Source organism: Thermomonas mangrovi (assembly GCF_028201335.1).
GTDB lineage: Bacteria > Pseudomonadota > Gammaproteobacteria > Xanthomonadales > Xanthomonadaceae > Thermomonas > Thermomonas mangrovi.
In genome coordinates this window covers 507,200-564,040 of the sequence record NZ_JAPEVV010000001.1, presented here as the reverse complement: position 1 = coordinate 564,040, position 56,841 = coordinate 507,200, and the positions used below count along the sequence as shown (strand labels likewise).

Annotated in this window: 51 protein-coding genes (2 of these 51 only partly in view); 31 read left to right on the top strand and 20 right to left on the bottom strand. The window is 69.6% G+C overall.

Annotation, left to right across the window (positions count from 1 at the left end; translation table 11 throughout):
* A protein-coding gene (locus tag ON759_RS02700) for a c-type cytochrome (RefSeq protein WP_271678798.1) crosses the window boundary here: on the bottom strand, positions 1-104 show its start. 340 nt of this gene lie to the left of the window's left edge; only the first 104 of its 444 coding nucleotides appear in the window; its start codon is at positions 102-104; its stop codon lies beyond the left edge, outside the window.
* Positions 105-112: 8 nt separating this feature from the next.
* Complete coding sequence (locus ON759_RS02695; RefSeq protein ID WP_271678797.1) at positions 113-544, bottom strand: c-type cytochrome; 432 nt, start codon at positions 542-544, stop codon at positions 113-115.
* Between the two features lie 228 nt (positions 545-772).
* Between ON759_RS02695 and ON759_RS02690 the strand changes: the two genes are divergently transcribed.
* The 5 genes from ON759_RS02690 to ON759_RS02670 are packed head-to-tail and all read left to right on the top strand — an operon-like array spanning position 773 to position 9,636.
* On the top strand, positions 773-1,921 hold the full coding sequence (locus ON759_RS02690) for an efflux RND transporter periplasmic adaptor subunit (protein WP_271678796.1): 1,149 nt from the start codon (positions 773-775) through the stop codon (positions 1,919-1,921).
* Positions 1,918-5,400, top strand: coding sequence for an efflux RND transporter permease subunit (locus tag ON759_RS02685; RefSeq protein ID WP_271678795.1), 3,483 nt, complete (start codon positions 1,918-1,920; stop codon positions 5,398-5,400). Before ON759_RS02690 ends, ON759_RS02685 begins: the two co-directional genes overlap by 4 nt.
* Before the next feature lie 7 nt (positions 5,401-5,407).
* Entirely contained in the window at positions 5,408-8,488 is a 3,081-nt protein-coding gene (locus ON759_RS02680) for an efflux RND transporter permease subunit (protein WP_271678794.1), read from the top strand.
* On the top strand, positions 8,485-9,189 hold the full coding sequence (locus ON759_RS02675) for a DUF4386 domain-containing protein (protein ID WP_271678793.1): 705 nt from the start codon (positions 8,485-8,487) through the stop codon (positions 9,187-9,189). Before ON759_RS02680 ends, ON759_RS02675 begins: the two co-directional genes overlap by 4 nt.
* 12 nt (positions 9,190-9,201) lie before the next feature.
* Positions 9,202-9,636, top strand: coding sequence for a DUF6326 family protein (locus ON759_RS02670; protein WP_271678792.1), 435 nt, complete (start codon positions 9,202-9,204; stop codon positions 9,634-9,636).
* Positions 9,637-9,638: 2 nt separating this feature from the next.
* Here ON759_RS02670 and ON759_RS02665 read toward each other — a convergent pair whose 3' ends face one another.
* The 6 genes from ON759_RS02665 to ykgO all read right to left on the bottom strand — a co-directional run bounded on the left by ON759_RS02665 (position 9,639) and on the right by ykgO (position 13,949).
* Positions 9,639-10,847: a TraB/GumN family protein gene (locus tag ON759_RS02665; RefSeq protein ID WP_271678791.1), complete on the bottom strand. Its 1,209-nt coding sequence runs from the start codon at positions 10,845-10,847 to the stop codon at positions 9,639-9,641.
* On the bottom strand, positions 10,840-11,382 hold the full coding sequence (locus ON759_RS02660; protein WP_425608437.1) for a GNAT family N-acetyltransferase: 543 nt from the start codon (positions 11,380-11,382) through the stop codon (positions 10,840-10,842). The genes ON759_RS02665 and ON759_RS02660 overlap by 8 nt, the downstream gene beginning before the upstream one ends.
* Positions 11,379-12,263, bottom strand: a complete 885-nt coding sequence (locus tag ON759_RS02655) for a carbon-nitrogen hydrolase (protein WP_271678789.1) — start codon at positions 12,261-12,263, stop codon at positions 11,379-11,381. The genes ON759_RS02660 and ON759_RS02655 overlap by 4 nt, the downstream gene beginning before the upstream one ends.
* Positions 12,264-12,308: 45 nt before the next feature.
* Positions 12,309-13,340, bottom strand: coding sequence for an agmatine deiminase family protein (locus tag ON759_RS02650; protein WP_271678788.1), 1,032 nt, complete (start codon positions 13,338-13,340; stop codon positions 12,309-12,311).
* A gap of 4 nt (positions 13,341-13,344) precedes the next feature.
* The gene (locus tag ON759_RS02645) at positions 13,345-13,695 is read right to left on the bottom strand and encodes a hypothetical protein (protein WP_271678787.1); all 351 of its coding nucleotides are present in this window, start codon (positions 13,693-13,695) and stop codon (positions 13,345-13,347) included.
* A gap of 128 nt (positions 13,696-13,823) precedes the next feature.
* Positions 13,824-13,949, bottom strand: coding sequence for a type B 50S ribosomal protein L36 (ykgO, locus tag ON759_RS02640; RefSeq protein ID WP_010342887.1), 126 nt, complete (start codon positions 13,947-13,949; stop codon positions 13,824-13,826).
* Between the two features lie 146 nt (positions 13,950-14,095).
* Here ykgO and cmk point away from each other — a divergent pair, with 146 nt between their 5' ends.
* The 8 genes from cmk (at position 14,096) to galU (ending at position 22,320) form a co-directional block, all read left to right on the top strand.
* A complete protein-coding gene (cmk, locus tag ON759_RS02635) occupies positions 14,096-14,776 on the top strand; it encodes a (d)CMP kinase (protein WP_271678786.1) in 681 nt (226 codons plus the stop codon).
* Between the two features lie 165 nt (positions 14,777-14,941).
* Entirely contained in the window at positions 14,942-16,639 is a 1,698-nt protein-coding gene (gene rpsA, locus ON759_RS02630) for a 30S ribosomal protein S1 (RefSeq protein ID WP_271678785.1), read from the top strand.
* A 25-nt stretch (positions 16,640-16,664) separates the two neighbouring features.
* The gene (locus ON759_RS02625) at positions 16,665-17,027 is read left to right on the top strand and encodes an integration host factor subunit beta (protein WP_271678784.1); all 363 of its coding nucleotides are present in this window, start codon (positions 16,665-16,667) and stop codon (positions 17,025-17,027) included.
* A 49-nt stretch (positions 17,028-17,076) separates the two neighbouring features.
* Positions 17,077-17,334 carry a lipopolysaccharide assembly protein LapA domain-containing protein gene (locus ON759_RS02620; protein ID WP_271678783.1) on the top strand — a complete coding sequence of 86 codons (258 nt, stop codon included), beginning with the start codon at positions 17,077-17,079 and terminating at the stop codon, positions 17,332-17,334.
* 25 nt (positions 17,335-17,359) lie between these two features.
* Positions 17,360-18,514 carry a lipopolysaccharide assembly protein LapB gene (gene lapB / locus ON759_RS02615; protein ID WP_284698507.1) on the top strand — a complete coding sequence of 385 codons (1,155 nt, stop codon included), beginning with the start codon at positions 17,360-17,362 and terminating at the stop codon, positions 18,512-18,514.
* Positions 18,501-19,505 (top strand): MraY family glycosyltransferase, encoded by a 1,005-nt coding sequence (locus tag ON759_RS02610; RefSeq protein ID WP_271678781.1) that lies wholly within the window; start codon positions 18,501-18,503, stop codon positions 19,503-19,505. Before lapB ends, ON759_RS02610 begins: the two co-directional genes overlap by 14 nt.
* Complete coding sequence (locus ON759_RS02605) at positions 19,502-21,409, top strand: polysaccharide biosynthesis protein (RefSeq protein ID WP_271678780.1); 1,908 nt, start codon at positions 19,502-19,504, stop codon at positions 21,407-21,409. Before ON759_RS02610 ends, ON759_RS02605 begins: the two co-directional genes overlap by 4 nt.
* The gene (galU, locus tag ON759_RS02600; RefSeq protein ID WP_271679019.1) at positions 21,409-22,320 is read left to right on the top strand and encodes a UTP--glucose-1-phosphate uridylyltransferase GalU; all 912 of its coding nucleotides are present in this window, start codon (positions 21,409-21,411) and stop codon (positions 22,318-22,320) included. Before ON759_RS02605 ends, galU begins: the two co-directional genes overlap by 1 nt.
* A gap of 142 nt (positions 22,321-22,462) precedes the next feature.
* Here the strand turns inward: galU and ON759_RS02595 are convergent, their stop codons facing one another.
* From ON759_RS02595 to ON759_RS02585, 3 genes are all read right to left on the bottom strand, one after another.
* Positions 22,463-23,668, bottom strand: coding sequence for an acetyl-CoA C-acyltransferase (locus ON759_RS02595; RefSeq protein ID WP_271678779.1), 1,206 nt, complete (start codon positions 23,666-23,668; stop codon positions 22,463-22,465).
* 142 nt (positions 23,669-23,810) lie between these two features.
* Positions 23,811-26,183, bottom strand: coding sequence for a 3-hydroxyacyl-CoA dehydrogenase/enoyl-CoA hydratase family protein (locus ON759_RS02590; RefSeq protein ID WP_271678778.1), 2,373 nt, complete (start codon positions 26,181-26,183; stop codon positions 23,811-23,813).
* 21 nt (positions 26,184-26,204) lie between these two features.
* The gene (locus ON759_RS02585; protein WP_271678777.1) at positions 26,205-26,831 is read right to left on the bottom strand and encodes a TetR/AcrR family transcriptional regulator; all 627 of its coding nucleotides are present in this window, start codon (positions 26,829-26,831) and stop codon (positions 26,205-26,207) included.
* A 220-nt stretch (positions 26,832-27,051) separates the two neighbouring features.
* Between ON759_RS02585 and ndk the strand changes: the two genes are divergently transcribed.
* From ndk to ON759_RS02535, 10 genes are all read left to right on the top strand, one after another.
* Positions 27,052-27,477 (top strand): nucleoside-diphosphate kinase, encoded by a 426-nt coding sequence (gene ndk, locus ON759_RS02580; protein ID WP_271678776.1) that lies wholly within the window; start codon positions 27,052-27,054, stop codon positions 27,475-27,477.
* Positions 27,478-27,598: 121 nt separating this feature from the next.
* Positions 27,599-28,723 (top strand): dual-specificity RNA methyltransferase RlmN, encoded by a 1,125-nt coding sequence (rlmN, locus tag ON759_RS02575; protein ID WP_486679366.1) that lies wholly within the window; start codon positions 27,599-27,601, stop codon positions 28,721-28,723.
* Positions 28,713-29,525: a tetratricopeptide repeat protein gene (locus tag ON759_RS02570; protein WP_271678774.1), complete on the top strand. Its 813-nt coding sequence runs from the start codon at positions 28,713-28,715 to the stop codon at positions 29,523-29,525. The genes rlmN and ON759_RS02570 overlap by 11 nt, the downstream gene beginning before the upstream one ends.
* The gene (locus ON759_RS02565; RefSeq protein WP_271678773.1) at positions 29,522-30,328 is read left to right on the top strand and encodes a helix-turn-helix domain-containing protein; all 807 of its coding nucleotides are present in this window, start codon (positions 29,522-29,524) and stop codon (positions 30,326-30,328) included. The genes ON759_RS02570 and ON759_RS02565 overlap by 4 nt, the downstream gene beginning before the upstream one ends.
* Positions 30,329-30,410: 82 nt before the next feature.
* Positions 30,411-31,055, top strand: a complete 645-nt coding sequence (locus tag ON759_RS02560) for a YfgM family protein (protein ID WP_271678772.1) — start codon at positions 30,411-30,413, stop codon at positions 31,053-31,055.
* The gene (gene bamB, locus ON759_RS02555) at positions 31,055-32,236 is read left to right on the top strand and encodes an outer membrane protein assembly factor BamB (protein ID WP_271678771.1); all 1,182 of its coding nucleotides are present in this window, start codon (positions 31,055-31,057) and stop codon (positions 32,234-32,236) included. Before ON759_RS02560 ends, bamB begins: the two co-directional genes overlap by 1 nt.
* A 117-nt stretch (positions 32,237-32,353) precedes the next feature.
* Complete coding sequence (gene der, locus ON759_RS02550) at positions 32,354-33,751, top strand: ribosome biogenesis GTPase Der (protein WP_271678770.1); 1,398 nt, start codon at positions 32,354-32,356, stop codon at positions 33,749-33,751.
* The gene (gene mobA, locus ON759_RS02545) at positions 33,751-34,323 is read left to right on the top strand and encodes a molybdenum cofactor guanylyltransferase (RefSeq protein WP_271678769.1); all 573 of its coding nucleotides are present in this window, start codon (positions 33,751-33,753) and stop codon (positions 34,321-34,323) included. The genes der and mobA overlap by 1 nt, the downstream gene beginning before the upstream one ends.
* Positions 34,324-34,368: 45 nt before the next feature.
* Positions 34,369-35,496: a molybdopterin-synthase adenylyltransferase MoeB gene (moeB, locus tag ON759_RS02540; protein ID WP_271678768.1), complete on the top strand. Its 1,128-nt coding sequence runs from the start codon at positions 34,369-34,371 to the stop codon at positions 35,494-35,496.
* Positions 35,497-35,498: 2 nt separating this feature from the next.
* The gene (locus ON759_RS02535) at positions 35,499-36,527 is read left to right on the top strand and encodes a DUF2272 domain-containing protein (RefSeq protein ID WP_271678767.1); all 1,029 of its coding nucleotides are present in this window, start codon (positions 35,499-35,501) and stop codon (positions 36,525-36,527) included.
* Between the two features lie 9 nt (positions 36,528-36,536).
* On the opposite strand, the gene ON759_RS02530 is transcribed toward ON759_RS02535, so the two are convergent.
* On the bottom strand, positions 36,537-36,734 hold the full coding sequence (locus tag ON759_RS02530) for a hypothetical protein (RefSeq protein WP_271678766.1): 198 nt from the start codon (positions 36,732-36,734) through the stop codon (positions 36,537-36,539).
* Positions 36,735-36,764: 30 nt separating this feature from the next.
* Positions 36,765-37,064: a DUF1244 domain-containing protein gene (locus ON759_RS02525; RefSeq protein WP_271678765.1), complete on the bottom strand. Its 300-nt coding sequence runs from the start codon at positions 37,062-37,064 to the stop codon at positions 36,765-36,767.
* 60 nt (positions 37,065-37,124) lie between these two features.
* Between ON759_RS02525 and folD the strand changes: the two genes are divergently transcribed.
* The 4 genes from folD (at position 37,125) to tadA (ending at position 41,812) form a co-directional block, all read left to right on the top strand.
* Positions 37,125-38,000 (top strand): bifunctional methylenetetrahydrofolate dehydrogenase/methenyltetrahydrofolate cyclohydrolase FolD, encoded by an 876-nt coding sequence (gene folD, locus ON759_RS02520; RefSeq protein ID WP_271678764.1) that lies wholly within the window; start codon positions 37,125-37,127, stop codon positions 37,998-38,000.
* 75 nt (positions 38,001-38,075) lie between these two features.
* Positions 38,076-39,536, top strand: coding sequence for an IMP dehydrogenase (gene guaB, locus ON759_RS02515; RefSeq protein ID WP_271678763.1), 1,461 nt, complete (start codon positions 38,076-38,078; stop codon positions 39,534-39,536).
* A gap of 61 nt (positions 39,537-39,597) precedes the next feature.
* A complete protein-coding gene (gene guaA / locus ON759_RS02510; protein ID WP_271678762.1) occupies positions 39,598-41,178 on the top strand; it encodes a glutamine-hydrolyzing GMP synthase in 1,581 nt (526 codons plus the stop codon).
* Between the two features lie 151 nt (positions 41,179-41,329).
* The gene (tadA, locus tag ON759_RS02505) at positions 41,330-41,812 is read left to right on the top strand and encodes a tRNA adenosine(34) deaminase TadA (protein ID WP_271678761.1); all 483 of its coding nucleotides are present in this window, start codon (positions 41,330-41,332) and stop codon (positions 41,810-41,812) included.
* 18 nt (positions 41,813-41,830) lie between these two features.
* Here the strand turns inward: tadA and ON759_RS02500 are convergent, their stop codons facing one another.
* The gene (locus ON759_RS02500; RefSeq protein WP_271678760.1) at positions 41,831-42,292 is read right to left on the bottom strand and encodes a DUF2721 domain-containing protein; all 462 of its coding nucleotides are present in this window, start codon (positions 42,290-42,292) and stop codon (positions 41,831-41,833) included.
* Positions 42,293-42,350: 58 nt separating this feature from the next.
* On the opposite strand from ON759_RS02500, the gene orn reads away from it, so the two are divergent.
* The gene (gene orn, locus ON759_RS02495; RefSeq protein WP_271678759.1) at positions 42,351-42,920 is read left to right on the top strand and encodes an oligoribonuclease; all 570 of its coding nucleotides are present in this window, start codon (positions 42,351-42,353) and stop codon (positions 42,918-42,920) included.
* Entirely contained in the window at positions 42,921-45,887 is a 2,967-nt protein-coding gene (locus ON759_RS02490; RefSeq protein ID WP_271678758.1) for a two-component regulator propeller domain-containing protein, read from the top strand. It abuts the gene before it with no gap.
* On the opposite strand, the gene ON759_RS02485 is transcribed toward ON759_RS02490, so the two are convergent.
* From ON759_RS02485 to ppsA, 6 genes are all read right to left on the bottom strand, one after another.
* The gene (locus tag ON759_RS02485) at positions 45,884-46,837 is read right to left on the bottom strand and encodes a mechanosensitive ion channel family protein (RefSeq protein WP_271678757.1); all 954 of its coding nucleotides are present in this window, start codon (positions 46,835-46,837) and stop codon (positions 45,884-45,886) included. The genes ON759_RS02490 and ON759_RS02485 overlap by 4 nt on opposite strands.
* Positions 46,838-46,949: 112 nt before the next feature.
* Complete coding sequence (locus ON759_RS02480; protein WP_271678756.1) at positions 46,950-50,069, bottom strand: efflux RND transporter permease subunit; 3,120 nt, start codon at positions 50,067-50,069, stop codon at positions 46,950-46,952.
* Position 50,070: 1 nt separating this feature from the next.
* Complete coding sequence (locus tag ON759_RS02475; protein WP_271678755.1) at positions 50,071-51,579, bottom strand: efflux RND transporter periplasmic adaptor subunit; 1,509 nt, start codon at positions 51,577-51,579, stop codon at positions 50,071-50,073.
* Positions 51,576-52,874, bottom strand: a complete 1,299-nt coding sequence (locus ON759_RS02470; RefSeq protein WP_271678754.1) for a TolC family protein — start codon at positions 52,872-52,874, stop codon at positions 51,576-51,578. The genes ON759_RS02475 and ON759_RS02470 overlap by 4 nt, the downstream gene beginning before the upstream one ends.
* A gap of 98 nt (positions 52,875-52,972) precedes the next feature.
* The gene (locus ON759_RS02465) at positions 52,973-53,371 is read right to left on the bottom strand and encodes a hypothetical protein (RefSeq protein ID WP_271678753.1); all 399 of its coding nucleotides are present in this window, start codon (positions 53,369-53,371) and stop codon (positions 52,973-52,975) included.
* 83 nt (positions 53,372-53,454) lie between these two features.
* Complete coding sequence (gene ppsA / locus ON759_RS02460; protein ID WP_271678752.1) at positions 53,455-55,824, bottom strand: phosphoenolpyruvate synthase; 2,370 nt, start codon at positions 55,822-55,824, stop codon at positions 53,455-53,457.
* 88 nt (positions 55,825-55,912) lie between these two features.
* Between ppsA and ppsR the strand changes: the two genes are divergently transcribed.
* Together ppsR and ON759_RS02450 are read left to right on the top strand one after the other, a co-directional pair.
* Positions 55,913-56,734, top strand: coding sequence for a posphoenolpyruvate synthetase regulatory kinase/phosphorylase PpsR (gene ppsR, locus ON759_RS02455; protein WP_271678751.1), 822 nt, complete (start codon positions 55,913-55,915; stop codon positions 56,732-56,734).
* Positions 56,735-56,829: 95 nt separating this feature from the next.
* Positions 56,830-56,841, top strand: the start of a protein-coding gene (locus tag ON759_RS02450; protein WP_271678750.1) for a DUF1249 domain-containing protein. It continues 477 nt past the right edge of the window; only the first 12 of its 489 coding nucleotides appear in the window; the start codon lies at positions 56,830-56,832; its stop codon lies off the right edge, out of view.

The following is a 56,841-nucleotide window of genomic DNA, read 5'->3' as shown; positions in this document are numbered from 1 at the left end:
TCGGCTTCGCCTTCGGCAGCGGCGTGTGGAGCATCCTGCTTGCCGCAGGCGGAGAGGGCCAGCGCGGCGGCCAGGGCGAGCAGGGTCACGGAAGTCTTGGTCATGGCGCGGCTCACTTGAGGCTGGACAGGTAGGCGGCGATGTCGGCGATGTCCTGTTCGGAGAAGCTCTGCGCCTGCGCCTGCATGGTCGGGTGCTTGCGGTTGCCGTTGCGGTACTCGGTCAACGCCGCATTGAGGTAGGCCTGGGACTGGCCGCCGATCTTCGGCACCTTGTAGCTCGGGTACGCGTTCTTGTAGCCCTCGATCCCGTGGCAGCCGCGGCAGGTGTAGGTCAGGCCCTTGCCGCGGGTGGCGTCGCCGGTGACGGCAGCGGCTTCCGCCGGGGCCGCGGCGGCCTGGGCGTCCGCAACCGGGGCGGCGGTGGTCGCATCCGTTGCCGCAGGCGCGGGTTCGGTCGCGGGGGCGGCGGCGTCCTGGGCGGTCACCGCGAAGGCGGCGAGGACCAGGGCGAGGCTGGCGGCGGTCGGCAACAGTCGCTTCATGGGATGGCGTGTCCGGAGTCTGGTGTCCAATGGCATGCGGCGCACGGGGGCGACACGCAAGTCGACAAGTATATAGACCGAGCCCGATCCGATGCGAGCCGCCCCCTCCGTGCATCCGTTTGCCGCCCGGATTGCGAACCATGACCCGCGACCCATGACCTTCGGCGCATGGATTCAGGAATTGCCGAGGTGACATACTTGACTACAACACCAAACAGGCTCCTCCCCATGCACGACGTTTCGCAGGCCGCCACCCCCCGTCCCGGCCGCATCCTGCCCCTGGCCCTGCTGGCCGTCGCCCTTGCCGTGGGCATGACCGCCTGCAAGGTGAAGACCGGCGACGCCAAGGACGAGGGCGGCAAGGACGGCAAGGAACAGGCTGAGAAGGCCCCGGAAGCCGTGCCGGTCGAAGTTGCCAACGCGGCGCGCCGTTCGATCGCGGCGAGCTACATGGGCACCGCGCCGTTGGAGGCGCGCGGCGAGGCGCAGGTGGTCGCCAAGACGTCCGGCATCGCGCTGGCGGTGCTTGCCGACGTCGGCCAGCAGGTGCGCGCCGGCCAGGTGCTGGTTCGCATCGACCGCGACCGCGCCACCCTGCAGGTCGCCCAAAGCGAGGCCCAGGTGCGCAAGCTGGAAGCGAACTACCGGCGCGCGACCCAGCTCGCCGGCCAGCAGATGGTCAGCGCCAACGACGTCGACCAGTTGCGCTACGACCTCGAGAACGCCCGCGCGGCGTATCGCCTGGCCCGGCTGGAACTCTCCTACGGCGCGGTGACCGCGCCGATCTCGGGGGTGGTGGCCGCGCGCAACATCAAGCCGGGCAACCTCGTCCAGATCAACACGCCGATCTTCACCATCGTCGACAACTCGCGGCTGGAGGCCACGCTCAACGCGCCCGAGCGCGAGATCGAGGTGCTGAAGGCGGGGCAGGCCGTGCAGTTGGCGGTGGACGCGCTGCCGGGCAAGACCTTCGAGGGTCGCATCGACCGCGTTTCGCCGGTGGTCGACAGCGGCAGCGGCACGTTCCGCGTGGTCTGCGCCTTCGACGGCGGTGGCGAACTGCAGCCGGGCATGTTCGGGCGCATCCGCATCAACTACGACCAGCGCGCCGATGCGCTTGCGATCCCGCGCACCGCCCTGCTCGACGACGGCAGCGCGCCCGCGGTGTTCACCGTGCGCGGCGGCAAGGCCGTGCGCACCGAACTCAAGCTGGGTTACATCGACGGCGAATGGGTCGAAGTGCGCGACGGCCTGCGCGAGGGCGATCCGGTGGTGGTCGCCGGCAAGGCGGCGTTGCGCGAGGGCAGTGCGGTGCAGGTGATCGGCGCCGGCGCTGCCGCCGCCAAGCCCGCGGCGACGGCGCAGGCGACCCGATGAGCCCCGGCGACGCACACGATCCGCTGGTCGCGCCCGGCGGCTTCAGCCTGGTCGAGTTCGCCACCCGCCGGCGCGTCACCATCGCGATGATGACGCTGACCCTGGTGCTGTTCGGCCTGATCGCGCTGGGCAGCCTCAAGGTCAACCTGTTGCCCGACCTCAGCTATCCCACGCTGACCGTGCGCACGGACTACACCGGCGCGGCGCCGTCGGAGATCGAGACCCTGATCTCGCAGCCCGCGGAAGAGGCGCTGGGCGTGGTGAAGGGCCTGCGCAAGCTCAAGTCGATCTCCCGCACCGGTCAGTCCGACGTGGTCTTGGAGTTCGCCTGGGGCACCGACATGGACCAGGCCAGCCTGGACGTGCGCGACAAGATGGAGGCGCTGCAGTTCCCGCTGGAGGCCAAGCCGCCGGTCCTGTTGCGCTTCAATCCCTCGACCCAGCCGATCATGCGGCTGGCGCTGTCGCCGAAGGCGGCGGGCAGCGGCAGCGAGGAGATCCGCCAGCTGATGGAGCTGCGCCGGTTCGCCGACGACGACCTCAAGCGCAAGCTGGAGCCGGTCGACGGCGTGGCCGCGGTGAAGGTCGGCGGTGGCCTCGAGGACGAGATCCAGGTCGACATCGACCAGCGCAAGCTGGCGCAGTTCGGGCTGTCGCTGGACAGCGTGGTGCAGCGCCTGCAGCAGGAGAACGTGAACGTCTCCGGCGGCCGCCTCGAGGAAGGCTCGCAGCGCTACCTGGTGCGCACGGTCAACCAGTTCGCGACCGTCGACGACATCCGCAACATGCTGCTGACCACGCGCGCGGCATCCTCGTCGGCCAACAGCGCGACCGACCAGGCGATGCGCCTGGCCGCCGCCAGCGGCGACGCGCGGGTGATGGCGGCGCTGTCGCAGCAGGGCAGCGGCAACGGCGCGACCGCGGGCGGCATGGCCCTGCGCCTGAAGGACGTGGCCGACGTGCGCCAGGGCTACAAGGAGCGCGAGGCGATCATCCGCCTCAACGGCCGCGAGGCGGTCGAGCTGGCGATCTACAAGGAAGGCGACGCCAACACCGTGTCCACCGCGGACGCGCTGGAAGCCAAGCTCAAGGCGATCCGCGAGCAGCTGCCGAAGGACATCGAGCTGACCACGATCGAGGACCAGTCGGTCTTCATCCGCAACGCCATCCACGACGTGAAGATGGATGCGGTGATCGGCGGCCTGCTGTCGATCCTGATCATCTTCCTGTTCCTGCGCGACGGCTGGAGCACGTTCGTGATCTCGCTGTCGCTGCCGGTGTCGATCATCGCGACCTTCTTCTTCATGGGCCAGCTGGGGCTGTCGCTCAACGTGATGTCGCTGGGCGGCCTCGCGCTGGCCACCGGCCTGGTGGTCGACGACTCGATCGTGGTGCTCGAATCCATCGCCAAGGCGCGCGAGCGCGGCCTCGGCATCCTCGACGCGGCGATCCAGGGCACGCGCGAAGTCAGCATGGCGGTGGTCGCGTCCACCCTGACCACGATCGCGGTGTTCCTGCCGCTGGTGTTCGTGCAGGGCATCGCCGGCCAGTTGTTCCGCGACCAGGCGCTGACCGTGGCGATCGCGATCGCGGTGTCGCTGGTGGTGGCGATGACCCTGATCCCGATGCTCAGCGCGCTCAAGGGCCGCCCGCCGCTGGGTTTCCCCGAGGAAGCGCCGCGCGGCCGCTGGGAGCCGGGCAAGCGCTGGCAGAAGCCGGCCGCCTACGCCGGCCGCGGCATCGGCGCGATGTTCCGCTACGTGTTCTTCTCGATCGCCTGGCTGGTGGTGCGGCTGTGGCGCGCCATCGCGGCGATCATCGGGCCGGTGATGCGCAAGGCCAGCGACCTGGCGATGGCGCCGTACGCCCGCGCCGAGCGTGGCTACCTGCAGGTGCTGCCCGCCGCGCTGGCGCGCCCGGCGCCGGTGCTGCTGGTAGCGGGCGTCGCCTTCGCCCTGACCCTGGCCGCGATCCCGCTGCTCGGCACCGACCTGATCCCGCAGCTCGCGCAGGACCGCTTCGAGATGACCGCCAAGCTGCCCCCGGGCACGCCGCTGGCGCAGACCGACGCGCTGGTCCGCGAGGTGCAGGGCCGGCACGCCAAGGATGCCGGCGTGCGCGTGCTGTACGGCGTGTCCGGCACCGGCACGCGGCTCGACGCCAGCCCCACCGAGAGCGGCGAGAACATCGGCAAGCTCAGCGTGGTGATGGACGACAACGACGCCGAGGCCAGGCTGACCGAGGCGTTGCGCGAGACCATGAAGGGCTCGCCGGGCGCGCAGGTCGACTTCAGCCGCCCCGAACTGTTCAGCCTGTCGCCGCTGCTGGAGATCGAGGTCGAGGGCCAGGACCTGGAGGCGATCCGCGCCGCCGGCGCCAAGCTGGCCGGGATGCTGCGCACCAACCCGCACTACGCCGACGTCAAGTCGAGCGTGGAGCAGGGCTTCCCGGAGATCCAGATCCGTTTCGACCAGGACCGTGCCGCGGCCCTGGGCCTGACCACCCGCCAGATTGCCGACGCCGTGGTCAACAAGGTGCGCGGCAGCGTGGCCACGCGCTACAGCTTCCGCGACCGCAAGATCGACGTGCTGGTGCGCGCGCAGGAGGCCGACCGCGCCTCGCTGGAGGACATCCGCCGGCTGATCGTGAACCCCGGCCGCGGCGCCCCGGTCGAGCTGGCCTCGGTGGCCGAGGTCGTCGCCACCAGCGGGCCCAGCGAGATCCATCGCGCCGACCAGCGCCGGGTCGCGATCGTGTCGGCGAACCTGCGCGACATCGACCTCGGCACCGCGATCCGCGAGGTCGAGTCGATGGTGGCGGAATCCCCGCTGGGCACCGACATCGACATGCGCATCGGCGGCCAGGGCCAGGAGCTGGGCGAGTCGATCCGGTCGCTGCTCTTCGCCTTCGCGCTGGCGATTTTCCTGGTCTACCTGGTGATGGCCTCGCAGTTCGAATCGCTGCTGCACCCGTTCGTGATCCTGTTCACCATCCCGCTGGCGATGGTGGGCGCGGTGGCGGCGCTGCTGCTGACGCGCTCGCCGGCCTCGGTGGTGGTCTTCATCGGCCTGATCCTGCTGGTCGGCCTGGTGGTGAAGAACGCGATCATCCTGATCGACAAGGTCAACCAGCTGCGCGAGGCCGGCGTGGCCAAGCGCCAGGCCCTGGTCGAGGGCGCGCGTTCGCGCCTGCGCCCGATCATGATGACCACGCTCACCGCGGTGTTCGGCTTCCTGCCGCTGGCGCTGGCGTTCGGCGAGGGCGCCGAGGTGCGCTCGCCGATGGCGATCACGGTGATCGGCGGCCTGGTGGTCTCGACCCTGCTGACCCTGGTGGTGATCCCGGTGGTCTACGACCTGCTGGATCGCAAGCCCGACGAGTTCTACGCCGAGCGTGGCCGGCGCGCCCGCAAGGACGCGGAGGCAGTCGCCGAAGTGCTCTCGCACGAGCACGATCCCCTGAACGGCGCGAAGGCCTGATCCGACGATGAACATCACCGAGCTGTCGATCCGCCGGCCCGTCACTACCGTCATGCTGTTCGTGTCGATGGTGGTGATTGGCCTGATCGCCGCGTTCCGGCTGCCGCTCGAGGCGCAGCCGGAAGCGACCGCGCCGTTCTTCTTCGTGCAGCTGCCGTACGCGGGCTCCACGCCGGAGGAGGTCGAGCGCAACCTGGTGCGCCCGGTCGAGGAAGCGATCGCGACCATGCCGGGGATCAAGTCGATCAACGCGAACGCCAGCGCCGACGGCGGCGGCGTGTTCGTGCAGTTCTCCGACTGGGGGCGCGACATCGCGATCGCTTCGTCGGAGGCGCGCGAACGCATCGACGCGATCCGCGACCAGTTGCCAGACGACTTCCGCCGCTACTTCGTGCGCCGCTGGAGCACCGGCGACCAGGAGGCGGTGAGCCTGCGCCTGACCAGCAAGGAAGACCTCACCGCGCGCGGCGAGCTGATCGAGCGCAGCCTCAAGCGGCGGCTCGAGCGCCTGCCGGGCGTCGCCCGGGTCGAGGTCGAGGGCGTGCCGGTGCAGGAGGTCCTGATCGCCATCGACCCGGACCGCCTGACCGCCAACGGCGTCGGCCTGGACGAACTGGTGCAGCGCCTGCAGTCGTCGAACTTCTCGGTGTCCGCCGGGCAGATCACCGATGACGGCCGCCGGCTGCGCATCCAGCCCAAGGGCGAGCTCAACGACGTGCAGGAATTGCGCGACCTGCCGGTGTCGGCGCGCGGCGTGCGCCTGGCCGACATCGCCGACGTCACCCTGCAGCCGCAGCGCATGAACTACGTGCGCCAGGTCGATGGACGGCCGGCGGTGGGCGTGGACATCTACAAGGAGCGCGCGGCCAACCTGGTCGACCTGTCGCGCGCGGTGCAGGCGGAGATCGAGGCGCTCAAGGACGACCCGGCGATGCGCGGCATCGCCATCGACGTCACCGACGACCAGGGCCAGCAGGTGGTGAGCTCGCTGGTGGCGCTCGCCGAGGCCGGCGCGATCGGCCTGGCCCTGTCGATCGTGGTGCTGTGGTTCTTCCTGCGCCATTGGCCGTCGGTGCTGATGGTCAGCACCGCCATCCCGATCTGCTTCATCATGACCCTGGGCTTCATGTATTTCGCCGGGATCACCCTCAACGTGCTGTCGATGATGGGCCTGCTGCTCGCGGTCGGCATGCTGGTCGACAACGCGGTGGTGGTGGTCGAGAGCATCTACCAGGAGCGCGAGAAGTACCCCGGGCAGCCGCGCCTGGCTTCGATCGTGGGCACCCGCCACGTGGCGATCGCGCTGTCCGCCGGCACCCTGTGCCACTGCATCGTGTTCCTGCCGATGATGTTCGGCGAGAAGAACATGCTGACCATCTACCTGACCCAGCTCGCGGTCACCATCTCGGTGTCGCTGCTGGCCTCGTGGCTGGTCGCGATCAGCCTGATCCCGATGCTCTCGGCGCGCATGCAAACGCCGCCGGCGGTGAAGTCGCCGTTCATCTCGCGCCTGCAGGTGCGCTATGCGCGCCTGCTTCGCTGGACGCTGGAGCACCGCGGCTGGAGCGTGGCCGGCATCGTGCTGATCACCGCGCTGTCGATCATCCCGATGAAGCTGACAAAGGGCGACGAGGGCGACGGCGAGGACCCGGGCGAGATCGCGATCTTCTACCAGTGGCAGGGCTCCTATTCCAAGGAGGAGATGGGCAAGGAGGTCGCCAAGGTCGAGGCCTACCTGGAGGCGAACCGCAAGCGCTTCCGCATCGAACGCGTGTACACCCGCTACAGCGAGCAGGGATGGGCGTTCACCCAGGTCGATGCCGACGTCGATACCCCCGAAGCGACCAAGAAGATCGAGGAGGACATCCGCAAGGAGATGCCGAAGTCGGCGCGCGCCAACCTCGGCATCGGCCGCCAAGGCGGGATGGGCGGCGAACAGAAGAACATCCAGTTCAGCCTGGTCGGCGATTCCACCCAGACCCTGAAGGAACTGGCGGAGGACATCATCCCGATCCTGTCGCGCGGCAAGCACCTGCGCGACGTGCGGGTGGACATGGGCGACGCCAACAGCGAGCTGTCGGTGCACGTGAACCGCGAGCGCGCCGCTGCCTACGGCTTCTCGGCCAAGCAGGTGGCGGATTTCGTGGGGATGGCGTTGCGCGGTTCCTCGCTGCGCGATTTCCACCGCGACCAGATCGAGGTTCCGGTGAACGTGCGCTTCGCAGGTTCCGAGCACTACGGCGCGGAGGACCTCCAGTCGTTCACCGTGCGCACGCCGGATGGCCGGCAGGTGCCGCTGCTGGCGATGGTCGACGTCGAGACCAAGGCGTCCTCGACCACGATCCAGCGCATGAACCGTCAGACCACGCTCAAGGTCGAGGCGAGCCTGGCCAGCGGCTCGACCATGCCGGACGCGCAGAAGGAGATCGAGGACACCCTGAAGTCGATCGACTTCCCGCCCGGCTATGCCTATACCTTCGAGGGCGGCGGCTTCGGCATCAACATCGACATGAACAAGCAGATGCTGCGCAACGTCGGCATCGCGCTGATCCTGATGTTCATCGTGATGGCGGCGGTGTTCGAATCGCTGCTGTTCCCGCTGGCGATCATGAGCGGCGTGCTGTTCTCGGTGTTCGGCGTGTACTGGCTGTTCTGGCTCACCGGGACCTCGTTCAACATCATGGCCTTCATCGGCATCCTGGTGCTGATGGGCGTGGTGGTGAACAACGGCATCGTGATGATCGAGCACATCAACAACCTGCGCCGGCGCGGCATGCCGCGCACCGAGGCGCTGGTGGAGGGCAGCCGCGAACGCCTGCGCCCGATCATGATGACGATGGGCACGGCGATCCTGGCGATGGTTCCGATCGCGCTGTCGGACACGCAGATCGCCGGCGAAGGCCCGCCGTACTACCCGATGGCCCGCGCCATCGCCGGTGGCCTGGCGTTCTCCACGGTGGTCAGCCTGCTGTTCCTGCCGACCATCTACGCACTGCTCGACGACCTCCGCGCGGGCAGCGGCCGCCTGGTCCAGCGTGCGCGCGAGCGCCACCCGGGTGGCTTGCGCATGCGCAGGAAGCCGGCGTGAAAACGCCATCCCAAGGCCAACTCCGCCGCGATGGGCGGGTCGCGGGAGCGCTGTATCTCGCGGTGGTGCTCAGCGGGATGTTCTGCCTCGCCTGGGTGCCTGGCCAGCTGGGCGACAGTGCGGCGACGGCCGCCGCGCACGCCGGCCTCTACCGTGCCGGTATTGCCGCGTTCCTGCTCATGCAGGTGGCCTTCCTGCTGCTGCCGTTGGCGCTGTATCCCGTATTCGCGGACGTGGATCGTCGCGCCGCGGTGGCGATGGTGGCGCTTGCCGTGGCCAGCGTGCCGCTTGGCCTCTTCGCGTTGAGCCACAGGATGGAGGCCCTCCCGCTGTTGCAGGGGGTGGGCGGTGCCCGCGAGGCGATCGAAAGCGCTTACGCCACGTCCCAGCAGCGCGCGGGCAATGGTTTGCGCCTCGCCAGCCTGTTCTGGGGCCTGTGGCTGCTGCCCTTCGGCTGGTTGGTGCTGCGTTCCGGTCGTTTGCCACGCGTGCTGGGCGTGTTGCTCCTGCTCGGTGGGATCGGATACGTCGTGCAGGTCTTCGGTGGGCTGGTGCCATTCGTCGCGGACGCGGGCTGGCTGCGCTACGTCCGCATGCCCGCGGCCTTCGGCGAGATCGGCAGTTGCATGTGGCTGCTGCTGTTCGGCGCCGGGCAGGGACGTGCCGGCAATCCGCCGGCCCCGCCAGCGTCAGTCGCCTGAAGGGAGCCACGCATGCAAGCCGACACGCACACGACGCCCACCAGCCTGCACGCGGATCCGCCGATCCCGCGGCGGCTGCAACTCTCCGCGATGTGGGCGAGCCTGACCTTCTGCTACCTCTACGGCGACTACTTCGGCCTGTACAAGCCGGGCAAGCTCGACCGCATGCTGGACGGCGCCGGGCCGATGGGCCCGGCGAGCCAAGGCTCGCTGCTGGTCGTGGCGCTGCTGCTGGTGGTGCCCGGGCTGATGGTGTCCCTGTCGCTGCTGCTGCCGAGGGGCACCGCGCGTTGGCTCAATATCGGGCTGTCGCTGTTCTACGCAACGTTCGTCGCGATCACCATGCCCGGCGCATGGTGGTTCTACCTCGCCTACAGCAGTATCGAGATCGTGCTGTGCGGGCTCATCGCGTGGTTCGCGTGGCGCTGGCCGCGCCCGGGAAGATAAGCTCAGCCGATCAGCTTGCGCGCGATCGCCGCGCCCGAGATCCACACGCCCGCCGCGCTGCCGAGGTTGCTGAGCAGGAACACCAGCACCACCCGGCAGACGCGGTTGCGGTACCAGCCCCCGAGCGTCTGGGCATCGTCGCGCAGGGCGAGGAAATCCGGGTAGGCGGGCTTGCGCAGGTGTACTTCGACCAGCGCGCTGAACATGCCGGGTGGCAACCCCGGGCGGAACGGCTTCAGCGGCGCGCTGATCGCCGCGGCGAGGATCGACAGGACGTGCCCGCGGGCCAGCAGGGCGCCGAGCCCGGCCAGGCCGCCGGTCCACAACACCCACTGCAGCAGCAGGTCGCGGCCGAGTTCGCGGCCGCCATGCAGGTAGCCCCAGGCGATGCCCGCCACGATCAGCGTGGTCAGCACGAGGGTGATCCACGGGATGCGCCGCTTCTTCGGCACGTGGGCCAGTTGCTCGGTGAGCGTCGCCGGCGGGCGGGTTTCGTCGGCCAGGTAGCGCGCCATGCCCTTGAGGTGGCCGGCGCCGACCACCGCGAGGACGTGGCGCGCGCCGTCGCCGCGCTCGCGCAGCTTCGCCGCCATGTACTGGTCGCGCTCGTCGATCAGGGTCGCGTACAGCGAGGGCGTGTCGCGCGCGAACTCGCCGAAGCTGGATTCGAGCATGTCGCCTTCCTTCAGGCGTTCGATGTCGTCCGCCGAAACCTCGTCGCTGGCGAACAAGCCGCCGGCGAGGCCGCCGACCAGCTTCATCCGGTCCCACCAGCCGAGGCCGAGCAGGATGCGCCGGAACGTGATGCCGACGTCGCGGTCGATCAGTTGCAGCGGCAGGCCACGCGCGGCGGCCTCGGTGGCGGCGGCCTTCAATTCCGCGCCGGGTTCGATGTCGAGCTGCTCGGCCAGGCGGCGCTGGTAGGCGGCGAGGGCGAGGTTCGCGGCGAACGGCGCGATCCGGCGTTCGCGGATGACCTTGACCAGGTCGAGCTGCGCCAGCGCATCGGGCTGGGTGAGCGCCTTGTGCCGCTGCTCGTCGAGTTCCACCGCGATCGCGTCGTAACGGCCGCTGTCGATGGCTGCCAGCACCGCTTCGATGCTGGCGCGCGAGACATGCGCCGTGCCCAGCAGGGTGTAGTGGACGCCGTCGCGTTCGAGCTCGATCACGGGTTGGCCCGCGTGGTCGAGGGCGGGGGTCGGGTCAGTCATGGTCGGGGGATCCTGCGGTGCCGGCGCCCAGCGGGCGCTGCATGAACACGGTGTCGAGCCAGCGGCCGTGCTTCCAGGCGATGCCCGGGAAGGTGCCGATGGGATGGAAGCCCGCGCGCGCATGCAGGCGCCGCGAGGCCAGGTTGGCTTGGTCGCCGATGACCGCGACCATCTGCCGGAAGCCGCGCGCCTCGCAGGCGGCGATGAGGGCCGCGAGCAGGCGGGTGCCGAGGCCCATGCCCTGCATGTCCGCAGCCACGTACACCGAATCCTCGACGGTGCTGCGGTAGGCGGCGCGCGCCCTGAAGCTGCTGGCGTAGGCATAGCCGGCAAGGCGGCCGTCGCGTTCGGCGACCAGCCAGGGATAGCCGGCGGCCTGCACGGCCGCGATGCGCCGCGCCATTTCGGCGGCATCGGGGGCTACGAGCTCATAGGTGTTCACGCCGCCCGCGACCTCCGCGGCATAGAGCGCGGTGATCGCATCGGCGTCGCCGGGCACGGCGTCGCGCAACGTCGGCGGCGTCCGCTCGCTCAGTCGCGGTACCGCTTGGTCAGGTCGGCGTAGGCGTCGATGCGGCGGTCGCGCAGGAACGGCCAGATGCGCCGCACGTGCTCGCTACGCGCCATGTCCACTTCGGCCAGCAGCACGGTTGGGTCGGTGCCGGCCTCGGCCACGAACTCGCCCTGCGGCCCGAGCACGTGGCTGTTGCCCCAGAAGTCGATGCCGGAGGCGCCGAGCGGGGAGGCTTCGTGGCCGACCCGGTTGCAGCTCAGCACCGGCAGGCCGTTGGCGACCGCATGGCCGCGATGGCTGAGGATCCAGGCATCACGCTGGCGGGTCTTCTCGGCCTGCGCGTCGGACGGATCCCACCCGATCGCGGTCGGGTACAGCAGCAGTTCGGCGCCGGCCAGCGCCATCAGGCGCGCGGCCTCCGGGTACCACTGGTCCCAGCACACCAGCACGCCAAGGCGGCCGACGCTGGTGTCGATCGGGGTGAAACCGAGGTCGCCGGGGGTGAAGTAGAACTTCTCGTAGAACCCCGGGTCGTCCGGGATGTGCATCTTGCGGTACTTGCCGGCGATGCGGCCGTCGGTTTCGAACACCACCGCGGTGTTGTGGTACAGGCCGGTTGCGCGCTTCTCGAACAGGGAGCTGACCAGTACCACGCCGTGCTGCCGGGCGAGCTGGCCGAGGCGTTCGGTGGACGGGCCGGGGATCGGCTCCGCGAGGTCGAACTCGTCGACCGATTCGTGCTGGCAGAAGTAGGCGCCGTTGTGCAATTCCTGCAACAGCACCAGCCGGGCGCCCGACGCCGCCGCATCGGCGACGCGCGCTTCGATCACCGCCAGGTTGGCATCGGCGTCGCCGTGGTTGCGTTCCTGCACCAGGGCGACGGGGAGCGTGGTCTTCTTCATCGGGCGATTGTAGGCACTCGTGTGCGCCGCGGCGCGGCCGTTCGCTCAGGCCAGGCCGGCAGGCAGTTGCATGGTGATGCAGTGCAGGCTGCCGTTCTGCCAGATCAGCGGACGGCAGGGCACCTGCACCACGCTGCGACCCGGGTGCGCCGAAGCCAGCACCGCGGCCGCCTCGGCGTCGCGGGCATCGCCATACGCGGGCATCAGCACGGCGTCGTTGATGACGAGGTAGTTCGCGTAGCTGGCCGCCAGCCGGCGACCGTCGTCGAGGATCGGCTTCGGCCACGGCAGCGGGTGCAGGCGGTACGGCGCGCCGTCGGTGGTGCGGAGGGCGGCGAGCTCCGTCGCCATCGCCTGCAAGGCCGGATAGTGCGCATCGCCGGGGTCGTCGCAGGCCTGGAACACGATCGCGTCGCCCGGCGCGAAGCGCGCCAGCGTGTCGATGTGCGCGTCGGTGTCGTCGCCCTCCAGCTCGCCGTGCTCCAGCCACAGCACGCGATCCTGGGCGAGGGTCGAACGCAGGACCGCCTCGATTTCCTCGCGGCGCTTGCCGGGGTGGCGCAGCGACAGGCAATGCCAAGTCGTGAGCAGGGTGCCGGCGCCATCGGTCTCGATGCCGCCACCTTCCAGCGCGAAGTCATGCACGCGGCGCTCGGCGTGGTGGAACACGCCTTGCGCCTGCAGGCGTTCGACCAGGCGATCATCGTCGCTGGCCTCGAACTTGCCGCCCCAGCCGGTGAACCGGAAATCGTTGAGCACGAAGTTGTCGCCGGCGCGCAACGTAATCGGGCCGGAATCGCGCAGCCAGGTGTCGTCGTAGGGCACGGTGACGAAGCGCACGCGCTCCATGTCCACGCGGTTGGAGCGCAGCCGCATCTCGGCGTAGGTCTCGACGTCATCGTCGGCGACGCACAGCACCACCCGCTGGAAACGGGTGATCGCCTGCACCAGCGCGATGTAGGTCTCCTCGACTTCGGCCAGGCGCTCGGCCCAGTCGGTGTCGCTGGTCGGCCAGGCCAGCAGGATCGCCGACTGGGGTTCCCATTCGGCGGGGAAGCGCGGGGTTTGCTGGGTCATCGGGTCAGCGTGCGGCTGGCTTCGGGCCGATCTCGCCGGGGCTGGCCTTGGCCATCACCACGTCGATGACCTTGCTGCGCTCGAAGTAGACGGTGAAGGCGGGGTAGCTCCAGCGGTTGATCGTCGGCCACTGGCGCTTCTGCCCGCCGCGCGGGTCAAGGCGCTCGCTCGGGGCGCCAAAGCGCGCCTCGACCTGGGCCATGCTCATCCCGCGCGTGGGCAGGTTGGCGGGCTCTTCGCCGACGCGCTCGATCAGCAGGGTGTCGCCCTCGACGACACGAGCCTCCTGGCCGATGGCCGTGGACGAGGCCAGGACCAGCAGGGCGAGCGAGGCAGGACGGATCAAGGCGCGCATGGCAGCACTCCGTGGGCGGGATTGGAAAGGATTTTATGCCGATCCCGTGAACGGGTCGCGATGGGTCACATATGAGAAAGGCCGCCCTGCGGCGGCCTTTCGTTCGCTTGCGGCGTCTCGCCGACGGCTCAGCGCTGGCGCGCCTTGAACCGCGGGTTGGACTTGCAGATCACGAAGACCTTGCCACGACGGCGAACCACCTTGCAGTCGCGGTGACGGGCCTTCGCCGACTTCAGGGAGGACAGGACCTTCATGATGGAACCTCGGCAAATGGGAAATGAAGCGGGAAGCCCGACATTCTAGCGGGCTTTGTCCCGCCGAATCAAGCGCTTGCCCGCATGACCTGCAGGTCGCCGGCAAGGTCCTGCCCAGTCGGCGCCCGGGCGGCGATAATCGCCGGATGGACACCCCGACGCCCGTGCTCACCATCGATGGCCCATCCGGCTCCGGCAAGGGGACGATCAGCCGCATCGTCGCCCAGCGCCTGGGCTGGCATTACCTGGATTCCGGCGCCCTGTACCGCGCCGTCGGGGTCGCCGCAGGCTGGGCCGATCTCGACCTGGACGACGCCGGCGCCTTGGTGCGCTGCACCTTCGACACCACGATCGGCTTCCGCGAGGGCGAGGCGGGCGACCTGCGGGTGCTGGTCAATGGCCATGATGCCACCGACGAGTTGCGCACCGAGACCGCCGGCGCGGCGGCGTCGGCGATCGCCGCCATCCCCGAGGTCCGCGCCGCCCTCAAGGACCGCCAGCGCGCATTCCGCCAGCCCCCGGGGCTGGTGGCCGACGGCCGCGACATGGGGACCGTCATCTTCCCCGATGCCGCGCACAAGGTGTTCCTGACCGCGAGCGCTGAGGAGCGTGCCGAAAGGCGCTATAAGCAGTTGAAAGACAAAGGGGTTTCCGTCACAATCGACGGTCTGCTGCGCGAGATCCTCGCCCGCGACGCCCGCGATGCCAGTCGCGCGGTGGCGCCGCTGCGGCCGGCCGACGACGCCGTCCGCATCGACACCACCGGGCTCGGCATCGACGACGTGGTCGCCCGGGTGCTGGACGTCGTGTCCCGCCCCGCCGGCTAGCCGGCGCGCCTCACGCCGCAGGTTCCGTCCCGTGGGCACGCCCGTGCCTGCGGTCTTCCTCCATCCATCCACACATGGCCAAGCGCGTCCTGCGCGAACGCCAACCAACCCAAGGTGGGCCGCCCCGTCAGTGCGGGAGGCCTGTGTATCCACCCGAGATTTTTCATGAATTCCGTAGCTACCGAATCCTTCGCCGAACTGTTCGAACAGAGCCAGGCCAACCTCGCCAAGCTCAAGCCCGGCGCGATCGTCAAGGGCATCGTGGTCGACGTCCGCAACGACGTCGTGGTGATCAACGCCGGCCTGAAGTCCGAAGGCATCGTGCCGATCGAGCAGTTCCGCAACGACGCCGGCGAGATCGACGTCGGCATCGGCGACGAGGTCAAGGTCGCCCTCGACTCGCTCGAGAACGGCTTTGGGGAGACCGTGCTGTCGCGCGAGAAGGCCAAGCGCGCCATGGTGTGGGACGAGCTCGAGGAAGCGCTCGAGAAGAACGAGACCATCGTCGGCCGCATCAGCGGCAAGGTGAAGGGCGGCTTCACCGTCGACATCAAGGACGTCCGCGCGTTCCTGCCGGGTTCGCTGGTCGATGTGCGCCCGGTCCGCGACCCGGTGTACCTGGAAGGCAAGGAGCTGGAGTTCAAGCTCATCAAGCTCGACCGCAAGCGCAACAACGTCGTCGTCTCCCGCCGCGCGGTGGTCGAAAGCGAGCATTCGGAAGAGCGCGAGCAGCTGCTCGAGAAGCTGGTCGAGGGCGCGGTGCTGAAGGGCGTGGTCAAGAACCTGACCGACTACGGCGCGTTCGTCGACCTCGGCGGCATCGATGGCCTGCTGCACATCACCGACATGGCGTGGAAGCGCGTTCGCCATCCGTCCGAGGTGGTCGAGGTCGGCCAGGAGCTGGACGTCCGCGTGCTCAAGTACGACCGCGAGCGCAACCGCGTCTCGCTGGGCCTGAAGCAGCTGGGCGAGGATCCGTGGGACAACATCGCCCGCCGCTACCCGGCCAACAGCCGCGTGTTCGGCAAGGTCTCCAACGTCACCGACTACGGCGCGTTCGTCGAGATCGAGCCGGGCGTGGAAGGCCTGGTGCACGTGTCCGAGATGGACTGGACCAACAAGAACGTCAACCCGGCCAAGATCGTGCAGGTCGGCGACGAACTGCAGGTCATGGTGCTGGACGTGGACGAGGAGCGTCGCCGCATCTCGCTGGGCATCAAGCAGGTCACCAGCAACCCGTGGGAGACCTTCGCCGCGATCCACAAGAAGGGCGACAAGGTGTCGGGCCAGATCAAGTCGATCACCGACTTCGGCATCTTCATCGGCCTGGACGGCGGCATCGATGGCCTGATCCACCTGTCGGACATCAGCTGGAACTCGACCGGCGAGGACATCGCCCGCAACTACAAGAAGGGCGACACGCTCGAGGCGGTGGTGCTGGCGGTGGACCCGGAGCGCGAGCGCATCAGCCTGGGCGTCAAGCAGCTCGAGCAGGATCCGCTGGGCCAGTTCATGGCCTCGCACCCGAAGGGCACCAAGGTCGCCGGCACCGTCAAGGAAGTGGACGCCAAGGGCGCGACCATCGACCTGGGCGATGGCGTCGAGGGCTACGTGATGGCCCGCGACATCTCCGACGACCGCGTGGACGATGCCAGCCAGGTGCTGAAGGTCGGCCAGGAAGTCGAGGCCAAGTTCGTGGGCATGGACCGCAAGGGCCGCAGCCTGCAGCTGTCGATCAAGGCCAAGGACGAGGCGGAAACCGCCGAAGCCATGGCCGAGTACAACAAGGTCGCTTCCGACGCCGCCAGCGGCACCACCAAGCTGGGTGCGCTGCTGCGCGAACAGCTGAACAAGGCCGACTGATCCCGTCGGCCTGCAGGCCACCGCGATGGCCCGGCGACGCGCCGGGCCATCGTCGGCATGCCGACGGCCGGATGATCACCGCGACATGACGAAATCCGAACTCATCGAATTGCTCGCCCGGCGGCAGCCGCACCTGAAGGCCGACGACGTCGACCTGTCGGTGAAGTCGCTGCTGCAGATGATGGGCACCGCCCTGGCCGAGGGCGACCGCATCGAGGTGCGCGGGTTCGGCAGTTTTTCCCTGCATTTCCGGCCGCCCCGCACGGGGCGCAACCCGAAGACCGGCGACGCGGTCGCGTTGCCCGGCAAGCACGTCCCGCATTTCAAGCCCGGCAAGGAATTGCGCGAGCGGGTGACCGACGTGGTTCCGCTCCCGTCGGACGACTGAAACCGGGGCCATCGCTCCGTTAAGCTAGCGGGTGCCGCCTGGAGACCCGATGCGCCTGATCCGACTCGTTGCCGCCATCGCCTTCCTGCTGCTGGGCGGCGTGGTGGGCGCGCTCAACACGCAACCGGTGCGCCTCGACCTCGGGGTGGTGCAGCTCGATGCCAGCCTGGGCGTGCTGGTCCTGGTGCTGCTCGCATTGGGCATGCTGTTGGGCGCTGCATTGATCGCGCTGGGCGTGGTGTTGCCGCTGCGGCGGCGGTTGCGGAACCAGACGACGGGCGCCGCCCCGGCGCGCCAGGAGGCATGAGGTGGAAGCACTCGACCAGTGGTGGATGCTGGTGCTGTTCGTGCCGCTGGCGGCGTTGGCGGGCTGGATCATCGGCCGGCGCGGCGGCGAGCGCCACAGCGACAGCCAGGTCAGCAAGCTGTCGACGACCTATTTCCGCGGCCTGAACTACCTGCTCAACGAGCAGCCGGACAAGGCCATCGAGTTGTTCCTGCACATCGCCGAACTCGACAAGGACACCTTCGAGACGCAAGTGGCGCTGGGCCACCTGTTCCGCCGCCGCGGCGAGGTGGATCGCGCGATCCGGCTGCACCAGGCGCTGGCGCAGCGACCCGAGCTGACCGATGCGCAGAAGGTGCAGGCGTTGTCGGCGCTGGGCGAGGACTACATGCGCTCGGGCCTGCTTGATCGCGCGGAGACGGTGTTCGCCGACCTCGCGCGGATTGACCAGCGCGCGCCGCAGGCGCTGCGCCACCTGATCGCGATCTACCAGTCCGAGCGCGACTGGGAGAAGGCGATCGAGAACGCCAGCCGCTTCGAGGCGGCCACCGGCGAGCCGATGGGCAAGCTCATCGCACAGTTCGAATGCGAGCTCGCCGCCCGCCAACGCTCGGCGGGCGACACCGAGGCCGCGCGCGCCTCGCTGGCCCGGGCTTATGCCGCCGATCCGACGTCTGTGCGCGCCGGCATCGCGGAGGGACGCCTGGAGGCCGAGGCCGGGCGCCATGCCGCCGCCATCCGCGCGTTCGAACGCGCCGCCCGCCACGACCCGGATTACCTGCCGGACATCCTGCCGATGCTGCAGGAGAGCTACGCGCAGGTCGGCGAACGCAGCGGCGCCCGCGCCTTCCTCGCCGAAATGTGCGAGCACTACCGCGGCATCGCTCCCGTACTCGCGCTCGCGCGCATGGTCGAGGCCGAAGAGGGCGTGGGCGCGGCCCGGCGGTACCTCGCCCAACAACTGAAGGATCGCCCCTCCGTGCGCGGCGAGGCGGCGCTGATCGACCTGACCCTCGCCGACGACGCCGACGCGTCGTCGGCCCTGCACGACCTCAAGCACATCACCGACCAGTTGCTCGTGCGTAACCCGAGCTACCGCTGCAACCGTTGCGGGTTCGGCGCGCGCAGCCACCATTGGCAATGCCCCAGCTGCAAGGAGTGGGGCACGGTGAAGCCGCTGCTGAACTATGCGGTGGTCTGAGCCGGCGGGGCTGCTCGCGATCGGCCTGCTGGCCTGGCTGGTGTCCTGGGCGGGCACCCGGTGGGCGATCCGGCATGCGCAGGTCCACGGCCTGCACGACCTGCCTAGCGAACGCCGGAGCCACGCCGTGCCCACCCCACGTGGCGGCGGCATCGGCATTGCGGCGGCCGGCCTGGCGGCGCTCCTGCTGCTTGCTGCGACCGACGACACGCCGACCGCCTGGCTGGCGATGGCGATGGGTTTGTCGTTGGTCGCCGGCATTGGCTGGTGGGACGATCATCGTGACCTGCCCGCGACCCCGCGCCTCCTCGTCCATGTCGTGGCCGCGGCGCTGCTCGCGGCGGGCTGGTGGCTGCACGGCGCAGGCCCGATCGTGGCGGTCGTGGCCTTCCTCGCGGCGGTCTTCCTGGTCAATGCCTGGAACTTCATGGATGGCATCGATGGCCTGGCGACCAGCCAGGCGATGCTGTGCGGAGTCGCCTTCGCCGCGATGCTTCCGGCACCGGAAGGGATGGTCGGCGTGTCGCTCGCGGCAGCCTGCCTCGGGTTCCTGCCATCGAACCTGCCGCGCGCACGGGTGTTCCTGGGCGACGTAGGCAGCGGCACGCTGGGTTTCCTTGTCGCGATGCTGCTGGCAGCCGGCTTGTCGGCATCCGGCCGGGCGCAATGGCCCGTGCTGCTGCTGCCGGTGCTCGCGATGTCGGTTGACGTCGGGCTCACCTTGGGCTGGCGCATGCGTCGCGGGGAGCGGTGGTGGCAGGCGCACGTGCAGCACGCCTACCAGCGCTGGAGCAGGCGGTCGGGCCACGGAACCGTGGCGTTTGCCTACGCCATCTGGACGGCGCTCGCTTGCGGGTTCATGCTCTGGTGGTTGGGATACGGCCTGCCTGGCGCGCTACCGGCCTTGCTGGCTTGGGTAGTGGCGGCAGTGCTGGCGTGGCGTGTGTTGCATCGCGAAGCTGGCGGAAGGACCGAAGGAATCGGCGCATGACGACATGGAAGGATCGCTGGAAGTACGGACTGCCGCGCCTGACCGTCGCGCTGCATGACCTGGCCATGGTCTGGGTCTGCTGGCAGGGCCTGCACTTCCTGCGTTTCGCCCTGCAGCCGCAGCCCCTGCCGCTCGAACCTTTCTCCAGCACGGTGCTGATCGTCATGGTGGCGCAGGGGCTGGTGTTCTGGCGCGTGGGCCTTTATCGCGGCTTGTGGCGCTTCGCCAGCGTGCCGGACCTTGTCAACATCCTCAAGGCAAGCCTGCTCGGGTTGCTCGCGGTCGTCGTCGGCCTGTTCTTCTACAGCCGCCTGGACCTGGTGTCGCGCGCGGCGCTGCTGCTGTACCCCTTCGTGTTGACCCTGCTGCTGGGCTTGCCGCGGTTGCTCTTCCGCGCATGGAAGGACCAGCGGACGACGCGCAAGGACGATGGCGCGGAACGGGTACTCATCCTCGGCGCCGGTCAGGCGGGCGAGGCGCTGGTGCGTGACCTGCGCCGTACCGGGCGCTATGAGCCGGTCGGCTTCCTGGATGATGCCGTCGCGCTCCGCGGCACCCGCCTGCAGGGCTTGCCGGTCCTCGGCAAGATCGAGGATGTCGGCAGGATCGCGCGGGAAACAGCCGCGCGACTGTTGGTCATCGCGATCCCCTCGCTCGATGCGGTCGGGATGCGCCGCGTCGTCGGCATCTGCGAAGACAGCGGGGTGCCGTTCCGGACCGTTCCCCGGCTTGCGGACGTGCTGGATGGCAGCTCGCTGCCCGGGCAATTGAAGGAAGTCGCGATCGAGGACTTGCTGGGGCGGCAGCCGCTGAATCCCGATTGGAAGGCGATCCGCGGATGGCTGGGTGGACGTTCCGTGCTGGTCACGGGTGCCGGGGGATCCATCGGGTCCGAGCTGTGCCGGCAGTGCGCCAGGCATGGCGCACGCCGGCTGGTGCTGCTGGAGATCGACGAACTGGCGCTGTTGACCATCGAGGCCAACCTGCGCCGGGATTTCCCCGACATCGAATGCATCCCGGTGCTGGGCGACTGCGGTGATCCTGCGGTCATCCGGCATGCGCTCGGCGATGCAGCGCCCGATGCGGTTTTCCACGCCGCTGCCTACAAGCAGGTGCCACTGCTGCAACGCCAGTTGCGCGAGGCGGTGCGCAACAACGTCCTGGCCACCGATGTGGTCGCGCGTGCGAGCCGGGATGCCGGGGTGGGCACCTTCGTGCTGATTTCCACCGACAAGGCGGTCGACCCGGTCAACGTGCTGGGGGCGACCAAGCGCCTCGCGGAAATGGCATGCCAGTCGCTCGTTGACCACCGGTCCACCCGATTCGTGACGGTCCGCTTCGGCAACGTCCTCGATTCGGCGGGAAGCGTGGTTCCGCTGTTCCGCGAACAGATCCGCCGCGGCGGGCCGGTCACCGTCACCGATCCGGAGGTCACCCGCTACTTCATGACCATCCCGGAAGCCTGCCAACTCATCCTGCAGGCCTCGGCGATCGGCGCGCAGCAGGCCGTCTATACCCTCGACATGGGCGAGCCGGTCTCCATCCGCATGTTGGCCGAACAGATGATCCGCCTGGCGGGCAAGCTGCCCGGGCGAGACATCGTCATCGAGTACACCGGGTTGCGTCCTGGCGAAAAGCTCCACGAGACGCTGTTCCACAGCGACGAGCGTTACAGCGCCACCCAGCATCCCAAGATCCTGCAGGCGGTGCCGCGCAGCGTGAGCGGGGAGCGCGTGGATCCGGCACTGGATGCGCTGCGTGAGGCCACAAGCGCGTATGACCTGGAACAGCTGGCGTCCGCGCTGAGGGTCGCCGTCCCGGAGTTCAATCCGGCCATCGATGTCGATGGCCCGCATGCCTCGACCATCATCGCATTCCCCGCACGCAAGGCGCGCCAGCAGTGATCGGTGCATCGGGCGGAAAACGGAGGGTGAGGATCGCCGTGTTCCCCGTCGCGGGCCTGGGGACCCGTTTCCTGCCGGCGACCAAGACGGTCCCGAAGGAGATGCTGCCCATCGTCGACAAGCCGCTGATCCAGTACGCGGTGGACGAGGCGATCGAGGCGGGTTGCGACACCCTGGTGTTCATCACCAACCGCTACAAGCACGCGGTGGCCGACTACTTCGACAAGGCGTACGAGCTCGAGCAGAAGCTGGAACGCGCCGGCAAGGCCGAACAGCTCGCGCTGGTGCGGAACGTGTTGCCGGAGGGCGTGCGCGCGGTGTTCGTGACCCAGGCCGAGGCACTGGGACTGGGCCACGCCGTGCTCTGCGCGAAACCGGTGGTCGGCAACGAACCCTTCGCGGTGCTGCTGCCGGACGACCTGATCTGGAGTCGAGGCGATGGCGCCTTGAAGCAGATGGCGGACCACGCGCAACGGACCGGCGGCAGCGCCATCGCCGTGCAGGACGTGCCGCGCGCGCAAACCGGCAGCTACGGCATCGTCGCCACCGACAGCTTCGACGGACAGGCCGGGCGCATCCGCCAGATCGTCGAGAAGCCGAAGCCGGCGGACGCGCCCAGCAACCTTGCCGTGGTCGGGCGTTATATTCTCAACCCGGCGATCTTCGACCTGCTCGAAACCACGCAGCAGGGCGCAGGCGGGGAAATCCAGCTGACCGATGCCATCGCGCAGCTGTTGCCATTGGAGCAAGTGGATGCGTTCCGCTTCCACGGCACCCGCTTCGATTGCGGTACCCACCTGGGGCTGATCGAGGCCACCGTGCGCTATGCACTTGACCACGAGCTGCTCAGCGATGCCGCGCGCAAGCTGATGCAGAATGCGCTGGACGAAATGGGCGTGGTCGAGAACTGATTTTTCGACAGGCGCTCCGTCTGTCAGGCCGGACGCTTGCCGCGAATATCCCCCGGCATCGACCAAAGGCCGATGCCTCCTCCTCGATTTCGCGGCTATCGCCCGTCCAGGCAGACGTCGGTCTATCGCATGCGCGGCGTGATTACAGCGATTCGAAGATCCCCGCAGCGCCCATGCCGGTGCCGATGCACATGGTCACCATGCCGTACTTCTGCTGGCGGCGGCGCAGGCCATGCAGCAGGGTGGCGGTGCGGATGGCGCCGGTGGCGCCCAACGGATGGCCCAGCGCGATCGCCCCACCCAGTGGGTTGACCTTGGCGGGATCCAGTTCGCTGTCGCCGATCACCGCGAGGGCCTGCGCGGCGAACGCCTCGTTGAGCTCGATCCAGTCCAGCTGGTCCTTGGTCAGCCCGGCCTGCCGCAGCGCCTTGGGGATCGCGGCGATCGGGCCGATGCCCATCACTTCCGGGCGCACGCCGGCCACGCTGAAGCTGACGAAGCGGGCCAGCGGGGTCAGGCCGTAGTCCTTGATCGCCTGCTCGGAGGCCAGCAGCACCGCGCCGGCGCCGTCGCTCATCTGCGACGAGTTGCCCGCGGTCACGGTGCCGCCGAACTGGCCGTTGCGGAACACCGGGCGCAGCTTGCCGAGGCCCTCGGCCGAGGTGTCGGCGCGCGGGCCTTCGTCGTGCTCGACCAGCAGCTGCTTCAGGCGGATGGCTTTGCCGGCGAGGTCAGGCAGGCGGGCGACGACCTCGTACGGCGTGATCTCGTCGCGGAACTCGCCCGCGGCCTGCGCCGCCAGCGCCTTCTGGTGCGAGGCGAGGGCGAAGGCGTCCTGCGCCTCACGCGACACCTTCCACTCCTCGGCCACCTTCTCGGCGGTGATGCCCATGCCGTAGGCGATGGCCACGTGGTCGTCGCGGAACACCGATGGCGACAACGCGACCTTGTTGCCCATCATCGGCACCATCGACATCGACTCGGTGCCGCCAGCCAGCATGAGGTCGCCGTTGCCCAGGCGGATCTGGTCGGCCGCCAGCGCCACGGCCTGCAGGCCGGACGAGCAGAAGCGGTTGATGGTCTGCGCGGCGATGGTGTCCGGCAGACCGGCCAGGAGCACGCCGATGCGCGCCACGTTCATGCCTTGCTCGCCCTCGGGCATGGCGCAGCCGATGATCGCGTCGTCGATGCGGCCGACGTCGATGCCCGGCGCCTGCGCGACGACGGCCTTCAGCACGTGCGCCAGCATGTCGTCGGGACGGGTGTTGCGGAATACGCCCTTCGGGGCCTTGCCGACCGGGGTCCGGGTGGCGGCGACGATGTAGGCGTCCTGGATCTGCTTGCTCATGGATGGACTCCGATGTCTGGGGTGTCGGCGGCACGGGGACGTGCCGCCGCGGCATCGCATGCGATGCCGCGCAAGCGGGCGAATGTCACGCCATTCGCCCGCGCCGGGAAAGTCGTGGCAGGAGGCCCGATCTTTCACACGATCAATTCCGCAGGGGCTTGCCGGTCTTCAGCATGTGGCCGATGCGGGCCTGGGTCTTCTCCTGCTGGGCCAGCTCGACGAAGTGCTTGCGCTCCAGCTTGAGCAGCCAGTCCTCGTCCACCATCGCGCCGCGGTCCACGTCGCCGCCGCACAGCACGGTGGCGATGCGGGTGGCGATCTCGTCGTCGTAGGCGCTGATGAAGCGGCCTTCCAGCATGTTGACCAGCAGCATCCGGAAGGTCGCGATGCCGACGTCGCCGGCGACCCGGATGCGCCGTGCCGGCATCGGCGGGCGGTAGCCGGTTTCGTGCAGGGCCAGGGCTTCCTGCTTGGCGATGTACAGCAGCTCCTGGGCGTGGAAGGCCACCCTGTCGCCGGCCCGCAGCAGGCCGAGTTCCTTCGCCTCGACGGCGGAGGTGGACACCTTGGCCATCGCCACGGTTTCGAAGGTCTTCTTCAGCTCCGCGAACACGTCGCCGTTCGCGCCGGCGGCGTCGGAGGCGCGCACCGCGATCTCCTTCAGGCCTCCGCCCGCGGGGAGCAGGCCAACCCCGGCCTCGACCAGGCCGATGTAGCTCTCGAGGTGGGCCACCGTGCGCGCGCTGTGCATCTGGAACTCGCAGCCGCCGCCGAGCGCCAGGCCGCGCACCGCCGCGACCACCGGCGCCAGCGAATACTTGATGCGCTGGCTGGTGGCCTGGAAGTTGGCGACCATCGCCTCGAACTCGGTGAGCTTGCCGGCTTGCAGTGCGCCCAAAGCACCGGCGAGGTCGGCGCCGGCGGAGAACGGCTCCTTCGGCTGCCAGAGCACGAGGCCCTTGAAGCGGCGCTCGGCGATGCCGATCGCCTCCTGCATGCCGTCGAGCACGGCATCCGACACCGTGTGCATCTTGGTCTTGAAGCCGACCACGCCGATGTCGTCGCCATCCGTCCACAGGCGCACGCCGTCGTTCTCGAACACCGTCTCGCCTTGCGGGAAACGCTCGCCCAGCAGGGGATCGGGGAAGCGCTGGCGGCGATACACCGGCAGCGACGAGCGCGGCAGCTTGGCGTCCTTGGCCGGGCTGTAGCTGCCCTCGGTGCCATGCACGCCATCGCGCCCATCGAACACCCAGTCGGGCAGGGGGGCGCTGCTCATGGCCGCGCCCGCGAGGATGTCGTCGGCGATCCATTGCGCCACCTGCTTCCAGCCGGCGGCCTGCCAGGTTTCGAACGGACCCAGCGACCAGCCGTAGCCCCAGCGGATGGCGAGGTCGACGTCGCGCGCGGTCTCGGCGATGTCCTTCAGGTGGAAGGCGCTGTAATGGAACAGGTCGCGGAAGCAGGCCCACAGGAAGCGTGCCTGCGGATGCGCGCTCTCGCGCAGGAGGCGGAACTTCTCGGCGGGATCCTTCGTTTTCAGGATCTCGACCACTTCCGGCGCCGCGCCGCGGTCGGCGGGGCGGTAATCCTGCGCCGCCAGGTCCAGCACCACGATGTCCTTGCCGACCTTGCGGAAGATGCCCGCGCCGGTCTTCTGGCCCAGCGCGCCCTTGGCGATGAGGGCCTGCAGCCAGTCCGGGGACTGGAAGTAGCGATGCCACGGGTCGTCCGGCAGGGTGTCGGCCATCGTCTTGATGACGTGGGCCATGGTGTCCAGCCCGACCACGTCCGAGGTGCGGTAAGTCGCCGACTTCGGCCGCCCCAGCAGGGGGCCGGTCAGTCCGTCGACTTCGTCGAAGCCCAGGCCGAAGGCGTGCGTGTGGTGGATCACCGACAGGATCGAGAACACGCCGATCCGGTTGCCGATGAAGTTGGGCGTGTCCTTCGCGTACACCACGCCCTTGCCGAGGGTGGTGGTCAGGAAGGTTTCCAGGCCCTCGAGGACCGCCGGGTCAGTGCCGCGGGCCGGGATCAGCTCGGCCAGGTGCATGTAGCGGGGTGGGTTGAAGAAGTGCACGCCGCAGAAGCGGTGGCGCAATTCCTCGGGAAGCACGTCGGCCAAGGCATTGATGCCCAGCCCGGAGGTATTGCTGGCCAGCACCGCCGTGGCGGGCACGAACGGGGCGATCTTGCGATACAGGTCCTGCTTCCAGTCCATCCGCTCGGCGATCGCCTCGATGACCAGGTCGCAGCCGCGCAGGTGCTCCAGGCCGGTCTCGTAGTTCGCCGGGACGATCCGCTCGGCCAGCGCCTTGGTCGCCAGCGGCGCGGGCGACAACTTGCCGAGGTTGGCGATCGCCTTGGCGACGATGCCGTTCGGGTCGCCGTCCTTGGCCGGCAGGTCGAACAGGACGGTGTCGACGCCCGCGTTGACCAGGTGGGCCGCGATCTGCGCGCCCATCACCCCGGCGCCGAGGACCGCCGCACGGCGTACAAGCAATTTCTCAGACATGTCTTGCAACTCCTTGAAATATCAGGAAGCATCCGCCTTGAAACCGGCGGCGGCGAAACGGATCAGGGCAGCGGCGGCGCGTTGCCGGTGCTGGCTGTCGGAGACACCGCTGGGGCGCTTGATCAGCCCGAAGTCGGCCATCGCGTAGGTCAGCGCGCCCGAGAGGAAGTCCAGGCGGCGGTAGAGCTCCTCCTTGCCGAGGCCGGGGACGCAGGCGTCGATCGCCTTGGCGAACTCGCGCAGGACGTGCCCGTACTGTTCGGAGAGGAACTTGCGCAGGCCTTCGTTGCTCTCGGCGTAGGCGCGGGCGATGACCCGGATGAAGGCGCCACCGCCGTGTCGATCCTGGGCCATGGCCAGCGCGGGTTCGACGAACGCGGCCAGCACCGGCTCCAGCTGGCCGGGGGCGTTGCGCGTGGCGGCCTTGAGCGCCTCGAGGCGCTGCGCGCTCATTTCGTCCATGCGGCGCCGGAACACCTCGTTCACGAGGTTGTCCTTGCTGCCGAAGTGGTAGTTCACCGCCGCGATGTTCACGTCCGCCCGGCTGGTGACCTGCCGCAGCGAGGTCGAGGCGAAGCCCTGCTGGGCGAACAATTCCTCCGCGGCGTGGAGGATCCGGTCCTTGGTCGAGAAGTGTTGCAGGCTCATGCGGTGACTCCATGAATCAAACGCTTGTTTGATCCTAGGCCCGGGGGTGCCCTTCCGTCAACCGGAGGTCGCCCCAGCCGGAATCGCCAGCTGGAGCGGAGGCCTCGCATGGGTTAGAATTCGCCGCAGCCATATCGGCCAAACCCGCGCCAGTACGCGGGTTTTTCTGTTATCTTCGGGCCCGCGACGCGATCGCCGGCCCGCCAACCGGAGAATTCCCATGGCGCTGGAGCGCACCATTTCCATCATCAAGCCCGACGCGGTCGCCAAGAACGTGATCGGCGAGATCTACGCCCGTTTCGAGAAGGCCGGCCTGAAGGTCGTCGCCGCCCGCATGAAGCACCTGTCCAAAGCCGAGGCCGAGGGCTTCTACGCGGTCCACCGCGAGCGCCCGTTCTACAACGCGCTGGTCGAGTTCATGACCTCCGGTCCGGTGATGATCCAGGTGCTGGAAGGCGAGGGCGCGGTGCTGAAGAACCGCGAGCTGATGGGCGCCACCAATCCGAAGGATGCCGCCCCGGGCACCATCCGCGCCGACTTCGCCGACAGCATCGATGCGAACGCGGTGCACGGTTCGGATTCGCTGGAGAACGCGGCGATCGAGATCGCGTACTTCTTCCCGGCCACCGACGTCTACGCGCGCTGATCGCGCGGCATCGGACAACGCAGTGAGCGATACCCGCGCCCCGGCCCTCGACATCGCCCTCGTCGGCGATTCGGCCTCGGGCGCGCCTGCGGCGGCGGCTTCGGCCGCCGCGCGCACCAACATCTTCGACTTCGACCGGGTCTCGCTGGAACGGTTCTTCGAAGTCGAGCTGGGCGAGAAGACGTTCCGCGCCCACCAGGTGATGAAGTGGATCCACCATCGCCACGTCACCGAGTTCGCCGACATGACCGACCTCGGCAAGGCGCTGCGCGCCAAGCTGGAGGCGCGGGCCGAGGTGCGTGCGCCACAGGTCCTGCTGGACAAGGAATCCGCCGACGGCACGCGCAAGTGGCTGATCGGCATGGATCCGCGCAACGCCATCGAGACCGTCTACATCCCCGACAAGGGTCGCGGCACCCTCTGCGTGTCATCGCAGGTCGGCTGCGCGCTGAATTGCACGTTCTGCTCCACCGCCACGCAGGGGTTCAACCGCAACCTGTCGACCGCCGAGATCATCGGCCAGGTCTGGGTGGCGGCGCGCGCGCTCGGCAACGTCCCGCACCAGCAGCGCCGGCTGACCAACGTCGTGATGATGGGCATGGGCGAGCCGCTGGCGAACTTCGACAACGTCGTGCGGGCGATGAGCATCATGCGCGACGACCTGGGCTATGGCCTGGCCAACAAGCGCGTCACCCTGTCCACCGCGGGCATGGTCCCGATGATCGACCGGCTGGCCGCGGAAAGCGACGTGTCGCTGGCGGTCTCGCTGCACGCGCCGTTCGACGAGTTGCGCAGCGAGCTCGTCCCGCTCAACCGCAAGTACCCGATCGCCGAGCTCATGGATGCCTGCGTCCGCTATGCGACGCGCAAGAAGGGCGAGTCGGTCACTTTCGAATACACCCTGATGCGCGGCGTCAACGACCAGCCCGAGCATGCGCGGGCGCTGGTCAAGCTGATGCGCGACTTCGACCGGCGCGTGCAGATGAAGGACGCGGCGAAGGTCAACCTGATCCCGTTCAACCCGTTCCCCGGCACGCGCTTCGAACGTCCCGGCGACGAGGCCATCCGCGCGTTCCAGAAGCAGTTGAACAATGCCGGCATGATCGCGCCGGTGCGCCGCACCCGCGGCGACGACATCGACGCCGCCTGCGGCCAGCTGAAGGGGCAGGTCATGGATCGCACCCGCCGCCAGGCTGAATTCCGGAAGTCCCTGCAAGGCCAGGGCGGGGTGCCGGATGCGGCGTGACATTGGCATCGCCGTGCTGTCGATGGTCGTGGTCCTGCTCGCTGGGTGCCGCGCGATGGACCGATTGAGCTTCATCCGGCCTTCCGCCGAGCGTGGCGAATTCAGGCAGGTCGCCCCGGATCGCGACGTCAGCGGCAAGCCCGGCAAACGCTCCGCTGATCCCGTCCAGCTGCTGCAATCCGCAGTCGATGCCTACCGGCTCGGCGATCTTGTGCGCGCCGAGTCGCTTGCCAAGGCCTCACTGCAAGCGGGCGCGCCGGCGGGCGATGCGAACACGCTGCTTGGCGTCGTCGCCGATGCCCGCGGGCAGCGCGAGGCCGCGGGAGGGTACTACCGGGCAGCGGCAAGCGCGGCGCCCGGCAATGGCACCTATGCCAACAACTACGGCGGTTGGCTGTGCGCGACTGGGCAGGCCAGGGCATCGCTCGAATGGTTCGACCGTGCAGTGGCCGACCCGACGTATCCCACCCCGGCGAACGCGGCGGCCAATGCGGGCGATTGCGCCGCCAAGGCCGGCCTTGCTGCGCGGGCCGAAGCCAGCTGGCGGCTCGCCTTGGCGACCCAGCCCACCCACGTGCAAGCCCTGGCGGGCATGGCGGCGTTGGAGGCTGGGCGAGGTCGACATCTCGAGGCCCGCGCCTTCCTCGAACGCTGGCTGGAACTGAACCCGAACGACCTCGCGGCATTGCGCCTCGCGGCCCAGGTCGAGGATGCGCTGGGCGACAACGAGGCCGCGGCGCGTTATCGTATGCGCTTGCAAGCAGCGTCCTCCGCCACGCAACGCGCACTGCCAACGCCATGACGGCCCCGCAGAAAGACACGACCCACCATGCCCTCGCCGGCTGCGGCGAGCGCCTGCGCGCGGCCCGTGAAGCCGCCGGTCTGAGCGTGGATGACGTCGCCCTCCGCCTGCACATGCCGGCGCGCGTGGTGCGCTCGCTGGAGTCGGAGGATTGGTCGCGGCTCGGCGCGCCCGTCTTCGTGCGAGGGCAGGTCCGCAGCTACGCCCGCCTGCTCGGGTTGACCACGGCGCCGATGATGGAGGCGCTGAACGTCGGTCCGGTGGAACCGGCGCGCCTGGTCAGTCGCAGCCACATCCCGCAGACCCAGTGGTGGGCCGAGCAGGTGGGGCGCAGGTTGATCTACATCGTGCTGACGCTGTCGCTGGCGGTGCCTGCGTGGATCGCGACCCGCGAACGCCTCGCTGCCGAGCCGGAGCCCGCCGCCCCGCTGGATCTTCCAGCGGGTGCGCTCGGAGGCGTCGAATCCGCCAAGCCGGCGGCACCGCGGACGGTGGTGGCATCGATGGCACCCATGACGTCGCCGGCCAGCGCCGCCGCGCGCGAGGGCCTGGTGATCAGGACCCACGCTGAGAGCTGGCTCGAGGTCATGTCGCCCGCCGGCGAAGTGGTGGAGAAGGGGTTGCTGCCTGCGGGTAGCGAACGCCGTTTTGCCCATGCTCAGGTTGGTCGACTGACCATCGGCAACGCGTCTGCGGTCGAGCTTCGCAACCTCGGCCGCGACGTGGACCTGGCGCCCTTTGCGCGCGCGAACGTGGCGCGCTTTGCGGTATCCTCTGGCGGTTCGCTGGTCGCCTCCGACTGACGTTCGCGCCGGTCGATGCCGGGACCCTCCACTTCCAGAGATTCACAGCGCCCGGCGGCTGGTCCGCCGGCACGGAAACAGCATGGCGATTGACGACCTGCTCGACGAGCACGAACAAAGCGAACGCGTCCGGTCCTGGCTTCGCGGCAATGCCGTGGGGCTCATCGGGGGCGTGGGATTGGGCCTGGCGGCGATCGTCGGATGGCATTGGTGGCAGGGCCAGCAGGCCGAGGCCAGGATGGGCGCGAACGCGCGCTATGCGCAGGCCGTACAGGCTTACGAGGCAAGGCAACTTCCTGCCGGCGATCCCAAGGCAGGCATCGAGGCGATCTCCAAGGCGAACCCGACACTGGGCGCGCTGGCTGCGCTGCAACTGGCCAAGGCCCAGGTGGACGCCGGCAAGCGTGACGAGGCAATCGTGACCCTGCGCGGCCTGCATGACCTGGATCCGGCAATGCGTGCAGTCGTCAACGAACGACTCGCGCGGCTGCTGATCGATGCGGGCAAGGGCAAGGAAGCGCTGGCCCTGCTGGACGACGCACGCGACCCGACGATGCTCGCCATCCGCGGCGATGCGCAGTTCGCGCTCGGCGACCGCGCCAAGGCCCGCGAGGCCTATGCCAAGGCGCTGGGACTGGTGGACGTCGGCGATCCACAGCATCGCCTGCTGCAACTCAAGCTGATCGAAGCGGGCGGCACGCCGCCCCATACCGAGGATCGCACCTGATGAGTCGTCCCTACCATCGTCCCTTGCGCCTTGTCGCGGGCTTCGCGTTGGCCGCGCTGCTGCTCGGCGGTTGCACCACGGTCAAGAACCTGTTCGACGGTCGTGGCAAGGACAAGTCGCTGGAGCCCACGCCGCTGGTGCAGATCACGCCCAGCGTGAACGTGGCGCGCCTGTGGAGCGCCAGCATCGGTGGTGGCGAGAAGTCGCTGGGCATGGGCCAGCACCCGGCGATCGCCGACGGCCGCGTGTATGCGGCGGCGGTCGATGGCGGCGTGCATGCACTGGACCTCAAGACCGGCCAGTCGGTGTGGCGCTATGCCTCGGAGCTTCCGCTGTCCGGCGGGCCCGGCGCCGGAGAAGGCCTGGTCGTGGTCGGCAGCCTCGAGGGCGACGTGATCGCGCTGGATGCCGCCACCGGCACCGAGAAGTGGAAGGCCAAGGTCGGCAACGAGGTCCTTGCCGCCCCTGCGATCGGCGGCGGCACGGTCTACGTGCACTCCAACGATGGCCGGGTCACCGCCTTCGATGCGGCCACCGGCGAGCGCCGCTGGTTCTACAGCGTGGAAGTCCCGGTGCTGACCGTGCGTGGCACCGGCCCGGTGACCGTCGGCCCCGGCATCGTGTTCGTCGGCAATGACAACGGAAACCTGACCGCGCTGTCTGCGACCGATGGCGGCGTCCTCTGGTCCACGCCGGTCGCGGAGCCTGACGGGCGCAGCGAGCTGGAGCGCATGGCCGACGTCGATGGCGCCGTGGTCATCGACAACACCATGCTGTACGCCACCAGCTACAAGAACCACACCATCGCGATCGATGGGCCGTCCGGGCAGATCGTGTGGGATCGCGAGAACGGCGGCCCGCGCGGCCTCGGCCTGAGCAACTCCGCGGTGGTGGTCACCGACCCGGTCGGCAAGGTCTGGGCGCTCGACAAGAACTCGGGCGCGAGCCTGTGGCAGCAGGATGGCCTGGCGCATCGCAACACCTCCGCGCCTGCCGTGCAGGGCGACTACGCCGTGGTCGGCGATCTCGAGGGCGTCGTCCACTGGCTGCGCCTGAATGACGGCGCATTCGCCGCCCGCGCCGAGATCGGCGGCCCGATCACCGGGCAGCCGGTGGTGTCCGACGGCGTGGTCGTGGTCCAGACCACCGAGGGCCAGCTGGCCGCCTTCGCGCTCCAGTAAGCGCCCCGTCCGGCCTGCGGGCTGGCGCGTCCCTGCGGCCCCGGCTACCGTGTCGGGGCCGCGTTGTTTTCGTGATGCAGGACAATGGCGCCCGGCGCCGCGTGAAAAGGCTCATCCATGCTTCCGCTCGTTGCCCTCGTGGGGCGCCCCAATGTCGGCAAGTCGACGCTCTTCAACGCGCTGACGCGTACTCGCGACGCGCTGGTCCACGATGAGCCGGGCGTCACCCGCGACCGCAACTACGGGGTCTGCCGCCTGCTGCCGGAACGCCCGTTCGTGTTGGTCGATACCGGCGGCATCGCCGGCGAAGACGAGGGCTTGGCCGGTGCCACCGCGCGCCAGTCGCGGGCGGCGGCGGAAGAGGCGGACCTGGTCCTGTTCGTGGTGGATGGCCGTGAAGGCGCCTCGGCGCTGGACGACGAGATCCTCGCCTGGCTGCGCAAGCTGTCGAAGCCGACCCTGCTGATCGTCAACAAATCCGATGGCATCGACCAGCGGGCGGCGGTCGCCGAGTTCGCGCGCTACGGTTTCGCGGATGCGCTGGCGGTGTCGTCCGCGCACCGCACCGGGATCGATGCGGTGCTGGCCCGGGCGATGGCGCTGTTGCCGGAGGAGGGCACGGCGGAAACCCTGGACGAGGACCCGGGCCGCATCCGCATCGCCTTCGTCGGCCGCCCGAACGTGGGCAAGTCGACGCTGGTGAACCGCATCCTCGGCGAGGAGCGGATGATCGCGTCCGAAGTGCCCGGTACCACGCGCGATTCGATCGCGGTGGACCTGGAGCGCGACGGTCGCAAGTACCGCCTGGTCGACACCGCCGGCCTGCGCCGCCGGTCGAAGGTCGACGAGGCGGTCGAGAAGTTCTCGGTGGTGAAGACCCTGCAGGCGATCGAGCAATGCCAGGTCGCGGTGCTGCTGCTGGACGCCAGCGAAGGGGTGACCGACCAGGACGCCACCGTGCTTGGTGCGGTGCTCGACGCCGGGCGCGCGCTGGTGATCGCGCTGAACAAGTGGGATGGCCGCAGCGACTACGAACGCCAGCAGGCCGAGGCGCTGGCCTCGCGCAAGCTGGGCTTCGTGGACTGGGCCGAACGCGTGCGGATCTCCGCGCTGCACGGCTCCGGCCTGCGCGAGTTGTTCAAGGCGGTGCATCGCGCGCATGCCTCGGCGACCCACGCCTTCAGCACCGCCGACGTTACCCGCGCGGTCGAGGCGGCGTATGCCGCCAATCCGCCGCCGGTGGTGCGCGGGCACGTGGCGAAGCTGCGCTTCGCCCACCCGGGCGGCGACACCCCGCCGACCTTCGTGGTGCACGGCACGCGGTTGAAGACACTCAGCCCCACCTACCACCGCTACCTCGAGAACTTCTTCCGCAAGCGATTCAAGCTGGTCGGCACGCCGATCCGCTTCGTGTTCAAGGAAGGGGCCAATCCGTACGAAGGCAAGAAGAACGTGTTGAGCGAGCGCCAGGTCGCGAAGAAGCGCCGGCTGCTGCGCCACGTCAAGCGCGATTGATGCTGCAGGCCGCCGATCTCACGCTCGGCATCCTCGCGGGCGGGCGGGCGTCCCGCCTCGGCGGTCGCGACAAGGCGTGGCTGGTCCGCGACGGACAACCCCAGGTGCGGCATGTGGCTGCGCGGCTCGCCGATGCCTGCGACTCCGTCCTGGTGAGCGCCAATGCGCGATTCGAGCGCTACCATGCGCACGGCTTCCGGACGGTGGCCGACATGACCCGGGACGCGGGGCCGATCGGCGGACTGGAAGCGCTGGCTGATGCCTGCCGGACGCGGTGGTTGTTGACCGTGCCGATTGATGTCCTGCAAGTACCGGACCGCGTCCTGGACCGGCTTGCCGCTGCCGGGGGACGGGGTGCCGTCGTGGAGGATGACGACGGGCTGCAACCGTTGCTGGCCCTGTATGAAATCGATGCCTTGCGTGCGGCATGCGCGGCTGCGTTGGCGATTGGAGCGTTCTCCGTCCAGGCCATGCAGATGCGGCTCGGATTGCCCGCGGTGCATTTCGCGGGCCTCCGCATCGGCAACATCAACACGCCCGAGGACGCGAGCAGCGCCGGCTTCCTGCCGTGACCGCCCCCGCGTGCGTGGCGGTGCCGCCGCAGCGATAATCGCGCGATGACGGTCATGAGCATCTCCCCGGAGGAAGCCGCCGCGCGCTGTGCGGATGGCGCGCTGCTGGTCGATGTCCGTGCAGACCACGAACGCGCGCTCGGGATGGCGGCCGGTGCGCTGGGCGTCGTGCGCGAGGTGCTGGAGGCCGACCCGCACCGCCACCTGTCGCACCCGGGCCGGGAAGTGGTGCTGATCTGCCAGTCCGGGCTGCGTTCGCGGCTCGCCGCCGAAGCCCTGCGTGACCGCGGCTTCACCCATCTATCGTCAGTCGAGGGCGGCACCGAGGCCTGGGCCGCCGCCGGGCTGCCGATGCAGCGCCCCGACATCGACGCAGACTTCTCCGAGCGCTATGCGCGCCACCTGCGCCTCCCGGACGTCGGGCTGGCCGGGCAGCGCCGGCTGGAGGCCGCGCGCGTGCTGCTGGTGGGCGCCGGCGGGCTCGGCTCGCCGGCGGCGTACTACCTGGCCGCGGCCGGCGTCGGCAGCCTGCGCATCGCCGACGACGACATCGTCGATCGCAGCAACCTGCAGCGGCAGATCCTGCACACCGAGGCGCGTGTCGGCACGCCCAAGGTCGATTCCGCGGCGGTCGCGCTGGCGGCGCTGAACCCGCGGACCCGGATCGAACCGGTGGCGGAACGCGTCAATGCGGGCAATGTCGAGCGGCTGCTGGCGGGCGTCGATGTCGTCGTCGACGGCGCCGACAACTTCCCGGCGCGTTACCTGCTCAACGATGCCTGCGTGAAGCTCGGCATTCCCCTCGTGTACGGCGCGGTGCATCGCTTCGAGGGCCAGGCCAGCGTGTTCGATGCCGGCCGCCAGCGCGGCGTGGCGCCCTGCTACCGCTGCCTGTTCCCCGACCCGCCCAACGCGGAGGCCGCGCCCAACTGCGCCGAGGCCGGCGTGCTTGGCGTCCTCCCGGGGGTGATCGGGCTGTTGCAGGCCACCGAGGCGATCAAGCTGCTGCTCGGGGTCGGCACGCCGTTGACCGGGCGCTTGCTGCAATTCGATGCGCTGGGCATGCGGTTCCGCGAAACGCGGTTGGCCGCGGATCCCGATTGCGCGGTCTGCGCGCCCGGGCGTGCGTTCCCGGGGTATATCGATTACGCGGCGTTCTGCGCCGGAGGTTGAGGATGGGGATGGGTCGTGTGCTGCTGTTCGTGGTGCTGTTGGGCTGGGTGGGCGTTGCGTCGGCGGCGGACCAATGTCCGTTGCTGCGGCAACAACAGTCGGCGAGCGAGGTCGCCACCCGCATCGCCGCCGCGGCCTGCGACGAGCACCTGCGCTGGCAACGGCCGTTCATCACCCCCGACGGTCGGATCGCCAGCGGGCAGGTGTGGGAGGGCGAAGCGCGCGGGCTGGAGGCGGGTGGGGCGCCGTGGCGCCAGGTCGCCCGCTACTGGCAGGAGGCGGGCTTGCTGGGCCGCACCGATGCCGCGGGCGCCAGCGACTGCAGTTACGCGGTGACCAACCCGGCGTATCCGGGACTGGGCTGTCGCGGTTTCGTGATCGACACGCCGTGGTCGGCCGCCTTCGTTTCCTGGGTGATGCAGCGCGCCGGCGTGCCCGCGTTCCGTGGGTCCGCCGGGCATTTCGACTACGTCCGCGCCGCGCGCCGCGACCCCGAGGGCAGCCCGTACCGCTTCCTCGATCCGATGGCGACGGCGCCCGCCACCGGCGACATGCTCTGTTACGTGCGCACCCAGCGCGTGTACGGGCATGCTGGCCTGGCGGCCCTGATCGACAGCGGCGCGACCGGCCTGAACATGCATTGCGACGTGGTCGCCGCGGTGAACCCCGGCGGCGACGGCAAGGCCTACCTGGTCGGTGGGAACGTCCAGCAGGCGGTCACCATGCGGGTGCTGAACCTCAATGCCGCCGGACGGTTCTGGTCGCTGCCAAGGCGCAGCGAAGGCGATCCCGCGTGCTCGCCCGAGGCGCCATCCGCCTGCGATTTCAATCGCCAGGATTGGGCGGTGCTGCTGCAGCTCAAGCCGCAGGACGCGCTGGCCAAGCTCGGGCCGGTCGAAGCGCCGCGCTGGCTGCCGACTCCGCCCGTGCAGCAGACCTGCTGCGTGAACTGCGTGGTCGGGTCCGGGGTGCCGCGCTGCCCGTCGGCGGGCGGCCAGCCGCTGCCGACCGCGCCCGACCCCGAGGATTGACGCCGCCGGTCAGGCCGTCGCCGGCTTGCGCTTCGGGCGTGGCTTGGCGCGATGGTCCATCTGCACGCCCAGCACCGCCTTGCAGTGGATGCAGCTGTAGCTGATGCAGCGCGCCTTGCTGTCGCCATCGACCATGCCGACGATGGTTTCCACGTGCACGTGCAGCACGCGCTTGCCGCATTTCGGACACTCGCCCTGGATCGCCATCGCGGTCTCCCCGGCCGGGGTGGCCGTCGCTCAGGGGGAACGGCGGCTGGCGTCGAAGGCGGCCAGTTGCTCCGGCGTGGCCTCGGCCTGGTGGCGGGCCTTGAACTCGGGGTAGGGCATCCCGTAGACGATCGTGCGGGCCTCGTCCCGGCCCATCTCGATGCCGCGTTCGGTCGCGGCCTCGCGGTACCAGTCGGCCAGGCAGTTGCGGCAGAACCCGGCCAGGGTCATCAGGTCGATGTTCTGCACCTCGGGGCGTTCGACCATCAGGTGCTGGCGCAGGCGGCGGAACGCGGCGGCTTCGAGCGCGGTGGTGTCGGTGTCTTGCATGGGGGCAGGGCGGTCCGGGTGGGCGATAATGCGGGACCCGAATCTACCGCACCGCACCGCATGACCGCGCGCATCCTGGACGGCAAACGCATCGCCGACGCCCTGCTGGACGACCTCAAGGCGCAGGTCGACGCGCGCGTGGCCGCGGGCCTGCCGCGTCCGGGGCTCGCGGTGGTGCTGGTTGGCGGCGACCCCGCCAGCCAGTCGTACGTCCGCAACAAGCGGCGCGCCGCGCAGAAGGTCGGCATCGCGGCGTTCGACCACGACTTGCCTGCCGGCACCGGCGAAGCGGAGTTGCTGGCACTGATCGATCGCCTGAACGCCGATCCGGCGGTGCACGGCATCCTGGTGCAGCTGCCGCTGCCGGGTATCCCCGATGCGAGCCGCCTGATCGAACGCATCGATCCGCGCAAGGACGTCGACGGTTTCCACCCCGCCAACGTCGGGCACCTGGCCCTGCGCCAGTTCGGGCTGCGGCCGTGCACGCCGCGCGGGATCACCACCTTGCTGGCGTGGACCGACCGCCCGGTGCGCGGCCAGAGCGCCACCATCGTCGGGGTATCCAACCATGTCGGGCGGCCGATGGCGCTGGAGTTGCTGATCGCCGGCTGCACCGTGACCAGCTGCCACAAGTTCACCCCGGCCGACGTCCTCCGGCGCCACGTCGGCGAGGCCGACATCCTGGTCGTCGCGGTCGGGCGCCCTGGCCTCATCCCCGGCGAATGGGTCAAGCCCGGCGCCGTGGTGATTGACGTCGGCATCAACCGCCTGGACGACGGCCGGCTGACCGGCGACGTGCAGTTCGACGCCGCGGCGGCGCGCGCCAGCTGGATCACGCCGGTGCCGGGCGGGGTCGGGCCGATGACCGTGGCCACCTTGATGCAGAACACCCTGGAAGCCGCGGAGCTGGCGGATAACGCGGCGGACCCACGCTGACCTACCGGGCGCTCCCCGCCGGGCGGCCGCGCGGGGCTATAATGACGCGCTTCCCCACCTCTCCCGGGACTGCCGATGCTCCGCATCCAGGCTGAAGCACTGACGTACGACGATGTTTCCCTCGTCCCCGCGCATTCGACCGTCCTGCCGAAGGACGTCTCCCTCGAAACCCGCCTGACCCGCGACCTGCGGATCCGCCTGCCGATCGTGTCGGCGGCGATGGACACCGTCAGCGAATCGCGGCTCGCGGTCGCGATGGCCCAGCTCGGCGGCATCAGCATCATCCACAAGAACATGACGGTGGAAGCGCAGGCCGCGCAGGTGACCCGGGTCAAGACCTTCGAGGCCGGCGTCATCAAGGATCCCTTCACGGTCGGGCCCGACACCACCATCGGCGAAGTGCTGCGCCTGACCCGCGCGCGCAACATCTCCGGCGTGCCGGTCGTCGACGGCGACGGCCACCTGGTCGGCATCGTCACCGGGCGCGACATGCGCTTCGAGAAGAAGCTCGACGATCCGGTCCGCCACATCATGACCAAGAAGGACAAGCTGGTCACGGTGCGCGAGGGCGCCAGCGACGACGAGGTGCTGGGGCTGCTGCACAAGCATCGCATCGAGAAGGTGCTGGTGGTCAACGATGCATTCGCCCTGCGCGGGCTGATCACGGTCAAGGACATCCAGAAGAAGTCGGACAACCCGAATGCCGCCTACGACGCCAGCGAGCGCCTGCTGGTCGGCGCCGCGGTCGGCGTCGGCGGCGATACCGAGCAGCGCATCGAGGCCCTGGTCGCGGCTGGCGTGGACGTGGTCATCGTGGATACCGCGCACGGCCATTCGCAGGGCGTGATCGACCGCGTCGCGTGGGCCAAGAAGCGCTTCCCGGCGCTGCAGGTCGTCGGCGGCAACATCGTCACCGGCGATGCCGCGCTGGCGCTGATGGATGCGGGCGCGGACGCGGTGAAGGTTGGCGTCGGCCCCGGCTCGATCTGCACCACGCGCATCGTCGCCGGCGTCGGCGTGCCGCAGGTGACCGCGGTGGCGATGGTGGCCGAGGCGCTGCAGGACCGCATCCCGCTGATCGCCGATGGTGGCATCCGCTATTCCGGCGACATCGGCAAGGCGATCGTCGCCGGTGCGTCCAGCGTGATGATCGGCGGCCTGTTCGCCGGCACCGAGGAAAGCCCCGGCGAGACCGAATTGTTCCAGGGCCGCAGCTACAAGAGCTACCGCGGGATGGGCTCGCTCGGCGCGATGGAGAAGGGCTCCAAGGACCGCTATTTCCAGGACGCCAGCGATGCCGACAAGCTGGTGCCGGAAGGCATCGAGGGCCGGGTGCCGTACCGTGGCCCGTTGAGCGGCGTGGTCCACCAGTTGGTCGGCGGGTTGCGCGCGACGATGGGCTACGTGGGCTGCGCGACCATCGAGGACATGCGCAGGAAGCCGTCCTTCGTGAAAGTCACCGGTGCCGGCCAGCGCGAGAGCCACGTGCACGACGTGCAGATCACCAAGGAACCGCCGAACTACCGCGCGTCCTGACGCAAGCCACGGAGGGGAAACGCGAGTTTCCCTTCTTCGTTTCCAGCGGAAGCACTCCACGATGACCCAGCAGACGCACGCCGACCTCCACGCAGACAAGATTCTGATCCTCGACTTCGGCGCGCAATACACGCAGCTGATCGCCCGCCGCGTGCGCGAGATCGGCGTGTACTGCGAAATCTGGGCCTGGGACCACGACCCGGCGGAGATCGCGGCCTTCGGCGCGAAGGGCATCATCCTGTCCGGCGGGCCCGAATCGACCACGCTGCCGGGCGCCCCGGCCGCGCCGCGCGAGGTGTTCGACAGCGGGTTGCCGCTGCTCGGGATCTGCTACGGCATGCAGACGATGGCGGCGCAGCTTGGCGGCGCCACCGAAGCCGCGGACCAGCGCGAGTTCGGCCATGCCCAAGTCGAGATCGTCCAGCCCGACGCGCTGTTCGCCGGCCTCAGCGATCATGGCGGCGCCCCCCGCATCGATGTGTGGATGAGCCACGGCGACCACGTTTCCAAGGCGCCACCCGGCTTCTCGATCACTGCGACCACCGACCGCATCCCGGTCGCGGCGATGGCCGACGAAGCCAAGCGCTGGTACGGCGTGCAGTTCCACCCGGAGGTCACGCATACCAAGCAGGGCCAGGCGCTGCTGCGCCGTTTCGTGGTGGACGTCTGCGGCTGCCGGACGCTGTGGAATGCCGCCAACATCATCGAGGACCAGGTGGCGCGGGTGCGCGCGCAGGTCGGCTCGGACGAGGTCATCCTGGGCCTGTCCGGCGGCGTGGATTCGTCGGTGGTCGCGGCGCTGCTGCACAAGGCGATCGGCGACCAACTGACCTGCGTGTTCGTGGACACCGGCCTGCTGCGCTGGAACGAAGGCGACCAGGTGATGGCGATGTTCGCCGAGCACATGGGCGTCAAGGTCATCCGCGTGAATGCCGCCGACCGCTACTTCAGCGCGCTGGCCGGCGTCAGCGACCCGGAAGCCAAGCGCAAGATCATCGGCAACCTGTTCGTCGAGATCTTCGACGAAGAATCGAACAAGCTCGCCAACGCCAAGTGGCTGGCGCAGGGCACGATCTACCCGGACGTGATCGAGTCCGCTGGCAGCAAGACCGGCAAGGCGCATGTCATCAAGAGCCACCACAACGTCGGCGGCCTGCCCGAGGACATGAAGCTGGGGCTGGTGGAGCCGCTGCGCGAACTGTTCAAGGACGAGGTGCGCCGGCTCGGCGTGGAACTGGGCCTGCCGCGCGAGATGGTCTACCGCCATCCCTTCCCCGGCCCGGGCCTGGGCGTGCGCATCCTCGGCGAGGTGAAGCGCGAGTACGCCGAACTGCTGGCCAAGGCCGACGCGATCTACATCGACGAACTGCGCAAGGCCGGCCTGTACGACAAGACCAGCCAGGCCTTCGCCGTGTTTCTGCCGGTGAAGTCGGTGGGCGTGGTCGGCGATGCGCGTGCCTACGAATGGGTGATCGCGCTGCGCGCGGTGGAGACCATCGACTTCATGACCGCGCACTGGGCGCACTTGCCGTACGACTTCCTGGGCACCGTGTCCAACCGCATCATCAACGAACTGCGCGGGGTGTCGCGCGTGGTCTACGACATTTCGGGCAAGCCGCCCGCGACGATCGAATGGGAATGAATGGCCTGCTTGCGAACCACCGGTTCGCAGGCCATTCATTGCGCCGCCGATCAGGCGGGGCCGGGTGCAAGCGACCGTTTGCGCGCCATTGGCGCGCTTTCGATGAGCGCCCCCTTCGAGTACAGGGGGACAGGGTGACCAGGACGTTGCGATGAATCCAGGATCCGAGCAATTCGACGACGAACGCTGGATGCGCCACGCCCTTGCCCTAGCCGCGCGCGCGCGCGACGAGGACGACGAAATCCCGGTCGGCGCGCTAGTGGTGGACGCCGAGGGCAGGCTGGTCGGTGAAGGCTGGAACCGCAACATCGCGGACCACGACCCGAGCGCGCATGCGGAGATCGTGGCGATGCGCCGGGCTGGCGCGGCGCTGGGCAACCACCGGCTGGTCGGGTGCACGCTGTACGTGACCCTGGAACCCTGCGCGATGTGCGCGATGGCGGCCATCCATGCGCGCGTGGCGCGGGTGGTGTTCGCTGCGCGCGACCCGAAGACCGGGGCCGCCGGCAGCGTGTTCGACCTGCTGGCCGACCCGCGCCACAACCACCGGGTGGAAGTGCTGGGCGGCGTGCTCGGCGAAGAGGCGGGCCGCATGCTGACCGCCTACTTCCGGGCCAAGCGCGGGAAGGCCTGAGGCGCCTGCGGCCGGGATTCAGCCGCGCCTGGCGAGTTCCTGGTCGAGTTCCTTGTCGAAGCTCTTCACCGCGAGGCTGACCTCGCGCCAAAGCGCCACGCTGGCGGCCAGCACGAACAGCACGCCCAACACCGCAAGCAGGGTCGGCACTGCACCGAGGCGGAAGCCGAGGAGCGCGTCCATCGCCAGCGCGAGGCTGGTCCCGACGAAGGCGGCCAATCCGGCGTAGAGCAGGCGGCAGGCGCGCAGCACGAGGTGCGCACGCTCGCGATGGCGGCGGATCTGTTCGTCGCGGTCGGCGCGGTCCGGGGCATCCTTTTCCCAGGCCACGATCAGGGCCCGCAGCCGGTCCACTACCCGAGCCAGCCGCGTGTTGGCGGAGGCGAGCAGGGCGGCGGTGGCGGTCAGGAAGAACGCCGGGGCCAGCATCGCAGTCAGGATCGCGTGGTGGCCGACGGGGTCGGTGGCGGTCTGCAGCATCTGGGGCGGATCCGGGGCGAGCCGGTATCATGCCGCAACCCTCGCCCGCGATGCGCGCATGCACCCCGACGCCCCGAACGAACGCCTGGTCTGGATCGACCTCGAGATGACCGGACTGGACACCCAGCAGGACGGCATCCTCGAGATCGCCACCGTGGTCACCGACGCTCGGCTCAACGTGCTGGCCGAGGGGCCAGACCTTGCGATCGCCCATCCATTGGCGACGCTGGAGGCGATGGACGACTGGAACCGCAACCAGCACGGCAAGTCCGGCTTGTGGCGCCGCGTGCTGGACGAGGGCGTGCCGCTGGCGGAGGCCGAAGCACGAACCCTCGCGTTCCTGCGCGAGTGGGTGCCGGCCAAGGCCTCGCCGATGTGCGGCAATTCCATCTGCCAGGACCGGCGCTTCCTGCACCGGCTGATGCCCGCGCTGGAAGCCTACTTCCATTATCGCAACCTCGATGTCAGTACATTGAAGGAGTTGGCCCGCCGCTGGGCGCCGCAGGTGCTCGACGGCGTCCGCAAGGAATCGGCGCATACCGCACTGAGCGACGTGCGCGATTCGATCGCGGAACTGCAGTATTACCGGCGTCATCTCGCCGCGTTCGCGAGCGTCGGGGAGGGTTGAGTGGCCGCCTCGACGGCGACGCGGGCGTGGCGCTGGATCGCCGCGCTCCTGCTCGCCTGCGCCTGCGCCACGACCTCCGTGGCCAAGCCGATCGGCACCATGTTCCGCGAAACCTGGACCACCCGGCAGGAATTGCCGCACAACCAGATCAACGCCATCGTGCAGACCCCGGATGGCTACCTCTGGTTCGCGACCTGGGAGGGACTGGTCCGCTACAACGGCCTCGAATTCCAGGTGTTCGACCGCCGCAACGTGCCCGAGTTGCGCGACAACGGCATCCGGTCGCTGCGGGTGTCGGCCGATGGCGCGCTGGTGATGGGCACCTCGCGCGGCGGGGTGACCATCCTCGACCGAGGACGCTGGCGGACCTACGGTCGCCGCGAGGGGCTGACCCAGGACGAGGTGATGGACGCGGCATTGGACAGCCGCGGCCGGCTGTGGGCGGCCACCGAGAGCGCGGGCGTGTTCGTGCTGGATGGCGCCAAGGTCACCCGTTATCGCGCGGGCGCCGGCCTGCCATCGGACATCGTCTACGGCTTGCTGCCCGCGCGGGATGGGTCGATGTGGGTCGCCACCGCGGGCGGGATCGCGCGGTTTTACGGCAACCAACCGCGCATTCTCGCCGGCCCGGCCAGCGGCCTGCCCGCCGCGCCCGTGTTCCGCGTCGAGGAAATGCCGGATGGCGGCGTCTATGCGGGGACCGAGGCGGGTGCGTTCCGCCTCGAGGGTTCCCGGTTCGTCCCGCTGTCCCCGTTGCTGCCGCGCGATGGCGTGGCCAGCTTCGCGCGCGACCATGCCGGGGCGCTGTGGATCGGGACGGTCAGCAGCGGGCTATTGCGCCTCGACCGCGATGGCCTGGAGCGTTTCGACAGCCGCCAGGGGCTGCCGAACAACCGCGTCCCGTCGCTGTTCGTCGATCGCGAAGGCAGCGTCTGGGCAGGCACCAACGGCGGGCTGTTGCGCCTGCGCGATGCGCCTTTCACGACCTATGGCAGCGAACAGGGGCTCAGCGACGATTACGTCCGGGCCGTGATCCCGGCCCGCGGGGGCGGCATGTGGATCGGCACCAGCCGCGGCCTCAACCTCTGGCGGAACGGGGTGCTGGTGCGCTCGTTCACGCGCGCCGACGGCCTTCCCAGCGATTCGATCATGAGCCTGCTGGAGGATCCCGACGGTACCCTGTGGGTGGGCACGTACACGGCCGGCGTCCTGCAGATGCGCGGCGGCCGGGTCATTCGACACCTCGATTCAGCCCACGGGTTGACCGGCAGCAACCAGGTACGCGCGCTCCTGCGAACCGGACCGGACACGCTGTGGATCGGGACGTCGCGTGGCCTGGTGCGCCTGCAGGGTGGGGCGATGCGGCACTTCGGCGTCGAGGACGGACTCCCGCGCGACTACGTGATGGCGCTCCACCAGGCGCGCAACGGCGATGTCTGGGTGGGCACCGCCGACGGTGCGGTGCGGATCGCAGGCGACCGTGCGCAACCGATCCGGGCGGACGAGGCGATGGACGCCCGCGACATCCTCGGTTTCGCGGACGACGAGGATGGGACGGTGTGGATGGCCAGCGACCGCGGCCTGCTGCGCTACCGGAATAGCCGCCTCGCCTTGCTGGGGCTGCGCCAGGGGATGCCCGTCGACACCATTTTCCAGGTCGTCGATGATCGCGCCGGGCACTTCTGGCTCAGTTCCAACCGCGGGGTGCTGCGCGTGCGCCGCGCCGACGTGGACGCGGTCCTCGACGGCCGCCGGCCGACGCTGAACGTCGACCAGTTCACCGAAGTCGACGGCCTGGCCAGTGCGCAGTGCAACGGCACCTCGGGGCCCTCCGCCGTGCTGGCGCCGGACGGCCGGGTGTGGGTGGCGACCGCCCGCGGTGCCGCGGTGGTCGATCCCGCCGCGCTGCAGGGCTACACCCGCGAACTGCCGCCGGTGGTGATCGAGCGGGTCCGCGCGAACGATCGCGATCTGCGCGCCGGCGAGCGGCTGGAGCTGCCGGCGGGCACCCGCAAGCTCGATTTCCAGTACGCGGGCTTGAGCTTCCGCATGCCCCGGCTCCTGCGCTACCGCCACAAACTCGAGGGCGTGGATGCCGCCTGGGTCGACAACGGGACCCGCAGGCTGGCGCAGTACACCAACCTTGCCCCGGGGCACTACCGCTTCCTGGTGTCGGTGTCGGCACCCGGGCTGGGCCAGGACTGGAGCCCGGGCGCGACCATGGTGGATGTCGTCATCGCGCCCTACCTGTGGCAGCGCGCCTGGTTCCTGCCGGCCTGCATCGGATTGGCGGGCCTGCTGGTGGTGGGGGTCTTCCGCTGGCGCACCTCCGAACTCGCGCGGCGGGCCGGGGCCCTGGAAGCGCTGGTGCAATCGCGGACCCACGCCCTGCGCGAGCAAACCGACCGCTTGATCGCGTCGGATGCCGAGAAATCGCAGCTGCTGGAGCGCATCCGCGAGCAGGCCGATGCCTTCGAGCGGCAGGCGCGCGAGGATGCGCTCACCGGCCTCGCCAATCGCCGGCACGGCAACGAGGTGCTGGCCACGGCGCAGGAGCGCACGCGTGCTGCGGGTCGCCCGCTCTCGTTCGCGCTGTTCGACGTCGACCATTTCAAGCGGATCAACGACGGGTTCTCGCACCAGGCCGGCGATGCCGCGCTGGTCCAGGTCGCCAACGTGCTGCGCCGCGAGCTGGGCGCCGTCGCCACCGTTGCCCGCTGGGGCGGCGAGGAGTTCGCCGCGGTGTTCGAGGACATCGCCCTGGACGACGCGCGCCGCGCCTGCGAACGCGCACGGCTGGCGGTCGAGCGCATCGACTGCGCGGGCTTCGCGCCGGGCTGGACCGTGACGGTGAGCGCCGGGGTGGTCGAACGGCAGGCGCTCGATACCCACGAACACCTGATCCGGCGCGCGGACGACCTGCTCTACGACGCCAAGCGCGGCGGGCGCAACCGGATCGCTGGCTAGGTCGCGGGTGGCGCCTGCTTTGGCGCGCGGTCGCCGTCGTCGGCCACGCCGCGCAGCAGGATGTCGGCGATCGGGCGTCCATCGGCGTCGCTGTGGTAGACGTGCAGGTCGCGTTGCGGGTAGGGGATGCTGAGCCCGTTCGCGATCAGCTGGTTGTGCACGGCTTCCACCACCCGGCTGCGTGCCTCGATGAAATCCCCATTGGCCACGAACGCCTGCAGCACCAGGTCCACGCTGCTCTCGCCGAGGTTCAGTACACGTACCACCGGGGCCGGATCGTCCAGTACCAGCGGCTCGTCATTGGCGATCCGCAGCAGGATCTCGCGGGCCTGCTGCAGGTTGTCGTTGTAGCCCACGCCCACGGTGACCTCGAAGCGCCGTTGCGGCAGGCTGGAGTAATTGATGATCGGCGCGGTGGTGACCTGGCTGTTCGGCAGGATGATCACCCGGTGGTCGAGCGCGCGCAGCCGGGTCTGGAACACCCGGATCTCCAGCACCACGCCTTCCTGTCCGGCGGCGATCACATGGTCGCCGGCGCGGAACGGCCGCAGCACGATCAGCATCACCCCGGAGGCGATGTTGGACAGCGAGTCCTTCAGGGCCAGGCCCACCGCCAGGCCCGCCGCGCCCAGCACCGCGAACATCGAGGTGGTGGGAATGCCGATGGCGGCCAGTGCGGTCATGATGACCAGCACCAGCGTCACCGCGTAGGCGATGTTGCCGAGGAAGCCGCTCAGCGTGCTGTCCACGCTGGCGCGCCCCAGCACGCGGCCGAGGCCCGCGCTGAGCCGTCGCGCCAGCCAGCGGCCGACCACGAAGATCGCCAGCGCCGCCAGCAGCCGCAGGCCCCAGGCCTCGAGCAGCTGCAGCCAGTCGATGCCGCGCAGTTCGCGCGCCAACTGGGTGGCCTGTTCGTGTTGCGGGGCGAGGGCGGGAACGCTGGGCTGCATCTTGGCTCCGATGGTTGAGTGCGCATCCTTGCCGCGGCCGCGGCAGGGCTTGGCAGGATAACGCGCAGGCCGCAAAGGCACGATCAGCGTGCCCCGCGGCCTGCGCGCGCGGTCAGCCGGCGGACCGCGTGCCGCGCTGCTTCACCAGTGCATAGATCACCGGGATCACCACCAGCGTCAGCAGGGTGGAAGACACCATCCCGCCCACCATCGGCGCGGCGATCCGGCGCATGATCTCCGAACCGGTGCCATGGCTCCACATGATCGGCAGCAGGCCGGCCATGATCGCCACCACCGTCATCATCTTCGGCCGCACCCGCTCCACCGCGCCACTGACGATGGCGCGCTGCAGGTCGGCGGCAGAGAACGATCGGCCTTCCGCCGCGCATCGCGCCTTGATGTCCTCCAGCGCATGGTCGAGATAGAGCAGCATCACCACCCCGGTCTCCGCGGCCACCCCGGCCAGCGCGATGAAGCCCACCGCCACCGCCACGCTGAGCTGGTAGTCCAGCAGCCACAGCAGCCAGACCCCGCCCACCAGCGCGAACGGCACCGACAGCATCACGATCAGCGATTCGGTGATGCGCCGGAAGTTGAGGTAGAGCAGCAGGAAGATCAGCGCCAGGGTCACCGGCACCACCACCTGCATCCGCGCCTTGGCCCGCTGCATGTATTCGTACTGCCCGCTCCAGCTGACGTAGGTGCCCGGCGGCAGCCGCACCGCTTCCGCCACCGCCTGCTGCGCGCGCCGCACGTAGGCGCCGAGGTCGCTTTCGCGGGTGTCGACGTAGATGTACGCCGCCAGCTGCGCGTTCTCGGTGCGGATGGACGGCGCGCCCTTGCGGATTTCCAGCGTGGCCAGTTCGCCCAGCGGCACCTGCGCGCCCTCCGGCGTGGTCACCAGCACCTGCTGCGCGATCCGCTCGGGGGTGTCGCGCAGTTCGCGCGGGTAGCGCACGATCACCCCGAAGCGCTCGCGGCCTTCCACCGTGGTGGTGACCAGCTGGCCGCCCAGCGCGCTGGCGACCACGTCCTGCACGGCGCCGGCCGACAGCCCGTATCGGGCCAGCTGCTGCGGTTCCGCCACGATGTCGAGGTAGTAGCCGCCGGTCAGGCGTTCGGCGTAGGCGCTGGTGGTGCCGGGCACCTTGCGTACGGCGGCCTCGATCTGGCGGGCGACCTGTTCCAGCTGCTCCAGGCTGTTGCCGAAAACCTTGATCCCCACCGGCGTGCGGATGCCGGTGGACAGCATGTCGGTGCGCGCCTTGATCGGCATCGTCCACGAGTTGGCAACGCCCGGGAACTGCAGCGCCTTGTCCATCTCCGCGATCAGCTTGTCCACCGTCATGCCGTCGCGCCACTGGTCTTCCGGCTTGAGGTTGATGGTGGTTTCGAACATCTCCAGCGGCGCCGGGTCGGTGGCGGTCATTGCGCGGCCGGCCTTGCCGAATACCGATTCCACCTCCGGGAACGACTTGATGATGCGGTCCTGCTGCTGCAGCAGCTTCTGCGCCTGCGTGACCGACAGGCCGGGCAGGGTGGTGGGCATGTACAGCAGGCTGCCCTCGTTGAGGGCCGGCATGAATTCGCTGCCCAGTTTCGAAGCCGGCCACAGCGAGGCCAGCAGCACCAGCCCGGCCACGCCGAGAGTGAGCGCGCGGTGTTTCAGCACCCCGTGGATGACCGGTCGGTACAGCGCGATCAGCACGCGGTTCACCGGGTTCCTGTGCTCGGGCACGATCCGCCCGCGCACGAACAGCAGCATCAGCACCGGCACCAGCGTCACCGACAGCAGCGCGCCGCCGGCCATGGCGAAGGTCTTGGTGAACGCCAGCGGCTTGAACAGGCGGCCTTCCTGCGCTTCCAGCGCGAACACGGGCAGGAACGAGACGGTGATGATCAGCAGGCTGAAGAACAGCGCCGGGCCGACCTCCCGGCAGGCCTCGATGATGATCTGCGCGCGCGGCTTGCTGCCATCGTCGCGCTCCAGGTGCTTGTGCGCGTTCTCGATCATCACGATGGCGGCATCGACCATCGCCCCGATGGCAATCGCAATGCCGCCCAGGCTCATGATGTTCGAGTTCATGCCCAGCGCGCGCATGGCGATGAACGCGACCAGCACCCCGACCGGCAGCATGATGATCGCCACCAGCGCGCTGCGCACGTGGAACAGGAACAGCACGCAGACCAGCGCCACGATCACGCTTTCCTCCAGCAGCGTGGTGCGCAGGGTGGCGATCGCGCGATCGATCAGCTGCGAGCGGTCGTACACGCTGCGGATGCTGACGCCTTCCGGCAGGCCGGACTGGATCTCCCGCAGCTTCTCCTTCACCGCGCCGATCACCGCGCGGGCGTTTTCGCCGTAGCGGGCAATCGCTATCCCGCCCACCGCCTCGCCTTCGCCGTCCAGCTCGGCGATGCCGCGGCGTTCGTCCGGCACCAGCTCGACGTTGGCGATGTCGCGCACCAGCACCGGCACGCCGCCCTCCGCCTTCACCACCAGCTGCTCGATGTCGCCGATGCCGCGCAGGTAGCCGCGCCCGCGCAGCATGTACTCGGTCTCGGCCAGCTCCAGCGTGCGGCCGCCGACATCGCGGTTGCTGGCCGCGATCACTTCGCCGACGCGAGCCAGCGGAATGCCGTATTCGCGCAGCTTGACCGGGTCCACGGTGACCGAATACTGGCGCACGAAACCGCCGATGCTGGCCACCTCGGCCACCCCGTGCGCGGCGGTGAGCGGGTAGCGCACGAACCAGTCCTGCAGCGCGCGCAGCTGGTCCAGCGAATGGCGCTTGCTCTCCAGCACGTACTGGTACACCCAACCGACGCCGGTGGCGTCCGGCCCCAGCGTGGGGGTGACGCCGGCGGGCAGCTGGCGGCCGGCGGCGCTGAGGTATTCGAGCACCCGCGAGCGCGCCCAGTAGATGTCGGTGCCGTCCTCAAAGATCACGTAGACAAACGACGAACCGAAGTAGGAGAAGCCGCGCACCACCTTCGCATCCGGCACCGCCAGCATGGCGGTGGTCAGCGGATAGGTGATCTGGTCTTCGACCACCTGCGGCGCCTGTCCCGGCGCCTCGGTATAGACGATGACCTGCACATCGGACAGGTCCGGCTGCGCGTCCAGCGGCGTGTGCAGCAGCGTATGGATGCCGCCGGCGGTGAGCGCCAGCGCCAGCACCAGCACCAGGAACACGTGTCGCGCCGACCACTCGATGATCCGGGCCAGCATGTCAGTGCTCCCTGTCTGGCATGTCGTGGCCGGCATGCGGATCGTTTTTCGGCGTGGCCGGCATGGTGTGGCCCGCATGCGGATCTGCCTTCGGCATCGCGTGACCTGCGTGCGGGTCCGCCGCCGGCGCGGCCGGCATCGCGTGACCGGCATGCGGATCCGCCGCCGCTGCGGCCGGCATCGCATGCCCCGCATGCGGATCCGCGTCCGCGGGCGTTGCCGGTGCATGGCTGCCCATGTCGTGGCCGGCGTGGCCGGTGCCGGTGGTCGCGGCCAATCCCTGCAGGGCCGCGCGCAGGTTGCTTTCGGCGTCGATCAGGAAGTTGCCTTCCACCACCACGCGCTCGCCTTCGCGCAGGCCGTCCAGCACTTCGACGCGGTCGCCGCTGCGCCGACCGGCGGTGATCGGCCGAGGCGCGAAGCGGCCGTCCGCCACTTCGACCAGCACCACCTGGCGCTGCCCGGAATCGATCAGCGCCGAGCGCGGAATGGTGAGCGCTTCGGGACCCCGCTCTCCGCCCAGCACCACCGTGCCGTACAGGCCCGGCCGCAGCCGGCCGTCCGGGTTCGGCAGCGCCACCCGCACCGCCAGCGTGCGCGTGGCTGCATCCAGCATGGGCTGCAGGAAGCTCACCTTGCCATCGAACGTTTGGCCGGCCAGCGCGGGCGAACTGAAGCGGGCGGGCTGGCCCAGCCGCACGCTGCCGATCTGCGCGGCCGGCACGTTCACCGTCACCCAGACCGTGGACAGGTCCGCCAGCCGCAGCAGGGTGTCGCCGGCAACGAAGCGCGCGCCTTGCACGACGGGCTTTTCCACGATGACGCCGGCGACCGGCGCAGTGATGGTGAGATTGCCGGGCGGCAGGTGCGCAAGATGTTCCAGCTGGCCCGCGTCGATGCCCCAGTTCAGCAGGCGCCGCCGGGCGGCGTCGCGCAGCCGGCGCATGGACTGCAGGCTGGCCGCGTCGCCGTCGCGCAGTTCGCGCAGCGCCGCATCGGCCACGCGGTAGTCCTCCTGGGCCGCGAGCAGTTGGGGGCTGTATACCGTTGCCAGCGCCTGGCCGCGCCGCACGGCCATCCCGGTCTGGTCGGCCTGCAGGGTTTCCACCCAGCCGTCGAAGCGCGGGGCGATCACGTGCTGACGGGTTTCGTCGACGCCGATGGTGCCGCTGGCACGGACGTCGGCGGCAAGCACCTGCCGGCGCGTCGGCTCAGTGCGCACCCCGAGCGTCTGGATCTTCTCCGGCGACAGCACCACGGTACCGGGCGCGGCGCTGGCCTCGTCCTCGGCATAGACCGGGATGTAGTCCATGCCCATCTCGTCCTTTTTCGGCACCGGCGAGGTGTCGGGCAGGCCCATCGGGTTGCGGTAGTACAGCGGCTTGCGCGGCGCTGGCGCGTTTGCCGGGGCGGCGGGCGCGTCGGTCTTCGTCAGGCGCCCCAGCACGATGCCGCCGCCGAGTGCGACGACGACGCCGGCGGCGATCAGGATGCCGTGGGAACGGTTCATGGAGCGTCTCCTTCGAGGGCGCGCACGCTGGCGGCGCCAAGCAGTTCGTCGCGGGTGGCGTCGAGGTGGGCAAGCCTGGCGTCCTGCCATTCGGCCAGGGCGTCCAGCAGTGCGTTGAAATCCACGTCGCCGACCTGGTAGCTGGCCAGCGCGGAGCGGTAGTTGGCTTCGGCCTGCGGCATGCGGGTGGAGGCCAGCAGCTCGCGCTGGCGCCGGGCGCTGCGCCACTGCGCCCAGGCAACGCCCAGTTGCCCGCCCAGCGAGGTCTGCTGTGCCTCTGCGCGCGCCTGCGCGGCTTCTTCCAGCCGTCGCGCCTCGCGCTCGCGCGCGGCAAGCGCGCGCCGCTGCAGCGGCAGCTCCACCTCCAGCATCAGATCGAAACCGTCGATGCGATGACCGCGCTGCATCGCGCCGACGCCCACCGAGATATCCGGCCAACGCTCGCGCTGGCGCAGCCGCAGCGCGTCCTGCGCAGCCGCCACCTGGGCCTGCGCCGCCTGCAGCGCGGGATGGGCGCCGTTGTCGAGTTTCGCCAGCGCTTCACCTAGCGTGGCGCTGGCCACTGCCAGTTGCGGCACCTGCGCGGCCGGCGCCAGCGCGGCATCGGCGCGGCGGCCCAGCAGGAGGTTGAGCAGCATGCCGGCTTCGCTGCCGGTTTCCTCCAGCGCGATGCGCTGGCCCTGCGCGCGGGTGGTCAGCACCTGCGCGCGGATCGCGTCCTGCTGCGGCACCATGCCCAGCGCATAGCGCACGCCGGCGATTTCCTCCAGCGCCTGCAGCAGGGCGATCCGCTCGTCGACCAGCCGCAGCGCCTGCCCGGCATGCCAGTAGCGCACGTAGGCGGTCTCGGCCTGGGCCAGCAGTGTCAGCGCGGCTGCGTCGCGGCCGGCGTCGAGCGCGTTCGCGTTTTGCTCCGCGATCCCTCGCGCCAATCCGCGCTTGCCCCACAGCGGGATGCGCTGGCGCAGCTGGTAGCTGGTGCTGCCGATGTTTGCCGGCAGCGGGCTGGGATGATCGGGCGAGATGCCCTGCAGCGAGATGCCCACGGTGGGATTGGGCAGGCTGCCGGCGGCGACGGCCTGCGCGCGCGCGGCCTCGGCGTCCGCCGCGCGGGCGCGCAGCTCGGGATTGTGCTGCAGCAGCCAGGCGCGGACCGAAGCCAGGTCGGCACCGGGTGGCGGATCGTCGGCCGGGCGGGCCGGCGCGCAGAAGGCAAGCAGCAGGCAGGACAGTGCCAGCCAGCGCCGGACTGTCGGGGCGATGCGCAGGGCATCGCCGGGCGGTGGGAGTCGCATGTTCGACCTCGATCAGACCCGTGGAGCCGGCGCGCGGGCGCGCGCGGCACTGCAGCGGCGATGCGCAGGGCATCACCGCCGGTGGCGGGGATCGGAGATCAGATCAGCAGCAGCGCGGCGGGATGCGCGGTCGGCCGGTGCCAGGCGATGGGCGGTGGCGAATCCACCCGGCGCAGCGTCGCCGGCGCGTGGGGCGTCAGCGCAGCCACCAGCGCCGGCACCAGCGCCGGCATCGCGGGCAGCGCAGGGATGCGCGCCGTGTCCGGGCTGGGCACGTCCTGGTCGCAGTGCGCGGCGCACAGGCCGTCGTCGTCAGTTGGCGGCGGCGCCTGATGGCAGTCGCTGCCGTGGCCCTGCATCGCCACCGCCTGTGCGACCGCCGGCGGCAGCTCCGCCGCGCACACCGCATGCCAGGCCAGCGCGGTCTGCGACCATAGCAGCGCCAGCATGGCGAGCATCGCAATGCGCAGGTGCAGGCGGCGGCGGATCGGTTTCATGCGCAGTGGATTGCGGAGGCGGGCGGGGCGGGCAGTGCGGCCAGTATCGACCTTGCCCCGGGGGCAAGGTCAAGCGGCAAGGATCAGTGCTTGGCCTTCGCCAGCGCCAGCCAGGTATCGACCACGGTGTCCGGGTTAAGCGACACCGACTCGATGCCCTGTTCCATCAGCCACTGCGCCAGATCCGGATGGTCGCTGGGGCCCTGGCCGCAGATCCCGACGTACTTGCCCTTGGCGCGCGCGGACTGGATCGCCATCGACAGCATCTTCTTCACAGCCGGGTCGCGCTCGTCGAACAGGCCGGCGACGATGGCGCTGTCGCGGTCCAGGCCCAGGGTGAGCTGGGTCATGTCGTTGGAGCCGATGCTGAATCCGTCGAAGATTTCCAGGAACTCGTCGGCCAGCAGCGCGTTGGAGGGGACCTCGCACATCATGATGATCTTGAGCCCGTGCTCGCCCTGCACCAGGCCGTTCTCGCGCAGCACCTCGACCACCTGGCGGCCTTCCTCCAGCGTGCGCACGAACGGGATCATCACCCACACGTTGTCCAGGCCCATCGCCTCGCGCACGCGCTTGACCGCCACGCACTCCAGCGCGAACGCGGCCTTGAAGCTGGGGTCGATGTAGCGGGAGGCGCCGCGGAACCCGATCATCGGGTTCTCCTCGTGCGGCTCGTACTTGGAGCCGCCCAGCAGGTTGGCGTATTCGTTGGACTTGAAGTCCGACAGGCGCACGATCACCGGCTTCGGGTAGACCGACGCGGCGATGGTGGCGATGCCTTCCTTCAGGCGCTCGATGTAGAACTCCACCGGGCCTGCGTAGCCGGCGATGCGCGCGTCGATCTTCGCCTTCGTCGCGGCGTCCTGGCGGTCGTAGTCGAGCAGCGCCTTGGGATGCACGCCGATGTGGCTGGCGATGATCATCTCCAGCCGGGCCAGGCCGATGCCGGCGTTCGGCAGCATGCCGAAGTCGAAGGCGCGGTCCGGGTTGGCCACGTTCATCATGATCTTGAGCGGCGCCGGCGGCATGTTGCCGAGGTCGGTGGTGGTGCGCTCGAAGGGCAGGGCGCCGGCGTAGATGAAGCCGGTGTCGCCCTCGGCGCAGCTGACCGTCACCGGGTCGCCGTCGCGGATGCGGTCCAGCGCGTCGCCGGTGCCGACCACCGCGGGCACGCCCAGCTCGCGGGCGATGATCGCCGCGTGGCAGGTGCGGCCGCCGCGGTTGGTCACGATGGCGGCGCTGCGCTTCATCACCGGCTCCCAGTCGGGGTCGGTCATGTCGGCGATCAGCACGTCGCCGGGCTGCACGCGTTCCATGTCGGCCAGCGAGCGCACCACGCGGGCGGTGCCGCTGCCGACCTTGTGGCCGATCGCGCGGCCTTCGGACAGCACCTCGCCGCGCTGCTGCAGGGTGTAGCGCTCGATCTGGGTGGCGTGCGCGCGCGACTTCACGGTCTCCGGGCGCGCCTGCAGGATGTAGAGCTTGCCGGTGTGGCCGTCCTTGCCCCACTCGATGTCCATCGGCCGGCCGTAGTGCTGCTCGATCACCAGCGCCTGCTTCGACAGCTCCTGCACGTCGGCATCGCTGATCGAGAACCGTGCGCGCAGTTCGGCGGGCGTCTCTTCGGTGCGCACGCGCTCGCCGGGCACGTCGGAATACACCATGCGCAGCTGCTTGCTGCCGAGCGAGCGGCGCAGGATCGCCGGCTTGCCTGCCTTGAGCGTGGGCTTGTAGACGTAGAACTCGTCCGGGTTGACCGCACCCTGCACGACCATCTCGCCCAGGCCGTAGCTGGCGGTCACGAACACCACGTCGCGGAAGCCGGATTCGGTGTCCAGGGTGAACAGCACGCCGGACGCGCCGACGTCGGAGCGCACCATCAGCTGCACGCCGGCGGACAGGAACACGTCCTCGTGGGCGAAGCCGTGGTGCACGCGGTAGGCGATCGCGCGGTCGTTGTACAGCGAGGCGAACACCTCCTTGACCTTGCGCACCACGTCGTCCGCGCCGGTCACGTTGAGGAAGGTTTCCTGCTGGCCGGCGAAGCTGGCGTCGGGCAGGTCCTCGGCGGTGGCGGAGGAGCGCACCGCGACGGCGATGTCGGCGGCCCCGGCATCCGCGCACAGCTTGGCGTAGGCGCTGCGGATGTCGGCATCCAGGTCGGGCTGCAGCGGGGCGTCGATCACCCAGCCGCGGATCTCGGCGCCGGCCCGGGTCAGCGCCGGCACGTCCTCGACATCGATGGTCGCGAGCTTGTCGTAGATGCGGGCGTGCAGCGTGTTGTGCGCGATGAACGCCTTGAACGCGTCGGCGGTGGTCGCGAAGCCGCCAGGCACGGACACGCCGAGGCCGGACAGCTCGCCGATCATTTCGCCGAGCGAGGAATTCTTGCCGCCCACCTGGGCGAGATCGGACAGGCGCAGGTCGTGCAGCCAGAGGACGTTGGCGGTCAAGGCGGGGGCTCCGAGGGGGGTGGGGCGGCGCGGGCGTGCCGGAGTCCGCTATTTTAGACGCCACCCCCGGCCATGACTACGATTGCAGATGGATGCCGTCCGCCCCGTGTTCTACGTCTCCGACGGTACCGGCATCACCGCCGAGACCATCGGCCACAGCCTGCTGACCCAGTTCACCGGCACCCGCTTCCAGACCGACCGCCTGCCGTTCGTGGATACCCCCGACAAGGCGCGCGAGGCCGCCGATCGCATCCGCCGGGCGGGGCAGGTGGCGGGCGTCCGCCCGATCGTGGTCAATTCCTGCGTCGATGCCGGCCTGACCGCCTTGCTGGGCGAGAGCGGCGCGCTGATGCTGGACGTCTTCGCGCCGTTCATCGAGCCGCTGGAGCGCGAGCTCGGCCAGAGCCGCCAGCAGCGGGTAGGGCAGGCGCATGGCATGGTCGACTTCGAGGCCTACCATCGCCGCATCAATGCGATGAACTACGCGCTGACCCACGACGACGGCGTGCGCCTCGACTACGACGAGGCGGACCTGATCCTGGTCGGGGTGTCGCGTGCGGGCAAGACCCCCACCTGCATCTATCTGGCCCTGCACCACGGGGTGAAGGCGGCCAACTATCCGCTGACCCCGGAAGACCTGGAGGACGAGCGCCTGCCGGCCAAGTTGCGCCAGTACCGGCAGAAGCTGTTCGGGCTCACCATCGACCCGCTGCGGCTGCAGCAGATCCGCCAGGAACGCCGGGCCAACTCGCGCTATGCGCAACTCGACACCTGCCGTCGCGAGGTCGCCCAGGCCGAGGCGATGCTGCGCCGGGAAGGCATCGAGATGCTCAGCACCACCCACGCCTCGATCGAGGAAATTTCCAGCCGCGTGCTCGAGCACCTGGGGATCAACCGCGAGATGTACTGAGCAGTGCGCGGGCAGGGGAGGCTGTCCCAACAGCACCTGCATGGGTCCGTCGGTGGCCCCTGCCGCCCCGCCGCAGCCGCGTGTAGGATCGGGCCATGACCCTGGCC

Coding starts and splice junctions, on each gene's coding strand:
- ON759_RS02695 (WP_271678797.1), bottom strand. CDS start 544: ATGAAGCGACTGTTGCCGACCGCCGCCAGCCTCGCCCTGGTCCTCGCC.
- ON759_RS02690 (WP_271678796.1), top strand. CDS start 773: ATGCACGACGTTTCGCAGGCCGCCACCCCCCGTCCCGGCCGCATCCTG.
- ON759_RS02685 (WP_271678795.1), top strand. CDS start 1,918: ATGAGCCCCGGCGACGCACACGATCCGCTGGTCGCGCCCGGCGGCTTC.
- ON759_RS02680 (WP_271678794.1), top strand. CDS start 5,408: ATGAACATCACCGAGCTGTCGATCCGCCGGCCCGTCACTACCGTCATG.
- ON759_RS02670 (WP_271678792.1), top strand. CDS start 9,202: ATGCAAGCCGACACGCACACGACGCCCACCAGCCTGCACGCGGATCCG.
- ON759_RS02665 (WP_271678791.1), bottom strand. CDS start 10,847: ATGACTGACCCGACCCCCGCCCTCGACCACGCGGGCCAACCCGTGATC.
- ON759_RS02655 (WP_271678789.1), bottom strand. CDS start 12,263: ATGAAGAAGACCACGCTCCCCGTCGCCCTGGTGCAGGAACGCAACCAC.
- ON759_RS02650 (WP_271678788.1), bottom strand. CDS start 13,340: ATGACCCAGCAAACCCCGCGCTTCCCCGCCGAATGGGAACCCCAGTCG.
- ON759_RS02645 (WP_271678787.1), bottom strand. CDS start 13,695: ATGCGCGCCTTGATCCGTCCTGCCTCGCTCGCCCTGCTGGTCCTGGCC.
- ykgO (WP_010342887.1), bottom strand. CDS start 13,949: ATGAAGGTCCTGTCCTCCCTGAAGTCGGCGAAGGCCCGTCACCGCGAC.
- cmk (WP_271678786.1), top strand. CDS start 14,096: ATGGACACCCCGACGCCCGTGCTCACCATCGATGGCCCATCCGGCTCC.
- rpsA (WP_271678785.1), top strand. CDS start 14,942: ATGAATTCCGTAGCTACCGAATCCTTCGCCGAACTGTTCGAACAGAGC.
- ON759_RS02625 (WP_271678784.1), top strand. CDS start 16,665: ATGGCCCGGCGACGCGCCGGGCCATCGTCGGCATGCCGACGGCCGGAT.
- ON759_RS02620 (WP_271678783.1), top strand. CDS start 17,077: ATGCGCCTGATCCGACTCGTTGCCGCCATCGCCTTCCTGCTGCTGGGC.
- lapB (WP_284698507.1), top strand. CDS start 17,360: ATGCTGGTGCTGTTCGTGCCGCTGGCGGCGTTGGCGGGCTGGATCATC.
- ON759_RS02610 (WP_271678781.1), top strand. CDS start 18,501: ATGCGGTGGTCTGAGCCGGCGGGGCTGCTCGCGATCGGCCTGCTGGCC.
- ON759_RS02605 (WP_271678780.1), top strand. CDS start 19,502: ATGACGACATGGAAGGATCGCTGGAAGTACGGACTGCCGCGCCTGACC.
- ON759_RS02595 (WP_271678779.1), bottom strand. CDS start 23,668: ATGAGCAAGCAGATCCAGGACGCCTACATCGTCGCCGCCACCCGGACC.
- ON759_RS02590 (WP_271678778.1), bottom strand. CDS start 26,183: ATGTCTGAGAAATTGCTTGTACGCCGTGCGGCGGTCCTCGGCGCCGGG.
- ON759_RS02585 (WP_271678777.1), bottom strand. CDS start 26,831: ATGAGCCTGCAACACTTCTCGACCAAGGACCGGATCCTCCACGCCGCG.
- ndk (WP_271678776.1), top strand. CDS start 27,052: ATGGCGCTGGAGCGCACCATTTCCATCATCAAGCCCGACGCGGTCGCC.
- ON759_RS02570 (WP_271678774.1), top strand. CDS start 28,713: ATGCGGCGTGACATTGGCATCGCCGTGCTGTCGATGGTCGTGGTCCTG.
- ON759_RS02565 (WP_271678773.1), top strand. CDS start 29,522: ATGACGGCCCCGCAGAAAGACACGACCCACCATGCCCTCGCCGGCTGC.
- ON759_RS02560 (WP_271678772.1), top strand. CDS start 30,411: ATGGCGATTGACGACCTGCTCGACGAGCACGAACAAAGCGAACGCGTC.
- bamB (WP_271678771.1), top strand. CDS start 31,055: ATGAGTCGTCCCTACCATCGTCCCTTGCGCCTTGTCGCGGGCTTCGCG.
- der (WP_271678770.1), top strand. CDS start 32,354: ATGCTTCCGCTCGTTGCCCTCGTGGGGCGCCCCAATGTCGGCAAGTCG.
- mobA (WP_271678769.1), top strand. CDS start 33,751: ATGCTGCAGGCCGCCGATCTCACGCTCGGCATCCTCGCGGGCGGGCGG.
- moeB (WP_271678768.1), top strand. CDS start 34,369: ATGACGGTCATGAGCATCTCCCCGGAGGAAGCCGCCGCGCGCTGTGCG.
- ON759_RS02535 (WP_271678767.1), top strand. CDS start 35,499: ATGGGGATGGGTCGTGTGCTGCTGTTCGTGGTGCTGTTGGGCTGGGTG.
- ON759_RS02530 (WP_271678766.1), bottom strand. CDS start 36,734: ATGGCGATCCAGGGCGAGTGTCCGAAATGCGGCAAGCGCGTGCTGCAC.
- ON759_RS02525 (WP_271678765.1), bottom strand. CDS start 37,064: ATGCAAGACACCGACACCACCGCGCTCGAAGCCGCCGCGTTCCGCCGC.
- folD (WP_271678764.1), top strand. CDS start 37,125: ATGACCGCGCGCATCCTGGACGGCAAACGCATCGCCGACGCCCTGCTG.
- guaB (WP_271678763.1), top strand. CDS start 38,076: ATGCTCCGCATCCAGGCTGAAGCACTGACGTACGACGATGTTTCCCTC.
- guaA (WP_271678762.1), top strand. CDS start 39,598: ATGACCCAGCAGACGCACGCCGACCTCCACGCAGACAAGATTCTGATC.
- tadA (WP_271678761.1), top strand. CDS start 41,330: ATGAATCCAGGATCCGAGCAATTCGACGACGAACGCTGGATGCGCCAC.
- ON759_RS02500 (WP_271678760.1), bottom strand. CDS start 42,292: ATGCTGCAGACCGCCACCGACCCCGTCGGCCACCACGCGATCCTGACT.
- orn (WP_271678759.1), top strand. CDS start 42,351: ATGCACCCCGACGCCCCGAACGAACGCCTGGTCTGGATCGACCTCGAG.
- ON759_RS02485 (WP_271678757.1), bottom strand. CDS start 46,837: ATGCAGCCCAGCGTTCCCGCCCTCGCCCCGCAACACGAACAGGCCACC.
- ON759_RS02480 (WP_271678756.1), bottom strand. CDS start 50,069: ATGCTGGCCCGGATCATCGAGTGGTCGGCGCGACACGTGTTCCTGGTG.
- ON759_RS02475 (WP_271678755.1), bottom strand. CDS start 51,579: ATGAACCGTTCCCACGGCATCCTGATCGCCGCCGGCGTCGTCGTCGCA.
- ON759_RS02470 (WP_271678754.1), bottom strand. CDS start 52,874: ATGCGACTCCCACCGCCCGGCGATGCCCTGCGCATCGCCCCGACAGTC.
- ON759_RS02465 (WP_271678753.1), bottom strand. CDS start 53,371: ATGAAACCGATCCGCCGCCGCCTGCACCTGCGCATTGCGATGCTCGCC.
- ppsR (WP_271678751.1), top strand. CDS start 55,913: ATGGATGCCGTCCGCCCCGTGTTCTACGTCTCCGACGGTACCGGCATC.